The sequence below is a fragment of the Aquamicrobium sp. genome (genome assembly GCF_023954335.1).
In the GTDB taxonomy this organism is placed as follows: Bacteria; Pseudomonadota; Alphaproteobacteria; order Rhizobiales; family Rhizobiaceae; genus Aerobium.
Map to the genome: position 1 here is coordinate 892,807 of NZ_JAMLIE010000001.1, position 55,763 is coordinate 948,569.

Annotated in this window: 52 protein-coding genes and 1 pseudogene (2 of these 53 only partly in view); 26 read left to right on the forward strand and 27 right to left on the reverse strand. The window is 69.1% G+C overall.

Annotated features, from left to right (window positions below; translation table 11 throughout):
* The 4 genes and pseudogenes from cysW to M9945_RS04380 form a co-directional block, all read left to right on the forward strand.
* Positions 1-880, forward strand: partial view of a sulfate ABC transporter permease subunit CysW gene (cysW, locus tag M9945_RS04365; protein ID WP_367943559.1) — the 3' portion only. Its footprint begins 20 nt before the window's first position; 880 of the gene's 900 nt are visible here — the last part of the coding sequence; the start codon falls outside the window, past its left edge; it ends in the stop codon at positions 878-880.
* Positions 877-1,899: a sulfate/molybdate ABC transporter ATP-binding protein gene (locus M9945_RS04370; protein ID WP_367943560.1), complete on the forward strand. Its 1,023-nt coding sequence runs from the start codon at positions 877-879 to the stop codon at positions 1,897-1,899. Before cysW ends, M9945_RS04370 begins: the two co-directional genes overlap by 4 nt.
* A 28-nt stretch (positions 1,900-1,927) precedes the next feature.
* Positions 1,928-3,259 (forward strand): FAD/NAD(P)-binding protein, encoded by a 1,332-nt coding sequence (locus M9945_RS04375; protein WP_367943561.1) that lies wholly within the window; start codon positions 1,928-1,930, stop codon positions 3,257-3,259.
* A 130-nt stretch (positions 3,260-3,389) separates the two neighbouring features.
* Positions 3,390-4,103, forward strand: a pseudogene (locus M9945_RS04380) (alpha/beta hydrolase); the annotation flags it as partial.
* A gap of 138 nt (positions 4,104-4,241) precedes the next feature.
* On the opposite strand, the gene M9945_RS04385 reads toward M9945_RS04380, so the two are convergent.
* The 3 genes from M9945_RS04385 to sppA all read right to left on the reverse strand — a co-directional run bounded on the left by M9945_RS04385 (position 4,242) and on the right by sppA (position 5,912).
* Positions 4,242-4,559 carry a lipopolysaccharide assembly protein LapA domain-containing protein gene (locus M9945_RS04385; protein ID WP_367943562.1) on the reverse strand — a complete coding sequence of 106 codons (318 nt, stop codon included), beginning with the start codon at positions 4,557-4,559 and terminating at the stop codon, positions 4,242-4,244.
* A gap of 42 nt (positions 4,560-4,601) precedes the next feature.
* Entirely contained in the window at positions 4,602-4,892 is a 291-nt protein-coding gene (locus tag M9945_RS04390; protein ID WP_367929900.1) for an integration host factor subunit beta, read from the reverse strand.
* A 75-nt stretch (positions 4,893-4,967) separates the two neighbouring features.
* On the reverse strand, positions 4,968-5,912 hold the full coding sequence (sppA, locus tag M9945_RS04395) for a signal peptide peptidase SppA (RefSeq protein WP_367943563.1): 945 nt from the start codon (positions 5,910-5,912) through the stop codon (positions 4,968-4,970).
* 267 nt (positions 5,913-6,179) lie between these two features.
* On the opposite strand from sppA, the gene lptC reads away from it, so the two are divergent.
* The 6 genes from lptC (at position 6,180) to ptsN (ending at position 11,317) form a co-directional block, all read left to right on the forward strand.
* A complete protein-coding gene (gene lptC / locus M9945_RS04400; RefSeq protein ID WP_367943564.1) occupies positions 6,180-6,926 on the forward strand; it encodes an LPS export ABC transporter periplasmic protein LptC in 747 nt (248 codons plus the stop codon).
* 5 nt (positions 6,927-6,931) lie between these two features.
* A complete protein-coding gene (locus M9945_RS04405; RefSeq protein WP_367929934.1) occupies positions 6,932-7,489 on the forward strand; it encodes an LptA/OstA family protein in 558 nt (185 codons plus the stop codon).
* Positions 7,490-7,566: 77 nt separating this feature from the next.
* On the forward strand, positions 7,567-8,280 hold the full coding sequence (lptB, locus tag M9945_RS04410; protein WP_367929935.1) for an LPS export ABC transporter ATP-binding protein: 714 nt from the start codon (positions 7,567-7,569) through the stop codon (positions 8,278-8,280).
* 96 nt (positions 8,281-8,376) lie between these two features.
* Entirely contained in the window at positions 8,377-9,915 is a 1,539-nt protein-coding gene (gene rpoN, locus M9945_RS04415) for an RNA polymerase factor sigma-54 (RefSeq protein ID WP_367929903.1), read from the forward strand.
* A gap of 276 nt (positions 9,916-10,191) precedes the next feature.
* A complete protein-coding gene (gene raiA, locus M9945_RS04420; RefSeq protein ID WP_367943565.1) occupies positions 10,192-10,776 on the forward strand; it encodes a ribosome-associated translation inhibitor RaiA in 585 nt (194 codons plus the stop codon).
* A gap of 76 nt (positions 10,777-10,852) precedes the next feature.
* Positions 10,853-11,317: a PTS IIA-like nitrogen regulatory protein PtsN gene (gene ptsN, locus M9945_RS04425; protein WP_367929905.1), complete on the forward strand. Its 465-nt coding sequence runs from the start codon at positions 10,853-10,855 to the stop codon at positions 11,315-11,317.
* Between the two features lie 113 nt (positions 11,318-11,430).
* On the opposite strand, the gene M9945_RS04430 is transcribed toward ptsN, so the two are convergent.
* The 8 genes from M9945_RS04430 to M9945_RS04465 form a co-directional block, all read right to left on the reverse strand.
* Positions 11,431-11,688 carry a DUF1150 family protein gene (locus tag M9945_RS04430; RefSeq protein ID WP_367929906.1) on the reverse strand — a complete coding sequence of 86 codons (258 nt, stop codon included), beginning with the start codon at positions 11,686-11,688 and terminating at the stop codon, positions 11,431-11,433.
* 76 nt (positions 11,689-11,764) lie between these two features.
* Positions 11,765-12,187, reverse strand: coding sequence for an Hsp20 family protein (locus M9945_RS04435; protein WP_367943566.1), 423 nt, complete (start codon positions 12,185-12,187; stop codon positions 11,765-11,767).
* A gap of 115 nt (positions 12,188-12,302) precedes the next feature.
* Positions 12,303-12,644, reverse strand: a complete 342-nt coding sequence (locus M9945_RS04440) for a winged helix-turn-helix domain-containing protein (protein WP_367943567.1) — start codon at positions 12,642-12,644, stop codon at positions 12,303-12,305.
* A 76-nt stretch (positions 12,645-12,720) separates the two neighbouring features.
* Complete coding sequence (modC, locus tag M9945_RS04445) at positions 12,721-13,827, reverse strand: molybdenum ABC transporter ATP-binding protein (RefSeq protein WP_367943568.1); 1,107 nt, start codon at positions 13,825-13,827, stop codon at positions 12,721-12,723.
* Positions 13,824-14,528, reverse strand: a complete 705-nt coding sequence (gene modB, locus M9945_RS04450) for a molybdate ABC transporter permease subunit (RefSeq protein ID WP_367944758.1) — start codon at positions 14,526-14,528, stop codon at positions 13,824-13,826. Before modB ends, modC begins: the two co-directional genes overlap by 4 nt.
* 39 nt (positions 14,529-14,567) lie before the next feature.
* Positions 14,568-15,365: a molybdate ABC transporter substrate-binding protein gene (modA, locus tag M9945_RS04455; protein ID WP_367943569.1), complete on the reverse strand. Its 798-nt coding sequence runs from the start codon at positions 15,363-15,365 to the stop codon at positions 14,568-14,570.
* A gap of 186 nt (positions 15,366-15,551) precedes the next feature.
* A complete protein-coding gene (locus M9945_RS04460) occupies positions 15,552-16,433 on the reverse strand; it encodes a methylated-DNA--[protein]-cysteine S-methyltransferase (RefSeq protein WP_367944759.1) in 882 nt (293 codons plus the stop codon).
* A 79-nt stretch (positions 16,434-16,512) separates the two neighbouring features.
* On the reverse strand, positions 16,513-16,998 hold the full coding sequence (locus tag M9945_RS04465; RefSeq protein WP_367943570.1) for a DUF2244 domain-containing protein: 486 nt from the start codon (positions 16,996-16,998) through the stop codon (positions 16,513-16,515).
* Between the two features lie 21 nt (positions 16,999-17,019).
* On the opposite strand from M9945_RS04465, the gene nth reads away from it, so the two are divergent.
* The gene (gene nth, locus M9945_RS04470; protein WP_367943571.1) at positions 17,020-17,826 is read left to right on the forward strand and encodes an endonuclease III; all 807 of its coding nucleotides are present in this window, start codon (positions 17,020-17,022) and stop codon (positions 17,824-17,826) included.
* A 3-nt stretch (positions 17,827-17,829) separates the two neighbouring features.
* Here nth and pncA read toward each other — a convergent pair whose 3' ends face one another.
* A complete protein-coding gene (gene pncA / locus M9945_RS04475; protein ID WP_367943572.1) occupies positions 17,830-18,429 on the reverse strand; it encodes a bifunctional nicotinamidase/pyrazinamidase in 600 nt (199 codons plus the stop codon).
* A 196-nt stretch (positions 18,430-18,625) separates the two neighbouring features.
* Here pncA and M9945_RS04480 point away from each other — a divergent pair, with 196 nt between their 5' ends.
* The gene (locus M9945_RS04480) at positions 18,626-19,453 is read left to right on the forward strand and encodes a ferredoxin--NADP reductase (RefSeq protein ID WP_367943573.1); all 828 of its coding nucleotides are present in this window, start codon (positions 18,626-18,628) and stop codon (positions 19,451-19,453) included.
* A gap of 48 nt (positions 19,454-19,501) precedes the next feature.
* Here the strand turns inward: M9945_RS04480 and M9945_RS04485 are convergent, their stop codons facing one another.
* Complete coding sequence (locus M9945_RS04485) at positions 19,502-20,104, reverse strand: glutathione S-transferase family protein (protein WP_367943574.1); 603 nt, start codon at positions 20,102-20,104, stop codon at positions 19,502-19,504.
* Positions 20,105-20,297: 193 nt separating this feature from the next.
* Between M9945_RS04485 and M9945_RS04490 the strand changes: the two genes are divergently transcribed.
* The 3 genes from M9945_RS04490 (at position 20,298) to M9945_RS04500 (ending at position 22,621) form a co-directional block, all read left to right on the forward strand.
* Positions 20,298-20,552, forward strand: a complete 255-nt coding sequence (locus M9945_RS04490; RefSeq protein ID WP_367929916.1) for an acyl carrier protein — start codon at positions 20,298-20,300, stop codon at positions 20,550-20,552.
* A 1-nt stretch (position 20,553) separates the two neighbouring features.
* The gene (locus M9945_RS04495; RefSeq protein ID WP_367943575.1) at positions 20,554-21,771 is read left to right on the forward strand and encodes a beta-ketoacyl synthase; all 1,218 of its coding nucleotides are present in this window, start codon (positions 20,554-20,556) and stop codon (positions 21,769-21,771) included.
* 145 nt (positions 21,772-21,916) lie between these two features.
* Entirely contained in the window at positions 21,917-22,621 is a 705-nt protein-coding gene (locus M9945_RS04500) for a glutathione S-transferase family protein (RefSeq protein ID WP_367943576.1), read from the forward strand.
* Between the two features lie 4 nt (positions 22,622-22,625).
* Here M9945_RS04500 and M9945_RS04505 read toward each other — a convergent pair whose 3' ends face one another.
* Genes M9945_RS04505 through M9945_RS04520 form a run of 4 tightly spaced genes read right to left on the reverse strand, consistent with a single transcriptional unit; the run spans position 22,626 to position 26,147 of the window.
* Entirely contained in the window at positions 22,626-23,462 is an 837-nt protein-coding gene (locus tag M9945_RS04505) for a metal ABC transporter permease (RefSeq protein WP_367943577.1), read from the reverse strand.
* A complete protein-coding gene (locus tag M9945_RS04510; RefSeq protein WP_367943578.1) occupies positions 23,459-24,316 on the reverse strand; it encodes a metal ABC transporter permease in 858 nt (285 codons plus the stop codon). Before M9945_RS04510 ends, M9945_RS04505 begins: the two co-directional genes overlap by 4 nt.
* On the reverse strand, positions 24,313-25,260 hold the full coding sequence (locus tag M9945_RS04515; RefSeq protein ID WP_367943579.1) for a manganese/iron ABC transporter ATP-binding protein: 948 nt from the start codon (positions 25,258-25,260) through the stop codon (positions 24,313-24,315). The genes M9945_RS04510 and M9945_RS04515 overlap by 4 nt, the downstream gene beginning before the upstream one ends.
* Positions 25,257-26,147 (reverse strand): metal ABC transporter substrate-binding protein, encoded by an 891-nt coding sequence (locus M9945_RS04520; protein ID WP_367943580.1) that lies wholly within the window; start codon positions 26,145-26,147, stop codon positions 25,257-25,259. Before M9945_RS04520 ends, M9945_RS04515 begins: the two co-directional genes overlap by 4 nt.
* 238 nt (positions 26,148-26,385) lie before the next feature.
* Between M9945_RS04520 and M9945_RS04525 the strand changes: the two genes are divergently transcribed.
* Positions 26,386-26,817, forward strand: coding sequence for a Fur family transcriptional regulator (locus tag M9945_RS04525; protein WP_367943581.1), 432 nt, complete (start codon positions 26,386-26,388; stop codon positions 26,815-26,817).
* A gap of 161 nt (positions 26,818-26,978) precedes the next feature.
* Positions 26,979-28,406, forward strand: coding sequence for an NADP-dependent phosphogluconate dehydrogenase (gene gndA / locus M9945_RS04530; protein ID WP_367943582.1), 1,428 nt, complete (start codon positions 26,979-26,981; stop codon positions 28,404-28,406).
* 275 nt (positions 28,407-28,681) lie between these two features.
* Here gndA and M9945_RS04535 read toward each other — a convergent pair whose 3' ends face one another.
* Complete coding sequence (locus M9945_RS04535) at positions 28,682-29,713, reverse strand: serine protease (protein WP_367943583.1); 1,032 nt, start codon at positions 29,711-29,713, stop codon at positions 28,682-28,684.
* 275 nt (positions 29,714-29,988) lie between these two features.
* On the opposite strand from M9945_RS04535, the gene M9945_RS04540 reads away from it, so the two are divergent.
* Together M9945_RS04540 and M9945_RS04545 are read left to right on the forward strand one after the other, a co-directional pair.
* Positions 29,989-31,023 carry a serine protease gene (locus M9945_RS04540; protein ID WP_367943584.1) on the forward strand — a complete coding sequence of 345 codons (1,035 nt, stop codon included), beginning with the start codon at positions 29,989-29,991 and terminating at the stop codon, positions 31,021-31,023.
* Between the two features lie 174 nt (positions 31,024-31,197).
* A complete protein-coding gene (locus M9945_RS04545; protein ID WP_367943585.1) occupies positions 31,198-32,997 on the forward strand; it encodes an MORN repeat-containing protein in 1,800 nt (599 codons plus the stop codon).
* 31 nt (positions 32,998-33,028) lie between these two features.
* Here the strand turns inward: M9945_RS04545 and amrB are convergent, their stop codons facing one another.
* From amrB to M9945_RS04560, 3 genes are all read right to left on the reverse strand, one after another.
* A complete protein-coding gene (amrB, locus tag M9945_RS04550) occupies positions 33,029-34,699 on the reverse strand; it encodes an AmmeMemoRadiSam system protein B (RefSeq protein WP_367943586.1) in 1,671 nt (556 codons plus the stop codon).
* 185 nt (positions 34,700-34,884) lie between these two features.
* Positions 34,885-37,929 carry a caspase family protein gene (locus M9945_RS04555; RefSeq protein WP_367943587.1) on the reverse strand — a complete coding sequence of 1,015 codons (3,045 nt, stop codon included), beginning with the start codon at positions 37,927-37,929 and terminating at the stop codon, positions 34,885-34,887.
* A gap of 28 nt (positions 37,930-37,957) precedes the next feature.
* On the reverse strand, positions 37,958-40,213 hold the full coding sequence (locus tag M9945_RS04560; RefSeq protein ID WP_367943588.1) for a caspase family protein: 2,256 nt from the start codon (positions 40,211-40,213) through the stop codon (positions 37,958-37,960).
* Between the two features lie 207 nt (positions 40,214-40,420).
* Here M9945_RS04560 and rpe point away from each other — a divergent pair, with 207 nt between their 5' ends.
* On the forward strand, positions 40,421-41,119 hold the full coding sequence (rpe, locus tag M9945_RS04565) for a ribulose-phosphate 3-epimerase (protein WP_367943589.1): 699 nt from the start codon (positions 40,421-40,423) through the stop codon (positions 41,117-41,119).
* A 38-nt stretch (positions 41,120-41,157) separates the two neighbouring features.
* Here the strand turns inward: rpe and M9945_RS04570 are convergent, their stop codons facing one another.
* From M9945_RS04570 to proC, 3 genes are all read right to left on the reverse strand, one after another.
* On the reverse strand, positions 41,158-42,000 hold the full coding sequence (locus M9945_RS04570) for a hypothetical protein (RefSeq protein WP_367943590.1): 843 nt from the start codon (positions 41,998-42,000) through the stop codon (positions 41,158-41,160).
* Between the two features lie 73 nt (positions 42,001-42,073).
* Positions 42,074-43,036 carry an aldo/keto reductase gene (locus M9945_RS04575; RefSeq protein ID WP_367944760.1) on the reverse strand — a complete coding sequence of 321 codons (963 nt, stop codon included), beginning with the start codon at positions 43,034-43,036 and terminating at the stop codon, positions 42,074-42,076.
* A gap of 108 nt (positions 43,037-43,144) precedes the next feature.
* Positions 43,145-43,957: a pyrroline-5-carboxylate reductase gene (gene proC / locus M9945_RS04580; protein ID WP_367943591.1), complete on the reverse strand. Its 813-nt coding sequence runs from the start codon at positions 43,955-43,957 to the stop codon at positions 43,145-43,147.
* Positions 43,958-44,195: 238 nt separating this feature from the next.
* Between proC and folD the strand changes: the two genes are divergently transcribed.
* Positions 44,196-45,095 carry a bifunctional methylenetetrahydrofolate dehydrogenase/methenyltetrahydrofolate cyclohydrolase FolD gene (gene folD, locus M9945_RS04585; RefSeq protein ID WP_367943592.1) on the forward strand — a complete coding sequence of 300 codons (900 nt, stop codon included), beginning with the start codon at positions 44,196-44,198 and terminating at the stop codon, positions 45,093-45,095.
* Between the two features lie 58 nt (positions 45,096-45,153).
* Positions 45,154-45,660, forward strand: coding sequence for a methylated-DNA--[protein]-cysteine S-methyltransferase (locus M9945_RS04590; RefSeq protein ID WP_367943593.1), 507 nt, complete (start codon positions 45,154-45,156; stop codon positions 45,658-45,660).
* A 269-nt stretch (positions 45,661-45,929) separates the two neighbouring features.
* Here the strand turns inward: M9945_RS04590 and edd are convergent, their stop codons facing one another.
* From edd to zwf, 3 genes are all read right to left on the reverse strand, one after another.
* On the reverse strand, positions 45,930-47,747 hold the full coding sequence (edd, locus tag M9945_RS04595) for a phosphogluconate dehydratase (protein ID WP_367943594.1): 1,818 nt from the start codon (positions 47,745-47,747) through the stop codon (positions 45,930-45,932).
* A gap of 13 nt (positions 47,748-47,760) precedes the next feature.
* The gene (gene pgl, locus M9945_RS04600) at positions 47,761-48,459 is read right to left on the reverse strand and encodes a 6-phosphogluconolactonase (protein WP_367943595.1); all 699 of its coding nucleotides are present in this window, start codon (positions 48,457-48,459) and stop codon (positions 47,761-47,763) included.
* A gap of 184 nt (positions 48,460-48,643) precedes the next feature.
* Positions 48,644-50,113 (reverse strand): glucose-6-phosphate dehydrogenase, encoded by a 1,470-nt coding sequence (gene zwf, locus M9945_RS04605; RefSeq protein ID WP_367944761.1) that lies wholly within the window; start codon positions 50,111-50,113, stop codon positions 48,644-48,646.
* Positions 50,114-50,452: 339 nt separating this feature from the next.
* On the opposite strand from zwf, the gene M9945_RS04610 reads away from it, so the two are divergent.
* The 4 genes from M9945_RS04610 to M9945_RS04625 all read left to right on the forward strand — a co-directional run.
* A complete protein-coding gene (locus tag M9945_RS04610) occupies positions 50,453-51,928 on the forward strand; it encodes an aldehyde dehydrogenase family protein (RefSeq protein WP_367943596.1) in 1,476 nt (491 codons plus the stop codon).
* Positions 51,929-51,976: 48 nt separating this feature from the next.
* Positions 51,977-52,726 carry an SDR family oxidoreductase gene (locus M9945_RS04615; protein WP_367929285.1) on the forward strand — a complete coding sequence of 250 codons (750 nt, stop codon included), beginning with the start codon at positions 51,977-51,979 and terminating at the stop codon, positions 52,724-52,726.
* Between the two features lie 133 nt (positions 52,727-52,859).
* A complete protein-coding gene (locus M9945_RS04620) occupies positions 52,860-53,996 on the forward strand; it encodes a beta-ketoacyl-ACP synthase III (RefSeq protein ID WP_367943597.1) in 1,137 nt (378 codons plus the stop codon).
* A 95-nt stretch (positions 53,997-54,091) separates the two neighbouring features.
* Positions 54,092-55,763, forward strand: the 5' portion of a protein-coding gene (locus tag M9945_RS04625) for an SLC13 family permease (protein ID WP_367943598.1). 98 nt of this gene lie beyond the right edge of the window; the window shows 1,672 of its 1,770 coding nt (coding positions 1-1,672); the start codon lies at positions 54,092-54,094; its stop codon lies off the right edge, out of view.

Sequence of the window (55,763 nt, forward strand, 5' to 3'; positions counted from 1 at the left end):
CAGGCCGCCGCGCATCGGCGATTCCCCGGCGGTCCGGCGCACGCTGATCGGCTTCGTGCTCGTCCTCGGCGCGGTGCTGGTGCTCGCCCCGCTGATCGTCATCTTCACGCAGGCGTTCCGCCTCGGCGTCCCGGCCTTCGCGGCGAACATCGTCCATCCCGACACGCGCCACGCCATCCTGCTCACCGTGCTGACGGCGCTGGTCGCGGTGCCGGTCAACACCGCCTTCGGCGTCGCCGCCGCCTGGGCGATCACCAAGTTCGACTTCCGGGGCAAGCGGGCGCTGACCGTGCTGATCGAGATCCCGTTCTCGATCTCGCCCATCGTCGCCGGCGTCGCCTATCTCTTCGTCTACGGACTTCAGGGCCTGTTCGGCCCGGCGCTGCAATCGGCGGAGATCAAGGTGCTGTTCGCGCTGCCCGGCATCGTGCTGGCCTCGATGTTCGTCACCGCGCCCTTCGTCGCCCGCGAGCTGATCCCGCTGATGCAGGCGCAGGGGCGCGACCTGGAGGAGGCTGCGACCTCGCTCGGCGCATCCGGCTGGCGCACCTTCTTCTCGGTCACGCTGCCCAACATACGCTGGGCGCTGCTCTACGGCGTCGTCCTGTGCAACGCCCGCGTCATGGGCGAGTTCGGCGCGGTCTCGGTGGTGTCCGGCAACATACGCGGCCAGACCAACACGCTGCCGCTGCACATCGAGCTGCTCTATCACGACTACAACACGGCCGGCGCCTTCGCCGCCGCCTCGATCCTGACGCTGCTCGCCCTCGTCACCATTATCGCCAAGCTGGCGCTGGAGCGCCGCGGCGCGGGCCGGGTCAGCCGCCCCGCCCTCGCCAGCCCGGCCCTCGCCGCCTCCACTGAAGGAGCCAGACCATGAAGATCGTCCTCGACAATGTGGTGAAGACCTTCGACACCTTCCGCGCCGTTCACGGCGTGTCGCTGGAAATCAGCAGCGGCGAGCTGGTTGCTCTGCTCGGCCCGTCCGGCTCGGGCAAGACGACGATCCTGCGCATGGTGGCGGGGCTCGAATATGCCGACGGCGGCGCGATCCGCTTCGGCGACCAGGACGCCACCAACATCCCGGTGCGCGAGCGCGGCGTCGGCTTCGTCTTCCAGCACTATGCCCTGTTTCCGCACATGACGGTGGCCGACAATATCGCCTTCGGCATGAAGGTCTCCAGACGCAAGCGCAGCCGCGCCGAGATCGAGGCGCGCGTCGGCGAACTCCTGTCGCTGATGCGGCTCGACGGGCTCGGCGGCCGCTTCCCGGGGCAGATCTCCGGCGGCCAGCGCCAGCGCGTGGCGCTCGCCCGCGCGCTTGCCGTCGACCCGCGCGTGCTGCTGCTCGACGAGCCGTTCGGCGCGCTCGACGCCAATGTGCGCCGCGAGCTGCGCCGCTGGCTGCGCGAGATTCACGACGAGCTCGGCATCACCACCCTGTTCGTCACCCACGACCAGGAGGAGGCGCTCGACCTCGCCGACCGCGTCGTCATCCTCGACCACGGCCGCATCGTGCAGGAGGGCAGCCCTGAGGGGGTGTGCCGCAACCCGGCCTCGGCCTTCGTCACCCGCTTCCTCGGCGACACCAACCGGCTGGAGGCGCAGGTGCACGGCGGCGTCGCCCGCATCGCCGGCGGCAGCATCGCGGCCGACGGGGTCCCGGACGGTCACGCCGAGATCTACGCCCGCCCGGCCGACCTCGAATGGGCGGGCGAGGGCGCGGGGCTTTCCGCCCGCATCCTGCGCATCCTCGACCGGCCCGACAGCCGCCGCCTCGTCGCCCGCCTCGACGACGGCGAGACGGTGGAGCTTGACGTGACGCCGGAAACCGTGGTCAGCGTCGGGGATCAGGGCGCGGTGAAGCTGCGCCGCGCCAATGTCTTTTCGCTGGCGTGAGCACCGACAGGGGACAGACGGCAACCGCGTGAGAGGCGAAAGAACCATTGTCATCATCGGCGGCGGCGCGAGCGGCGTCCTGCTCGCCGCACAGCTTCTGAAGGCGGAAAATCCGGCGCTTCGGGTCGTGATCGTCGAGAAAACCGGCGTCTTCGGCCGCGGGCTCGCCTATTCGGCGACGCTCGACGAGCACCTGCTCAATGTCGGCGCCCACGGCATGAGCGCCTTTCCCGACGCGCCGGACCATTTCCGCATCTGGCTCGGCACGCGCGGCATCGCCGTTGCCGCCGATTCGCTCCATTTCGCCCCGGGCCGGCTCTATGGCGACTATCTCGGCGAGATCTCCGCCGGTCTCGCCGCGCGCGAGCCCGAGCGCCTGCGGCTCATGCAGGCTGACGTCGTCTCCGTCTCGCCGCACGCGGCCGGCGTCGCGGTCCGCCTCGCCGACGGGACGGTTCTTCAGGCGGACGCCGCCGTGCTCGCGGTCGGGCACGACGCGGAGCCTGCCGGCATCGCCCTGCATGCGATGAAGCCGGGCGCACCGGGCGACACGCCGCTCGCCCCAGACGCGCCGGTGCTGATCCTCGGCTCGGGCTTGAGCATGATCGACGCCTGGCTTTCCCTCAAGGCGCGCGGCCATCGCGGTCCGGTCACGGTGCTGTCGCGCCGGGGGCTGATGCCGCGCGCGCATCTCGCGCGAAAGCCCATCCCGATCGACATCGCCGACGTGCCGCTCGGCGCCCCGCCGGCCCGCTTCATGCACTGGCTGCGCCGGCTGGTGCGCGCGCACGAGGCCGCAGGCGGGCACTGGCAGAACGTGATCGACGGCCTGCGCCCCTTCAACCAGCGCATCTGGCAGGCATGGAGCGACGACGAGCGCGGGCGCTTCCTGCGCCACGCCAAGGCGTGGTGGGACGTGCATCGCCACCGCGCCGCGCCGCAGATCGCCGCCCGCCTCGCCGCCGCGGTGGGCGAGGGCGGGCTGACGCCGCTGGCCGGCAAGGTCGGGACGGTCGAGAGGGCGGACGACGGCCTGCTCGTCACGCTGCGCCTGCGCGGCGCGGCAGCGGCGCAGACGCTGGCGGTCGCCCGCATCTACGATTGTACCGGCGTCGTCAGGGACGTGGCGTCCGGCTCGCTCGCAGCCGTGCGCAGCCTGACCGACCGCGGGCTGGCGCGGCCTGATCCGTTGCGGCTCGGCCTCGACGTGACCGAGGATTGCGCGGTGATCGATGCCGCCGGCAATCCGTCCGGCCGGGTCTTCGCCATCGGCCCGCTGACGCGCGGCGCGCTGTTCGAGATCGAGGCGGTTCCCGACATCAGGGTTCAGGCCGCGAAGCTCGCCCGGACCCTGATTTGAGGACGCCGCGATGAACGGCATCAAACGTCTGACTCTCTGCCTCGCGCTGCTCGGCGCGGCCCCGGCAACATCCGCGGAGGTCGAGGTGGAGGCGCAGGTGGAAAACGGCCCGCTGCGCGGCAGCCTCGCGATGCCGGCGGACGGAGTTGCGCGCGCGGCGGTGGTCATCATCCCCGGCTCCGGCCCGACCAATCGCGACGGCGACAGCCCGCTGGGCGTCGAGGCCGGCTATCTGCGGCTGCTGGCCGACGCGCTGGCAGAGCGGGGCATCGCCTCGATCCGCGTCGACAAGCGCGGCATGTTCGCCAGCGCCGGAACCTTCGCCGACCCCAACGCCGTCACCTTCGACGACTATGCCGGCGACGCGCTGGCATGGGTCGAGGTGGCGCGGGAGAGGACGGCGGCCGAATGCGCATGGCTCCTCGGACACAGTGAGGGCGGGCTCGTCGCGCTGGTGGCGGCGCGAGCCGCCGGGCCGTCGCTGTGCGGGCTGGTGCTGGTCGCCGCGCCCGGCCGGCCGATGGGCGTCGTCCTGCGCGAGCAGCTGCGCGCCAGCCTCGCCGACGCCTCGGTTCTCGCCGAGGCCCTTGCCGCCATCGAGGCGCTGGAACGCGGCGAACGTGTCGATGCCGCCGGGCTGGACCCGTCCTTGCAGGGCCTGTTCTTCTCCGAGGCGGTGCAGGGGTTCCTCATCGACGCCTTCGCCCGCGATCCCGCCGCCCTGATCACCGGTGTGAAGCTGCCGGTGCTGATCGTCGAGGGCGACGCCGACCTTCAGGTCGGCGCCGCGGATGCCGACGCCCTGTCGCGGGCGCAGCCGGCGGCCGGGCGCGTGCTCATCCCGGGCATGAACCATGTGCTGAAGGCGGTGCCGCCGGGCGATGCGGCCGCGAACCTCGCCGCCTATGGCGATCCGTCCCTGCCGCTCGCGCCGGGGCTGGCCGAGGCGATCGCCGGCTTCGTCCTCGCCCGCGCTGAAGCCTCAGTTGCGCGGCGCGGGCAGGGCCGGCTGGTTGCCGCCGGGGCGGGCGGGAGCGGGAGCAGGCGCGGCCTCGCGCTGGCGGGCCGCCTTGCGGTAGCGCCCCTGGCGGAACCAGGTGGCGAGGCTGCCGAGGATAAGGCCGAGCGCCAGCGCGGCGAACAGCAGCACGAACAGCGGCAGCGTGATCGTCAGGCCCGGATTGCCGGGATTGAACGGGTCGATGGTGAAGGCCGCCGGCATGCGGTTGGCCACCGCCAGCGCGATCAGCACGATGGCGAGCGGGATGAAGACGAGAACGGTCACGATGCGGTTGAGCATGTCTTTATCCGGTTTCGCGGGGGGCTTCCGTCCGTCCCCGGTTCAGCGCTCGTCCTCGGTGTTGAGGCGTTCGCGCAGCTCCTTGCCGGTCTTGAAGAACGGGACCCATTTCTCCTCGACCTCGACCGACTCGCCGGTGCGCGGATTGCGGCCGATGCGCGCCGGCCGGTTCTTGACCGAGAACGCGCCGAAGCCGCGCAGCTCGACGCGGTTGCCGGCGGCCAGCGCCTCCGTGATCTCCTCGAAGATGGCGTTGACGATGTTTTCGACGTCACGCAGGAAAAGATGCGGATTGCGGTTGGCAATCGTCTGCACGAGTTCGGACTTGATCATCTTGGAGGCTCCACGCCGTGGGTCGGGCCGCATCTCGCGGAGAATCTCCGCTAGGCGGGTGTTTTGCTTGGGTTTTCAGTCCCTGAAAGAGCGGCCGGCAGGGTGCCAGACCGACACAAGCCCGTCAAGGAACAAGCGATCCGTTCCCGCCCGGTCCAGTCCGGTCAGCGCACCGATGACGCTCGCGGCCGACAGCGTCGAAAGCAGGCCGCCGCGCGGCTCCGGTTTCCACTCGATCACGTCGAGCTTGTCGTCGACGCCCTTCGAGGCGAGCCATTCGATCGCCTTCTCCTCGCCGCCGAGGCTGTCGACCAGCTTGCGCTCCAGCGCCTGCCGGCCGGTGAAGATCGAGCCGTCGGCAACGGCCAGCACCTCGGCGCGGCTGAGCGGCCGGCGCTCCTCGACCAGCCCGACGAACCAGTCGTAGCTGTCCATGACCAGCGCGCGCAGCATGGCGCGCTCCTCCTCGGTGGTGGGGGTGAAGGGCGACGGCTCGGCCTTGAGCGGCGACGATTTGACGCCCTCCAGCTTGACGCCGACCATGTCCATCAGCCCGGTGACGTCGGGGAACTGGACCAGCACGCCGATGGAGCCGACGATGGAGGACTGGCGCGCGACGATGTGGTCGGCGGCGCTGGCGATCATGTAGCCGGCAGACGCGGCGAGCGTGCCGACCTGCGCCACCACCGGCTTCTCGCCCGCCAGCTTGCGCACGGCCTCGTAGATCGCCTCGCCGCCGGCCGTGGTGCCGCCGGGCGAGTCGACGGTCACGATCACGCCCTTGACGTGCGCGGCCTCGCCGATGCGCTTCAGCCGCTTCAGGAGCTCCTCGTTCTCGGTGATCGTGCCTTCGATCCTGACCCGCGCGATCTGGTCGGCGACGCTGAGGCTGTCGCGCATGGCGAAGGAAGCGGCGCCGGCGATGGCGAGCGCGGCGACGACGAACGCCGCGACGCGCCAGAAGGTCAGCTTGCGGCGCAGCCGCCTGCGGTCGATGATGTCGTCTGCACGGTTCGTCATGGCACGCCTTTCTCCGACGCTTGCCGCCCCTCGGCGCTGCTTTTAGTGCAAGCCGGCGCGCGCCGGAAGGGGCATGCCGCTCCCCCGCCGCGCCCGGCAAGGCCGGGAGGCTTCCCCGCGCGGCGGCATATCTGTATGAATGCCGCTGAAACCATCCAATTATCACCATAATGGGGTGCAAGTCGAAGTCGCTACCATGCGGACGCAAAGAGGGTTGCCGGCGCGAAGGCCGGAACCGGTGAAGTCCGCCGCTTCGGGCATGAGGGCATGAACATTTCGCAGGCACGGACGGACACCGGCAGTATGCGGCGGCCCGCGCAGGCCGACCCGGCGCGCGCGCACCGCGTGGAGCGGGCGTTCTCCGACGCGCGCCGGCATTCGCGCCGCGTGCGTCTGCTCAAGCGCGTCCTGCCCGTGGCCGCCTTGCTGATGATCGTCGTCTTCGCCGGCCGGTCGTGGCTGTGGACGCCGCAGGCGCTGCCCATCGACCTCAGCTCGCTCGCCATCGAGGACGGGCGGCTGGTGATGACCGATCCGAAGCTCGACGGGCTGACCGGCCGGGACGGACGGCCCTATTCGATGACCGCCACCCGCGCCATCCAGGACATCGGCATGAGCGGGCGCATCGATCTCGAGGGCATCAACGCCAGGCTTCCCGTCGACGAGACGGGCTGGATGTCGGTCTCCGCCGCGTCGGGCGTGTTCGACCGCGAGGCCAACCGCCTCGCCATCGACAGCGAGCTGACCATGACCAGCGACGACGGCATGAAGGCGGTGCTCCAGTCGGCCGTCGTCGACGTCGCGGCGGGCAGCCTCGAAACACCCGACCCGGTCGACATTTCGCTCGACGGGGCGCACATAAGCGCGGACTCGATGTCGGTTCGCGACAAGGGGGCGGTGCTGGTTTTCGAGAACCGCGTCCGCATGACGATAGACGGCGGGCGCCTGCGCGGCACGCCGGCAGATAACGGGCGCCCGGGCGGCGCCGGGGCCGAGGGCGGGGAGACGCAATGAAGACCATGAAACGCATGCTGTCGCTGGCCCTGCCGCTCGCCTGCTCGCTCGCCGTGCTGGCCGGGCCGTCGCTGGCGCAGGACGCCGGGCGCATGACCGGCTTGAAGCTCGACGGCGACAAGCCGATCGAGATCGAGAGCGACCATCTCGAGGTGCGCGAGAATGACGGCCTCGCCGTGTTCACCGGCAATGTCGCCGTGACGCAGGGGCCGGTGCTGCTACGCTCCGGCAAGATGACGGTCTACTACGCTAAGGAAGGCGGCACCGGGTCCGCCGCCACCGGCTCGGCCAACATCGACCGCCTCGTCGTCGAGAACAAGGTCTATGTGAAGTCCGACACCCAGGTCGCCACCGCCGACCACGGCAGCTTCGACATGAAGAGCGAGGTGCTGGTGCTGACCGGCAAGGAGGTGGTGCTGTCCGAGGGCGACAACGTCATCGTCGGCTGCAAGCTGACGGTCAGGATGGCGACCGGCCTCGCCAACCTCGAAGGCTGCGGCGGCGCCGGAGGCGCCGGCCGGGTCAAGATGCTGCTCAAGCCCGGCTCGCAGGACCGCCGGTGAAGCTCCCGACGCTTCTGCGCAGGCCGGCCGCGAAAGCGCCCGCCGAGCGGCCCGACCGCGAGCGCTTCCGCGGCACCATGATCGCGCGCGGCCTGACCAAGAGCTACAAGGGCCGGCAGGTCGTCAACGGCGTGTCGTTCGGCGTGCGCGCCGGCGAGGCGGTCGGCCTGCTCGGGCCGAACGGAGCCGGCAAGACCACCTGCTTCTACATGGTCACCGGCCTCGTGCCGGTCGATCAGGGCACCATCGAGATCGACGGCTACGACGTCACCGCGCTGCCGATGTACCGGCGCGCGCGGCTCGGCATCGGCTACCTGCCGCAGGAGGCGTCGATCTTCCGCGGCCTTTCGGTCGAGAACAACATCCGCGCCATCCTCGAGATGACCGAGAAGGGCCGCAAGGCGCGCGAGCGCCGGCTGGACGAACTGCTGGAGGAGTTCCACATCGCGCATCTGCGCAAGTCGCCATCGATCGCGCTGTCGGGCGGCGAGCGCCGCCGGCTGGAGATCGCCCGGGCGCTGGCGTCGAACCCGAACTTCATGCTGCTCGACGAGCCGTTCGCCGGCGTCGACCCCATCGCAGTCTCCGATATCCAGCAGCTCGTGCGCCATCTGACCGCGCGCGGCATCGGCGTCCTGATCACCGATCACAACGTCCGCGAGACGCTCGGCCTCGTCGAGCGCGCCTACATCATCCATGCCGGACAGGTGCTGACTCACGGCGTCCCGGCCGAGATCGTCGAGAACCCCGACGTGCGCCGGCTCTATCTCGGCGAATCCTTCAGCCTGTAGCGCGCCCCGAAGCCCAAGCGAGAAACCGTTCGCCGGCGCTTGACAAGCAAAAGCCGGGCCAGTTTCATGTCGCACTGCGGCATGGGGAAACACCGGATGGCACTCAGCGCCAAACTGCAACTGCGCCAGGCGCAATCGCTGACCATGACGCCGCAGCTCATGCAGTCGATCCGCCTGTTGCAGTTCACCCATGCCGAGCTCGAGCGCTTCATCGAGGACGAGATCGAAAAGAACCCGCTGCTGGAACGGCCGGAGGCGGAAGGCGACGGGGCGGCCGTCGAGCCGCAAGGCGACGGGGGGGCTAACGAGCCGCCCGCCGGCGAGGCGGCGGCCGAGCGGCTCGACCGCATGTTCGACGAGGCCGGCATCAGCGCCGAGACCATGTCGGAACGGCTCGATTCCTCGATGGAAAACGTCTTTCCCGACGATCCCGGCACGGAAGAGCGCATCGGGCCGGACCTCGCCGGCCAGTGGAAATCGGCGTCGGGCGCGTCCGGCGGGCCGGACGATTTCGACATGGACGCCTTCGCCGCCGTGCCGCCCTCGCTCGCCGGCCATGTCGCCGAGCAGATCGCCTTCGCCTTCCACGATCCCACCGAGCGGCTGATCGCGTCGGAGCTGGCCGACGCGCTCGACGATTCCGGCTATCTCCAGGCCGATATCGCCGGGCTGGCGCAGCGCCTCGGCTGCGCGCAGGAGGCGGTCGAGGCCGTCCTCGCCGCCTGCCAGGGTTTCGATCCGCCGGGGCTGTTCGCCCGCGACCTCGCTGAATGCCTCGCGCTCCAGCTCAAGGCGCGCGACCGCTTCGACCCGGCGATGCGGGCGATGGTCGCCAATCTCGAGCTGGTGGCGCGGCGCGACTTCGTCCAGCTGCGGCGGCTGTGCGGCGTCGGCGACGAGGACCTGCTCGACATGATCGCCGAGATCCGCCGGCTCGACCCGCGCCCCGGCACCGCCTTCACCGCCCAACCGGCCGATGCGGTGGTGCCGGACGTGATCGTGCGCCGCGCCGCCGACGGCGGCTGGGCGGTCGAGCTCAATCCCGACGCGCTGCCGGCCGTCCTCGTCAACCAGAGCTATTTCGCCCATGTCTCGAAGCACGCGACGAGCGAGGCCGACCGGGCGTTCCTCGCCGAATGCATGCAGAACGCCAACTGGCTGACGCGCAGCCTCGACCAGCGGGCCCGCACCATCCTGAAAGTGGCGAGCGAGATCGTGCGCCGGCAGGACGCCTTTCTCGTCCATGGCGTCCGGCACCTGCGGCCGCTCAACCTGAAGGACGTGGCCGAGGCGATCGGCATGCACGAATCGACCGTCAGCCGGGTTACCGCCAACAAGTACATGATGACCCCGCGCGGCGCGTTCGAGCTGCGACGCTTCTTCTCGGTGGCCATCGCCTCGACCGAAGGGGGCGACGCCCATTCCTCAACGGCGGTGCGCGACCTGATCCGCGAGCTGATCGAGGCGGAAACGCCCGACGACGTGCTCTCCGACGACGCGATTGTGGATATGTTGAGGAAAAGAAGCATCGACATCGCCCGGCGCACCGTCGCCAAATATCGGGAAGGCATGGACATTCCGTCCTCGGTCCAGCGCCGGCGCGAGAAGCGCGCCCTTGCCGCCGTGCGGCGTTGAAAAACCCCGCCGTGCGGCGCTGAAAGGCCCGGTCGGCGGGCGCTCCGGGGCCTCGCGTTGACAAGCCGATGCAAAACGGACTAGAAGCGCGGCCGCATGCGCCGGGTGGCCGAAACGGGGTTCCCGCGCTGTGGCGCCGTTGACGTGGGCGCCGGTGGCGTAGCCGGAAGCCGACGCCCGAGCCGCCGAAAACCTTGAGTGTGCCGACCACAGGTATAAACTCGACAGCAGTCGGAATCCCGAGAGAGAACCAGCACAAGAAAAGGTCAGTTCGACATGAGCCTGCGCATCTCCGGTAAGCACATGGATATTGGCGACGCCTTCCGCGTCAAGATCGAGGGCCGCATCGAGGATGCGGTCAATAAATACTTCGACGGCGGCTATGGTGGGACCGTGACCGTGGAGAAGAATGGCTCGCGGTTCTCCGCCGACTGCCTCGTTCATCTCGACACCGGCATCTCGTTGCAGGCGAGCGGCCAGGCGCAGGACCCGCAGCTTGCCTTCGACGCCGCCGCCGAGCGCGTCGAGAAGCGGCTGCGCCGCTACAAGCGCCGCCTGAAGGAGCATCCCGTTTCGGCCGCGGCCGAGTGGATCGATCTCGACTATCGCGTCGTCGCTCCCGTCGCCGGCGAGGACGAGGAGGTCCCGGTCGACTACGCGCCGGCCGTCGTCGCCGAATCGACCGTTGCGCTGAAGACCATGTCGGTGGCCGACGCGGTCATCGAGCTCGACACCAGGGACGGCCCCGTTGTGGTGTTCCGCAATGGCGGCAACGGGCACGTCAACGTCGTCTACCGCCGGGCCGACGGCAATATCGGCTGGATAGACACCTCGTCGGCGGCGAACTCGGCCTCGCGCTGATCGCCGCGCTCTCGACCGGACCGCAGGCGGGGCTTGCGTTGCGGCAAACGGGCAGAGCAGGAAGGATGACCTGAAAATGGATCTGAACGACCTGATCGAGGTTTCGGCGGTGATGCCGGCCTTGAAGGCGAATTCCAAGAAGCAGCTTCTGCAATTGCTGGCCGAGAAGGCCGCCGCCGTCACCGGCCTGCCGGAGCGCGAGGTGTTCGACACCATCCTCCAGCGCGAGCGGCTGGGCTCTACCGGGGTCGGCAACGGCATCGCCATCCCCCACGGCAAGCTCGCCGGCATCTCCCGCATCACCGGCATCTTCGCGCGGCTGGAAACCCCGGTCGACTTCGAATCGCTCGACGACCAGCCGGTCGATCTCGTCTTCCTGCTGCTGGCGCCCGAGGGCGCCGGCGCCGATCACCTGAAGGCGCTGTCGCGCATCGCCCGCGTGCTACGGGATCCCGACACGGTGGCCAAGATTCGCGCGACGCGCGAGGCCGATGCGATCCACACCCTGCTGTCGCAGGCGCCGACATCGCAGATCGCCTGAGCGTGCTTCGCGGCCGGGCGGGATCGTCCGGCGTCGTGTCGGCCGCCGCTTGGCGCTGCCATTCCCGAAAGGCGGCCTTCAGGGCCGCCTTTTCGATTCCCGGACCTCGATCTTCAGTGCGTGCTGACCGGGGTCAGGTCGTTCTGGATCGCGCCGGCCAGCGCGGCGTCGCGCGCGTCGGTCAGCATGATCGGCCGCCCGTCGGCGGCGAAGACGGCCCACAGCTTGGTGCCGGGCGCGATATGCGGCATGCCGGGGAACCGGCCGGCGAGCTCCGCGCCGTCGATCTCGCGCAGATAGGCGAGCGAGCCTTCTCCGAGATGCGCGAGTTCCGCGGGGGTCAGGGCAGGGGTCTTGTCGTTGTCAGTCATGTCAGCCTCCTTCTTTGCGGGGCGTCCATAAGACCGGCCCGCAGCAGAGCTTTCCTTGTTCCGGTGCGGCCGGAACTCAGTCTTTCACCGAAATGTTTATTTTCCGTACCAGCCGGTCCGGCTCCGGTCGGTCGAGGTCGATGGCGAGCAGGCCGTTCTTCAGCTGGGCCCCCGTCACCCGCATGCCGTCGGCAAGGACGAAGACGCGCTGGAACTGGCGCGCGGCGATGCCGCGATGCAGGAACTGGCGCTCGGTGTCGTCGTTCTGGCGGCCGCGCACCACGAGCTCGCTGTCTTCCAGCGTCACCTCGAGGTCGGCCTCGCAGAAGCCGGCCACGGCGAGGGTGATCCGCAGGCGGTCGCCGCTCTCGCCGCCGGCGAGGCGCTCGATATTGTAGGGCGGATAGCCGTCGCCGCTCTTGGCGACGCGCTCCAGCGTCTTCTCGATGGCGTCGAAGCCGAGCAGGAGCGGGCTGGAAAAGGGTGTGACGCGGGTCATGCGAAGCGTGTCCTCGAAGAGCGACTGTCGGCGTGAAGACCCAGACGGCGCCTTCACTTGCCCAAGATATGGTCTGTCGCGGTTTCGAGTTCAAGCGGGGACGGTGGCTGCCGCTTCACTTGCCCTCGATCTCGGCCGCCAGCGCCTCGATATGCGGGGCGGCTGCGGCTTCCACCGCCCGCTCGATGGCGCGGTAGCGCGCGACGACGGCGAGGCCGGTCGGGGTCAGTTGCGCGCCGCCGCCGCTGCGCCCGCCCTTCTGGGTGGCTAGCACCGGCTTGCCGAAGATGGTGTTCATCTCCTCGACGAGGTCCCAGGCCCGCTTGTAGGACATGTTCATCCGCCGCGCGCCGGCGGAGATCGAGCCGAAGGCGGCGATCTGCTCCAGAAGCTCGACCTTGCCGTGGCCGATCTGGCCCTCTGGGTCGAACCTGATCTTGAAGGTGAAGGTGGGCACGGGCGGACATCCTCGCGATGACGGGCTGCCCGCCTGTTATGCCGCAACCGCGCCCGGATCGCTACATTCCTGGTCGCTACCGCCGCGCGGGCGCTGCCGCCGTCGCTGCCGGGTCGAAGGTCGCGGTCTTGACGATGGCGAAGACCTCGGCGCCCGGCGCGAGCCCAAGCGTGTCGAGCGAGCGGCGGGTGATGCGGGCCACGAGCTCTTCGCCGCCATGGTCGAGCCGCACCAGCGCCTGCGGCCCGTCGTCGCTCGCGATCGAGGCGATCCGCGCTTTGAGGACGTTGAGCGCGCTGATGTCGTGCGGCCGCTCGCGCGCCAGCATCACGTCGCGGGCGCGCACCCGCACGCGCAGCCGCGCCCCGGCCGGTGCGTCGGCCTTCGGCAGGCGCCATTCGCCGCCGCCGGCCGAGCGCATCAGCGACAGGCCGTAGCCTTCGTCGGGCTCGACCATCACGAGCTCGATCAGTGCGCTTTCCCCGTCCTGCTCCTTGCCGCCGGGCAGGTTGAGCAGCGGCAGCACCCGCGCCGCCGGGCCGCTGGCCGCCACCTTGCCCTCGGCGAGCGCGACGATGTCGGTGGCGAGCCGCGCCACCTCGGCGATGGAATGGCTGACATAGACGATGGGAATGTCCGCCTCGTCGCGCAGCGTCTCGATATAGGGCATGATCTCGGCCTTGCGCGCCTCGTCGAGTGAGGCCAGCGGCTCGTCCATCAGGATCAGCCTCGGGCTGGCGACCAGCGCCCGGCCGATGGCGACGCGCTGCTTCTCTCCGCCCGAAAGCCGGCCCGGCCGCCGGTCGAGCAGATGGCCGATGCCCAGCAGCTCGACCACGGCGCCGAAATCGGCGTAGCGTTCGCCCGCCGGGGTGAAGAAGCGCCCGTAATTCAGGTTCTGCGCCACGGTCATGTGCGGGAACAGCCGCGCGTCCTGGAAGACGTAGCCGATGCGCCGTTTGTGCGCCGGCACGAAGACCCCGGCCTCCACGTCGACCAGCACGCGGCCGTTGACGGCGATGCGGCCCGTATCCGGGCGGGTGAGACCGCCGATCAGGTTGATGAGCGAGGTCTTGCCCGAGCCGGAATGGCCGAACAGCGCGATCAGCCGCCCGTCACTCTCGAAGCGGGCCTCCAGCGCGAACTTCCCTAGGCGGTGGACGACGTCGATCTCGATCGTCATTTGACGTCGAGCCTTGCGGCGACCCGGCGCGCCAGCGCCTCCGAGGCGACGAGCGCCGTCATCGCGATGACGATGGAGATCGCGGTCAGCCGCATCGCGCCGGCGTTGCCGCCGGGAACCTGGGTGAAGGTGTAGATGGCCGAGGGCAGGGTCTGCGTCTCGCCGGGGATGTTGGAGACGAAGGTGATGGTCGCGCCGAACTCGCCCATCGCCTTGGCGAAGGCGAGGATCATGCCGGTGATGATGCCGGGCAGGATCAGCGGCAGGGTGACGGTGGCGAACACCCACAGCGGGCTGGCCCCCAGCGTGCCGGCCGCCGCCTCCAGCCTGCGGTCTACCGCCTCGATGGAAAGGCGGATGGCGCGCACCATCAGCGGAAACGCCATCACCGCGCAGGCGAGCGCCGCGCCCGTCCAGCGGAAGGAGAAGACGATGCCGAAATGCTCGTAGAGGAACGCCCCCACCGGCCCGCGCCGGCCGAAGGTCAGCAACAGCAGGTAGCCGGTGACGACCGGCGGCAGGATCAGCGGCAGGTGGACGAGGCCGTTCAGCGCCGCCTTGCCCCAGAACTCCTTGCGCGCCAGCACATAGGCGACGACGATGCCGAGCGGCAGGCTCGCCACCGTCGCCCATATCGAGACCCGGATGGAGAGCCGGACCGCGTCCCACTCGCTCGGGCTAAGGTCCAGCCACCACCCCATATCCGCCACGACTGCTTTTCCCCCGTCCGCTGGCTGTTCTCAGTTGGCCGTCAATACGGTGAAACCCTGCTCCTCGAACAGCCCCCTGGCGGTGTCCGTCTTGAGGTAGTCGAGGAAGGCGGCGGCGTCCGTGGCCTTAGCCTCGGCGGTCAGCGCCGCCGGGTAGATGATCGGGTCGTGGGTGTCCTGCGGGAAGGTGCCGACGATCCTGACCGCCGGGTCGGCGGCGGCGTCGGTCTGGTAGACGATGCCGAGCGGGGCCTCGCCTGCGGCGACGAGCGCGAGCGCGGCGCGCACGTTCTCGGCCTGCGCCACCCTGGGCGCGACCGCGTCCCACACGCCGAGCTTCTCCAGCGCCGCCTTGCCGTATTTGCCGGCCGGGACGGAATCGGTGTTGGCCATGGCGAGACGCTCGTCGCCCAGCGTGCCGGCGAGATCGAAGCCGGGCGCGATCTCGATCTCGGTGGTGGAATCGGCCGGCGCGACCAGCACGATGCGGTTGCCGAGAAGCTGCACCTCGGTGTCCTTCTGCGTCAGGTTCTTCTCCGACAGATAGTCCATCCAGGCGAGGTCGGCCGAGATGAACACGTCGGCCGGCGCGCCTTCCTCGATCTGCTTGGCCAGCGCCGAGCTGCCGGCATAGGAGATCGTCGCCTCCTTGCCGCTGTCGGCCTTCCAGGCGGCGTTGATGTTGTCGAGCGCGTTCTTCAGGCTCGCGGCCGCGAAGACGGTGACGGTGTCCTGCGCCAGCGCGGCCGGCAGCGGCGCTGCCAGCATCGCGGCGAGACCGGCGGCGAGCGCGACCATGCGCGTGGTGAAGCGTCTGCGGTTCAGCATCGGATAACCCCTTGAAAGATGGCGCCGCGGGATGCGGCGCGGGAAGGATTGGATATATTCATACGTATATATCCAATCCCCATCAAGGGCGGATTGACAGAGCTCAAACGACGCCGAAGCGCAGCAGATATGTTCGATCGGAAATATCGAAACGGCCGTGGATCGCCCGCCGGAGGCGTCGGCGGGTCAGGCCGCGCTGGCCTGTCCCGCCTCCCAGCCGAGCATGGCGCGCTTGCGCGTCAGGCCCCAGTGGTAGCCGGTCAGCGCCCCGGTCTTGCCGAGCGCCCGGTGGCACGGCACCACGAACGAGACCGGGTTGGCGCCGATGGCCGCGCCGACCGCCCGGCTTGCCGCCGGCCGGCCGATCTCGGCGGCGATGGACGAATAGGTGCGCGCCTGGTTCATCGGAATCTTCAGCAGCGCCTCCCACACCCGGACCTGGAAGTCGGTGCCGATCAGCACCACGCGCAGCGGCTCGTCCGGCCGCCAGCGGGCGGGGTCGAAGATGCGCGCGGCATAGGGCGCGGTCGCCGCCGAATCCTCGGCATAGGACGCGTTCGGCCAGCGGCTGGCCATGTCCTCGAACGCCTCGCGCTCGGCCCCGGCGTCGCAGAAGGCCAGCCCCGCCAGCCCGCGCTCGGTGATCATCAGCAGCGCGGTGCCGAAAGGCGAGGGGTGATAGCCGTAGCGGATGGCGAGGCCCTGGCCGCGGCTCTTGTAGTCGCCCGGCGACATCGCCTCGTGGGTGACGAAGAGGTCGTGCAGCCGCCCCGGCCCCGACATGCCGACCTCGAAGGCGGCCTCGAGCAGGGGCAGCCCCTCGTCGAGCAGGTGGCGCGCATGGTCGAGCGTGACCGCCTGAAGGAAGCCCTTGGGCGACAGGCCGGCCCAGCGGGTGAACAGCTTCTGCAGGCCGGTCGGCGTCTCGCCGACATCGGCGGCGAGCTCCTCCAGCGACGGCTGGTCGCGATAGTCGAGGCTGATCTTCTCGATCACCCGGCGTACGGTCTCGTAGTCCGGCCCGGTCGGGGTGATGTCGCGTTCGAGGATCGCGGTGGGGGTGTTGATGTTCATGGCGAAGTCTCCTTGACCGGCAATATCGTGCCGGAAAGTGCCTTTCGCCACCCGATTCCTGCGCGGGTATGCCCTATCTCAGCTTCGCCGTCGCCAGCGCCCGGCCGAAGGCGGTGGCGAAGCTCTCGCGGTCGTCGGGGTTGAGGAAGGAACCGATGGCCACCCTGCGCCCCTCGCCCTCGACCGCCATGCCTGTGATGCCGATCTCCTCGTGGCGGGCGACGTTGAAACGGGTCCAGAACGGGTTGAACCGGTGCGCCTGCCGCCGGCCCGAAGGCGCGACCTTGACGATGTCGAGCGCGGTGCGCGACACCGACACCTCCTCGCGCACCCGCGCGGCGCGGTAGTTGAAATGGAAGGCGAGGTAGAGGGCGAGGACGTCGAGGCCGAAGAAGCCGAACACCGGCCACGCGCCCATCGACAGGAACGCCGCCCCGGTCGTCAGCCACACCGCGGCGCACAGCCCCATCAGGATCAGGAAGCCCTTGCGGCCGAGCGAGCGGTACGGCACCAGCAAGGCGCGGAAAAAGGGTTCGTCTGCGGCTTTCATCTCGGCCATGGAGCCGAGTATAGAGAAGCCATGCGAAACCCCAAGGATAAAATCGCCGGCAAGACGGCTCCTGCCGATACGGAAGGCCGCGCCGTGCGCCCCAACGCGCTGGCGAAGCCCCGCCCGAGCCCCAAGCGGCCGCCTTTGACGCTCTACACCCCGGCCGAGATCGAGGAGATCTTCCGCCGCTTCTCGGTCCAGCGGCCCGCGCCGAAGGGCGAGCTCGACTACATCAACGCCTTCACCCTTCTGGTGGCGGTGGTCCTGTCGGCGCAGGCGACCGATGTCGGCGTCAACAAGGCGACCGGGCCGCTCTTTGCCGTCGCCGACACGCCGCAGAAGATGCTGGCGCTGGGCGAGGAGAAGGTGGGCGCCTATATCCGCACCATCGGCCTGTGGCGCAACAAGGCGAAGAACGTGATCGCGCTCAGCGAGGCGCTGATCCGCGATCATGGCGGCGAGGTGCCCGGCACGCGCGAGGCGTTGACCGCGCTGCCCGGCGTCGGCCGCAAGACCGCCAATGTGGTGCTCAACATCTTCTTCGGCGAGCCGACCATGGCGGTCGACACCCACATCTTCCGCATCGGCAACCGCATCGGCCTCGCCCCGGGCAAGACGCCGGAGCAGGTCGAGGCGACGCTGGTGCGGGTGATCCCGCCGCACTACATGCGCCACGCCCACCACTGGCTGATCCTGCACGGCCGCTATGTCTGCAAGGCGCGCAAGCCGGACTGCCCGGCCTGCGTCATCGCCGACATCTGCAAGTCGCCGGAAAAGACGACGTCGATTCCCGCACCGCTGGTCGAGATCGAGCCGGCCGCCGCCGCGGCCGGCTGAGATTCAGGCAAGCGTGACGCCCGCTTCGGCCATCCTGCGCGTCATCGCTTCCAGCGAGCCACCGAGATCGATGGCGCGGCAGGCGCCCGTCTCGACCGTCGCGGAAAAGCCGTGCCGCACCGCGTCGAGCGCCGAATAGGCGACGCAGTAATCGGTGGCCAGGCCGACGAAGGTCAGGTCCGAGATGCCGCGCTCCTTCAAATAGCCGGCAAGGCCGGTTGGCGTCTTGTGGTCGTTCTCGAAGAAGGCCGAATAGGAATCGATCGAGGGGCGAAAGCCCTTGCGGATGACCAGCTGCGCCTTCGTCCAGTCGAGGCCGGGATGAAAGTCCGCGCCCCTCGTGCCCTGCACGCAATGGTCGGGCCACAGCGTCTGCGGTCCGTAGGGCATGTCGATCGTCTCGAAGGGCTGGCGGCCGGGATGGGTGGAGGCGAAGCTCGAATGGCCGGCCGGGTGCCAGTCCTGCGTCAGCACCACATGGTCGAACGCGCCGATCAGGGCGTTGACCAGCGGCACGATCTCGTCGCCGCCGGCCACCGCCAGCGCCCCGCCGGGGCAGAAATCGTTCTGGATGTCGACGACGATCAGGGCTTTCGCGCTCATCTTCTTCTCCCGTGCTGCGGGCCGGGCCGTCCCGCGACTGTCGATGCCCGCCCTTTGCATACAGGCCGTGCGGCCCTATGCCACTGCCTTGACGCAACAAATTTTCCCATATTAATCGAAAGCGCGTATTACAGCAGTTGTTCATGTCCCGCAGCGACACCTCTCCGGCCAGCCATCAACAGACAGGATGCCAGGAATGACACAAGCCGCGCGCCAGGAGACGGACGTCGCCGCCGCTCCCGAATTTCCGATTCCGGCCGGGGTCCATGCCGAGAAGGTGATTTCGGTCCGCCACTACACCGACTTTCTGTTCTCGTTCCGCATCACCCGGCCGCAGAGCTTCCGCTTCCGCTCGGGCGAGTTCGTCATGATCGGCCTGCCCAATGCGGCGAAGCCCGTGTTCCGCGCCTATTCCATCGCCAGCCCGTCCTGGGACGAGGAGCTGGAATTCTTCTCGATCAAGGTGCCGGACGGCCCGCTGACCCAGCATCTGCAGAAGATCAAGCCGGGCGACACGGTGCTGATGCGCCAGAAGTCGACCGGCACGCTGGTGCTCGACGCGCTGACGCCGGGCAAGCGGCTGTGGATGATCTCGACCGGCACCGGCATCGCGCCCTTCGCCAGCCTGATGCGCGACCCCGAGACCTACGAGAAGTTCGACGAGGTGATCCTCACCCACACCTGCCGCGAGGTGGCGGAACTGACCTATGGCGAGGAGCTGGCGAGGAACCTCGTCGAGGACCCGCTGATCGGCGAGCTGGTTCAGGGCCGCTTCTTCCACTATGCCACCGCGACGCGCGAGCCCTATGCGCGCTCCGGCCGCATCACGGCGCTGATCGAGAGCGGCAAGCTGTTCGAGGACCTCTGCATGCCGCCCTTCGACCCCGCCGTCGACCGGGTAATGATCTGCGGCTCGATGGACATGATCCGCGACGTCAAGGCGCTGGTCGAGAAGGCGGGGCTGAAGGAAGGCTCCAACGCCGCGCCGGCCGAGTTCGTCGTCGAGCGCGCGTTCGTCGATTGAGGGGCGTCGATTGAGGGGCGTCGATTGAGGGGCGCGGATTGAGCGGCTCTATTCGGCCGCCGCTTCCCGCGCCCTGGCGCGGGCCAGGGCCGGCCGGGCCAGCACTCGGTTGAAATAGGCGTTCACCCGGTCCGAGGTGATCGTGAACTGCGAATCCCGCGCCCATTGCCCGCAATGGCCGAGGATCACGTCGGCCGCGGTGAAGCGGTTGCCCATGGCGAAGCTCGATTCGCCCAGCCTTGCCTCGAGCGCGTTGATCTCGCGGTTGAATTCGGCCGTCGTCCACGGGCCGACGTCGACTCGCTCGATCTCGGGCAGCATCGACGCGTGCTTCTGGCGGTTCCACAGCGGCGCTTCCAGCTCCGACTGGGCGAAGAACAGCCAGGCGTTGAGATGGGCGCGCTCGGCCGGCGTCTTCGGCCCCATCTCCTTTTCCGGATGCTTGTCGGCGAGATAGGCGCAGATCGCGGCGGAGTCGGTGACGGTCATGCCGTCGTCGACCAGCACCGGCCCCTTGCCGGAGGGGTGGTAGCGCCGCATCTCCTCGCTGTCGCGCGCCGCCTTGAGGATGCGATAGGGCTGGCCCAGCTCCTCCAGCATCCAGGTGACGCGTATGAGACGCGACCCTGGCGATCCGACTGCGAGATACATGACGATGCCTCCCCCGACTCATCACCGGCAGACTAGCCGAATGCGCCGGAAAGTGGAGTCTCGCATGCCGCATGGCCCACGGCCGGCAAGCGCGGCGATTATGGCGCGGGGTTGTTGCGCGCCCGCGATTGCGCTTCTATAGCTGGCGTTCGGCCGAGCGCGCCCTGGCGAGGTTTCACAAAAGGACGGACGAATGAGCGATGAACTGGCGACAACCATCCTCGGCAAGATCAAGGCTCACGCTGCTCCCGAAACCGGCGCGATCACGCTCGACACCGAATTGAGCGAGCTGGGCATCCATTCGCTCGAGCTGACGGAGATCGTCTTCGAGCTGGAGGACGAGTTCGACATCGAGATCGAGATGAACACCGTCGACGCCTGGGCGAACCTGACCAATGTCGGCGACATCGTCGATGCCGTGCGCGGGCTGGTCGAGACCAAGGCCTGACATGACGCGTCCGCGCATCGTCATCACCGGGCTCGGCGGCATCTGCGCGCTCGGCACCGACGTCCCCGCGATCTGGCAGGCGATGCGCGCCGGCCGCTCCGGCATCGGCCCCATCACCACGACGCCGCTGCACGAGCTCAAGGTTTCCTGCGGGGCCGAGATCGCGCAACTGCCCGACCACGGCATCGAGCACAAGCGGCTGGTGACCATGGACCGCTTCAGCCTGCTCGCCGTGATCGCCGCGCGCGAGGCGGCGGCGCAGGCCGGGCTCGCCCTCGACGCGGAGGCCTCGACGCGCGCCGGCGCGGTGATCGGCACCGGCGTCTGCGGCTGGGAGACGATCGAGGACAATTATCGCGGCATCCTGCTCGAGGGGCGGCCGCGCGCCAACATCTTCTCCATCCCGCGCGGCATGACCGCCGCGCCCGCCGGGCAGGTCAGCATGGATCTCGGCCTGCGCGGCCCGGTCTTCGCCGTCAGCTCCGCCTGCTCGAGCGGCAACCATTCGATCGTCTCCGCTGCCGACCAGATCGTGCTCGGCCGCGCCGACGTCATGCTGGCGGGCGGCACCGAGGCGCCGATCATCTGGGGCGTGCTCAAGGGCTGGGAGGCGATGCGCGTCCTCGCCCGGCAGACCTGCCGCCCGTTCTCGGCCGATCGCGACGGGCTGGTGATCGGCGAGGGCGCCGGCGTCATCGTGCTGGAGCGGCTGGAGCACGCGCTGGCGCGGGGCGCGCCGATCCTCGCCGAATATGCCGGCTGCGGCATGTCGGCCGACGCCACCGACATCGTCGCCCCCACCGTCGAGGGGCCGACGGCGGCGATGGCGAACTGCCTCGCCGATGCGGGCCTCGCGCCGCAGGACGTCGACTACGTCAACGCCCACGGCACCGGCACGAAGATGAACGACCAGATCGAGACGCAGGCCATCCGCCGCGCCTTCGGCGAGGCGGCGGACCGCCTTTCCGTCTCCTCGACCAAGTCGATGCACGGCCATTGCCTCGGCGCGACCGCGGCGCTGGAGATGATCGCCTGCGTCAAGGCCGTGACCGACGGTGTCGTGCCGCCGACCGCGAACTATACGACGCCGGACCCGGACTGCGACCTCGACGTCACCCCCAACGTCGCCCGCGAGCGCGAGGTGCGCGCCGCGCTCAGCAATTCCTTCGCCTTCGGCGGCACCAACGCCACCGTCGCGGTCAAGGCCTACCGGCCCTGAGTGGCAGGAAAGGGCGGGGCGGACACCGCCCGTTTACGCAGCGTTCGCTTCCCATGTCTTGCGCGCGGCGCGGCGGGGGGCCTATCTCTGTCCCGTCCGATTCCGCGCCGCGAGGCGGCGCCTTCCCTGAACGAGGCTTCTTCCCATGACCGATCTTTCGAGCTTTGCGATCACCGCGCGCTGGCCGGCGAAGGAGCCGGAAAAGCTCCAGCTCTATTCCTTCGCGACGCCGAACGGCGTCAAGGTCGCCATCGCGCTGGAGGAACTCGGCCTGCCCTACGAGGCGCATCTCGTCGACATCACGAAGAACGAGACCTGGACCGAGCCGTTCCTGTCGCTCAATCCCAACGGCAAGATCCCGGCGATCCTCGATCCAGACGGGCCGGGCGGCAAGCCGCTGGCGCTGTTCGAATCGGGCGCGATCCTCGTCTATCTCGCCGAGAAGACCGGCAAGCTCATGCCCGCCGATCCGGCGCGCCGCTACGAGACCATCCAGTGGGTGTTCTTCCAGATGGCGGCCATCGGCCCGATGTTCGGCCAGCTCGGCTTCTTCCACAAGTTCGCCGGCCGCGAGATCGAGGACAAGCGCCCGCTCGAACGCTATGCCGGCGAATCGAAGCGCCTGCTCGGCGTGCTGGAAGGCCGCCTTTCGGGCGGCAAGTGGATGATGGGCGAGGACTACACCATCGCCGACATCGCCATCTTCCCGTGGGTGCGCACGCTGCGCGACTTCTACGAGGCGGGCGACCTCGTCGGCTATGACGGCTTCCCGGCGGTCGCAGCCTGGCTCGACCGCTGCCTCGCCCGCCCCGCGAGCGCGAAGGGCCTCGTCATCCCGGCGCGCGGCTAGCGCGTCAGGCCCTGGCCGCCGCCGCGGCCTGAAGCCGCGAGCGCGTGAAGGCGGCGATGAACACCGCCGTCATCAGCACGACGATGGTCGGGGCCGGGGCGCTGTCGATGAAGAACGACAGGTAAACGCCGAGGAACGAGCAGCCGGCGGCGATCGCCACCGCCGCCCCCAGCATCGCCTCGAAGCGGCGGGTGAGGAGGAAGGCGCTGGCGCCCGGCGCGATCAGCATCGCCACCGCGAGGATGATGCCGGCCGCCTTCAGCGCGCCGACGATGGAAAGCGACAGCACCGCCAGGAGCCCGTAGTGGTAGAAGCGTACGGCCAAGCCGATGGCGCGCGCATGGGCGGGGTCGAAGGCGACGGCCAGCAGGTCGCGCTTGAAAAGGCCGACGAACCCGACGACGACCAGCGCGATCAGCCCCGTCTCCACGACATCGGCCCATGTCAGGCCGAGTATGTCGCCGAACAGGATGTGGTCGAGGTGCAGCTCGGTCTCGATGAAGGAATAGAGCACGATGCCGAGGCCGAACATGCCGGAAAAGACGACGCCCATCACCGTGTCCTCCTTCACACGGCTGTTCTCCTTGAGATAACCGGTGGCCAGCGCGCAGATCATGCCGGCGGCGAAGGCCCCGGCTGCCAGCGGCAGGCCGGCCGCGTAGGCGAGGATGACGCCGGGCAGCACCGCGTGGCTGATGGCATCGCCCATCAGCGACCAGCCCTTGAGCACGAGGAAGGACGAGATTAGCCCCATCGGCAGCGCCACCAGCAGCGCGGCGAGGAACGCCTGCTGCATGAACGGGAACTGGAACGGCAGGAGCAGCGTGTCGATCATCGTCATGCCTCTGCGCTGAGCCCGGCGCGCGCCTTGCGCCGCGCGGCGAGAAGGCCGTGCCGGGGCGCGAGGAAGAAGGCGGCGAGGAAGATCAGCGTTTGCAGGACGACGATGATGCCGCCGGTCGCGCCGTCGATGAAGTAGCTTGCATAGGCGCCGGTGAAGCTGGTCAGCGTGCCGATCAGGACGCTGATGACAATCAGCCTGCCGAAGCGGTCGGTCAGGAGATAGGCGGTCGCGCCCGGCGTCACCACCATGGCGATGACGAGGAACGCGCCGACCGTCTGCAACGCCGCCACGGTCGAGGCCGACAGGAGCGTGAAGAAGACGACGCGCAAGAGGCCGGGTTTCAGGCCGATGGAGCGGGCATGCGCCTCGTCGAAGAAGACGGCCATGAAGTCCTTCCACTTGGCGGTGAGGATCGCCAGCGACACGCCGGCGATGATGACGAGCTGAAGCGTATCGGCCGGGGTCACGGCGAGGATGTTGCCGAGCACAATAGTCTGGATGTTGACCGAGGTCGGCGACAGCGAGACCATGAACAGTCCGAGGCCGAAAAAGGAGGTGAAGATCAGGCCGATGACGGCGTCCTCCTTCAGGTTCGTTTTCTGGCTCAGGAACAGCATCGCCGCCGCCGCCAGCCCGCCGGAGAAGAACGCGCCGAAGGCGAAGGGCAGGCCGAGCATGTAGGCCCCGGCGACCCCCGGCACGATGGCGTGCGACAGCGCATCGCCGATCAGCGACCAGCCCTTGAGCATCAGATAGGCCGACAGGAAGGCGCAGACCGCGCCGACCAGCGCCGACACCCACATGGCGTTGACCATGTAGCCATAGGCGAAGGGTTCGAGAAGGACGCTCATCCCTCGCCCTTTCCCGTCGCTTCGCCGGGCGGTGCGGTCGGCCCGGCGGTGGCCAACCCGGCACTCGACTGCGCCTGGTCGCCATAGAGCACGAAGGGCCGCTCGTCGTCGGAAAGGACGGTGATGGCGCGCCCGTCCTCGTCGTCGTGCAGGTCCGGCCCGCCGAGGACGAAATGGCGCAGCGTGCCGCCGAACGCCCGCTCCAGATTGGCGCGGTTGAACACGTCGTGCGTCAGGCCGTGCGCCAGCACCGTGCCCTTGATCAGCACGGCGCGGTCGCAGAATTCCGGCACGGAGCCGAGATTGTGGGTGGAGACCAGCATGACGCGGCCCTCGTCGCGCAGGGTCCTGAGCAGCGCGATGATCGCTTCCTCGGTCGTCACGTCGACGCCGGTGAACGGCTCGTCGAGCAGGATCACCTCGCCCTCCTGCGCCAGTGCCCGGGCGAGGAAGACGCGCTTCTTCTGCCCGCCGGAAAGCTCGCCGATCTGGCGCTTGCGGAAATCGGCCATGCCGACGCGCTCCAGCGACTCCGCGACCTTCTCGCGGTCGCGCGCCTTCGGCATGCGCAGGAAGTTCATGTGGCCGTAGCGGCCCATCATGACGACGTCCTCGACGAGGATCGGAAAGCTCCAGTCGACGTCCTCGGCCTGCGGCACGTAGGCGACCGCGTTGCGCTTCAGCGCCCGGCCGGCCGGCTCGCCCATGATCGAGACCGAGCCGGCGCTGAGCGGCACGAAGCCCATGATCGCCTTGAACAGGGTGGATTTTCCGGAGCCGTTGACGCCGACGAGCGCGGCGATCGTGCCGCGCGGGATCGAGAAGGAGGCGTCGCGCAGCGCCGTGTGGCCGTTGGGATAGGTGACGGACACGCCGGAAACGGCGAGGCCGGCGCTCGCCGCGCCGGCCGCAGGGGAATGCGGTTTCCCCGTTGCGTTTCTCATCGGGTAAGACCCTCGGCGATGGTCTCGGCCGTGACCTTCAGGAGATCGAGATAGGTCGGCACCGGGCCGTCGGGGCCGGACAGCGAGTCGACGTAGAGCATGCCGCCATAGTGGGCGCCGGTCTCGCGCGCCACCTGCATGGCCGGGTCGGGCGAAACCGTGCTTTCGCTGAAGATTGCGGGGATGGAGTGCTCGCGCACCGCGTCGATGACCTTCCTGATCTGCTGGGGCGTGCCCTGGCTGTCGGCATTGATCGGCCAGAGATAAAGTTCCTTCAAGCCGAAATCGCGCGCAAGATAGGAAAATGCGCCTTCGCTGGTGACGAGCCAGCGCTTCTCCTCGGGAATCGCGGCGAGCTTCTCGCGGATCGGCCCGGCCACGGCCTCTATTTCCGCGGCATAGGCCTTGGCGTTCGCCGCGTAGGTCTCGGCATTGTCGGGGTCGTGCTCGGCAAAGGCAGCGCGGATGTTCTCGACATAGACGAGCACGTCCGACGGCGACATCCAGGCATGCGGGTTCGGCTTGCCGCTATAGGGGCCTTCGCGGATGCCCAGCGGCTCGACGCCCTCGCTGACCACCGCGCTCGGCACGTCCTTCAGATTGCGGAAGAAGCGTTCGAACCACTGTTCGAGGTTCAGCCCGTTCCACAGGATCAGGTCGGCATCCTGCGCCTTGAGGATGTCGCCCGGCGTCGGCTGGTAGTTATGGATCTCGGCGTCCGGCCGGGTGATCGATTCGACGGTCGCGGCATCACCGGCGACGTTCTGCGCGATGTCGGCGATGACGGTGAAGGTGGTGACGACCTTGAACCCGTCATCCCCGGCGGCGGAGGCGGGGAGGGCGGCGAGGCCGAGGAGGGCGGCGGCGATGAGGCTTCTGAGAGACATTGTATCCGGCTGGGTCGAGGGATCGGGAGGTCTGGTTGCCAGTCTTACATAGCCCGCCTTTCGCGTTTCGTCAATGCAATTGCAAATCGTTTGCAATTAGAAAGATAGTGCGGGCATCGACCCGTCGGCGCGGATGGCTGCGCTTGCGAGGGGGGCGACCCGGAAAAGCCTGCCGGGCATGGCATGGTGTCCGCCATTGCGCTTTGCATCGTCGGCGCTCCTGACGCATAGTCCGGCCATGAGCGAGACCGCGAATCCGGACCCAGACTACGAGACCGCCCTGCGCCGGGCCGGCGTGCGCATCACCCGCCCGCGCCGCATCATCCTCGGCATCCTCGCCGACGCGGGCGACCATCCCGACGCCATGGAAATCTTCCGCCGCGCGGTCGAGGTCGACCGGGGCATCTCGCTGTCGACCGTCTATCGCACCATGAAGCTGCTGGAAGGCATCGGCGCGATCCACCGCCACGCCTTCGAGGGCGGGCCGTCGCGCTTCGAGCCGGCGGCGGGCGAGCATCACGATCACCTGATCGACATCGACACCGGCGACGTGATCGAGTTCCAGTCCGACCGCATCGAGCAGCTCCAGCAGGAGATCGCCCGCTCGCTCGGCTACGAGATCGTCCATCACCGGCTGGAGCTTTACGGCCGCAGGCTGCGCAAGCAGTAAGCCGGCTCGATTGCCGGTTCATCTGCCATCTTCGCTGTTGCGAGCAAATTTTTGTGCACTGCATCGGGTATGGCAGCCATGCATGGCAGGCGCTTGTCTTGGCTCCGGCGCCTGTTCATCATATTTGTTCTTGCCGGAAGCCACCTCAACCGGGAGCAATCATGGCCAAAGCGGAAATCGGACTGATCGGTCTCGGCGTCATGGGTTCGGGTCTTGCCCTCAACATAGCCGAGAAGGGTTATCCGGTAGCCGTCTACAACCGGACCTCGTCGCGCACCGGCGCGTTCTTCGAGAACGCCGGCGACCTGCGCGGCAACATCGTTCCCTGCACCTCGCTGAAGGAGCTCGCGGCCCAGATCAGGCCGCCGCGGCCGATCATCCTGATGGTGCAGGCCGGCAAGGCGGTGGACGAGCAGATTCGCGGCCTGCGCGAGTTCCTGTCCGAGGGCGACATCGTCATCGACGGCGGCAACGCCAATTTCCGCGACACGATGCGCCGCTTCGACGACCTCGAGGGTTCCGGCATCACCTTCATCGGCATGGGCGTCTCCGGCGGCGCGTTCGGCGCGCGACACGGCCCCTCCATCATGGTCGGCGGCTGCCGCGAGGCCTATGCCCGCGTCGAGCCGATCCTGACCGCCATCGCCGCCCGCTATGAGGGCGAGCCGTGCGCGGCGTGGCTCGGCGAGGGCGGGGCCGGCCATTTCGTCAAGACTATCCACAACGGCATCGAATATGCCGACATGCAGATGATCGCCGAGATTTACGGCGTCCTGCGCGACGGCTTCGGCATGGCCGCGGGCGAGATCGGCGCGATCTTCGGCCGCTGGAACGGCGGGCGGCTCAACTCCTATCTGGTCGAGATCACCGCCGAGGTGCTGGCCACCGCGGACCCGCAGACCGGCCGGCCGCTGGTCGACATGATCCTCGACCGCGCCGGGCAGAAGGGAACCGGCCGCTGGGCGGTGATCGAGGCGCAGATGATGGGCGTGCCGGCAACGGCCATCGAGGCGGCCGTCGCCGCGCGCAGCCTTTCGGCCGAGAAGGCGATGCGCGCCCGGGCCGCTGCCGCCTATGGCGGCCGCGCCGCGCCGTCGGCCGACAAGCCAGACGCCGCCTTCCTCGAGGATCTCGAGCTCGGGCTGTTCGCAGGCAAGGTCGCGGCCTACGCGCAAGGGTTCGCAGTGATGGAGGAAGCTTCCTGCGAGTTCCGCTGGGACCTGCCGATGGCCACCATCGCCCGCATCTGGCGCGCCGGCTGCATCATCCGCTCGCAGTTCCTCGACCGGCTCGCCCGCGCCTATGACGACGACCCCGACGCCGAGCATCTTCTGCTGACGCGCGATTTCGTCGCCATGATGGGCCAGTCGCACGCGTCGCTGCGCCGCGTCGTCGCCCGCGCCGCGCTTGCCGGCCTGCCGGTGCCGGCGCTGTCGGCCGCGCTCGGCTATTTCGATCTTTTCCGCCAGGCGCGCGGCACGGCCAACCTGATCCAGGGTCAGCGCGACTATTTCGGTGCCCACGGCTTCGAGCGCGTCGACGCCGAGGGGCTGCACCACGGCCCGTGGGGCTCGTCGGAAGAGGGATAGGCCGCCGGCGCCGGGCGGCGGCCTTTCGGTTGCAGTCCGACCCTCAGGCGTCGCGCCGCCCCTCATCCGCCCTTCGGGCACCTTCTCCCCGTGAACGGGGAGAAGGGATGCCGGCTGCATGCCTCACACAGTTTTTGCAGCGCTTGCGATTGGCGAAAGCGGCGATGAAGGTCCTCTTCTCCCCGTTCACGGGGAGAAGGTGGCGGCAGCCGGATGAGGGGCGGCGCAAGCGGTCGTCATCGCGCACCTGCGGAACGCACGAGACGCGGTTCGGCTCAGTTCGCCATCTTTTCCGCGATCCAGTCGCGATAGTTGGCGAGCCTCGTGTAGACGCCGTAGGCGTTGGCGTGGCCGCAGGCAGCCTCGGCGTCCATCGGTCCCTCGCCCCAGCTGACGATGCCGACCTGCACCGGCTTACCGTCCTCGACCGCGAAGAGCGGGCCGCCGCTGTCGCCGTTGCAGGCGTCGCGCACGCCGTCGGTGGTGCCCGCGCACAGCATGTTGCCGGTCAGCGGGTCGCTCATCGAGGCGACGATCTCCTTCGTCGCGTCCGAGACCGCGGCCACCGAATAGCGCAGGCGCGGGGCATAGGCCTGAAGGATCATGTCGAGGTCGCGCGCGTAGATCTCCTTCATGCCGGCATTGCAGGCGGCGTTGGCGGTCAGCTCTATCTCGGCCTCCATCAGCGTGGAGGGGAAGTAGCCGGTCTCCATCCGCCCCCAGCCGATGACGGTGGCGGCGCCTTCCTCGCGGTCGGCATCGGTAAGGGCGATGACCGGCGCGTCGGCATCCTCGGCGAGGCGCAGAAGGCCGATGTCGTTGTCGAGCGTCGATTCGCTGTAGCCGGGATGGACGATCACCTCGGCCACCGCATGGCGCTTGCCCTCGTCGAGCGAGGTCGCGCCGACCAGCGCGGTGACGACGCCGGCCGGGATCGGCGCTCCCGAATCGACGAGGCAATGCGCCGCGGTCAGCACCCAGCCGGGCGCGATCAGACTGCCGCCGCAGAACTGGGCGTTGAACTGCGATTGCGGGCTCTCGTCGATCGCGTTCGAGGCGAGCAGCGCCACCTGGAACGGATAGGCGCCCTTCGCCGCCTCGCGGCCGCCGAAGACGCGATCGTCGCCGTCCTCGGCCGACTTGGTGCGGGCGGCGGGGACGCGGGCGATGGGCGAAGTTCCGGCGCGCGGCGCGTCAGCGCCGTCCTTCAGCGGGCTCGCGCCGGCGAAAGCCGATGACCCGGCCGTCAGCGTTCCCGCCGCCAGCGTGCATACAGCGAGAGTGCTCAGTCTTGCGAATGTCTTCAAGGCGTCCTCCTGAGACGTGACGATCCGCGGCTCCAGGGCCGCAAAGCAAGGTGCCCGCCATCTAACCCCTTGGAATGACGGTACGGAAGCGATTTGTCGTTGTGAATATTGGAATATTTGCGGCGATGTGCGAGGCTTGTGCCGCCTGTCGGCGGGGAGGGCGCCGACGGCGGGGTCGCTGGCGCGGAAAATTGCCGGTTCGCGCGGCGACATGATCTCGACATCTTTTGCGGATTGGTTCCCGCTGCTTGCTTAACTTTGGGAGAGTTTCTGAAATGAAACCCACGACTACGAAACTGCTGATGTCCGTCGCCCTCGCCGCTTCGATGTGGTCGGGTGCGGCCCTTGCCCAGTCCAGCTCCGAGGGCAGCGGCGAAAGCCCGCGCGCGGTGCCGGGCGGCCCCGAGCTTTCCGATCGCGGCGTCGCCGTCACCCCGCCGAAGGTCGATGTCGACGAGATCGGCCGCGACCTGAACCTTGATCCCGAGAAGCTGAAGCAGAGCTACGGCACCGTCAGCCGCTCGCGCGGCGGCGAGGAGAAGCGTGAGGGGCCGAGCGAGGACGTGCTGCGTTCGCTCGACGGCGCGTTCAACCCCAACGCCGACCCGGCCTTCGCCGAATCGGGCGACCGGCAGGTCTTCGGCGACGACGACCGCGTGCAGGTCACCGATTCGTCGACCTACCCGTTCCGCGTCTTCGGCCTGCTCCAGGCCCAGACCAAGGAGGGCTTCTCCAACTGCTCCGCGACGCTGATCGGCCCGCGCACGCTGCTCACCGCCGCGCACTGCCTCTACGACCACGATGAAGGCTGGTACGACAACTTCATGTTCGCGCCCGGCCTGACCTCGATGGACAGCGCCCCCTTCGGCGTGTGGGACTACGAGACGGCCTACATCTTCGAGGGCTACATCACCAACTACCAGGGCTATTACGGCTCGGTCGTGCCGTGGGACATCGCGGTGGTCATCCTCCAGCAGCCGATCGGCGATCATCTCGGCTGGCTCGGCTACGCCCACGATCCCAAGCTCGGCGACTTCCACGCCAACATCATCGGCTATCCGGGCGACAAGCCGGCCGGCACGATGTGGCGCGCCAATTGCGACGTGTCCGCCCAGGCAGTGCAGGAGCAGTATTTCCAGTACCACTGCGACACCTATGCCGGCACCAGCGGCGGTTCGGTCTACAAGTACGACCCGCAGAGCCAGCAGCGCACCATCCTCGGCATCAACGTCGCCGAGAGCCCCAACGCCAACACGGCGGTGCGCATGAACCAGACCTATTTCAACTGGGTCAAGGGCCTCGCGAAGTAAGGCGCGGCCTTCTCCTTGACGCTCCGAAACCCGCGGCTGCGAAACAGCCGCGGGTTTCGTGCATCCGGGGCGGGCGTGTTGCACGCCGCGCCGCGCCGGTCTAGTTTTCCTTCCCCAGGGGCAAGGCGGGAGCTGCGAAATCGCATGGTTGCATCTCGGTCGCGGTGCGGGCTGATGGCGACGGCGCTTGCCGGCGGGTTGGCAGGGCTGGTCCTCGTCGTCGCGCCCGGCGCCGCGCAGGACGACGCCGGCGCATGGGCGCAGCGCGTGCAGGTGATCCACGACGCCGCCTCCGGCACGGTCGCGCGGGTGCAACTGCGGGCATGGAGCGCCGAGCCGGTCGACGCGCTCGAATTCGTCTTCGAGCCGGAACCCGGCTCCGGCTTCGACCCCGCCGCGGGCGAGGGCGCGATCACCGGGCGCGGCAAGCTGGTGTGGCGTGTGCGCGGCTCCGCCTCCTACGACCGGCGCACGATCCATTCCACCTATGTCGGTGAGCTCGCCGCCGGCCGGCCGCACGGCAAGGGCCGGCTGGAGAGGCGCAGCGGCGAGGTTCTGGAGGGCGAGTGGGTCGCCGGCCGGCTCCACGGCGAGGGCGTGCTGCTCGAAGCCGACGGCACCCGCACCGAGGCCTCCTTCGTCGCCGGCCGCGCCGAGGGCGAGGGCCGGCAGACGCGGCCGGACGGCTCGATCTATCGCGGCACGTTCCACAATGGCCTGCGCGACGGCGAGGCGACCATCCGCCTGCCAGGCGGCACCACCTATGCCTCGCGCTGGCGCGCCGGCGTCGAGATATCCGGCCAGCGGCCGGATGCGCTGGCCGACGCCATGGTCGGCGGGCTCTTGCGCGCCCAGTCGGGCGGCGGCGACGCCGGCAAGGTCGAGCTTTCCGTGTCGGTCGACCAGCGCATGACGCGCCAAGCCGATATGCAATATACGCAATCGGTCTATGACGACCATATCGAGATCCATCCCGAGGATAGCGACATGGTCGATGCATGGCTGGGCAAGGCGAAGATCGCGGCCTACAACCATTTGGCCATGTTCGGCTTCGTGGACTGGGAGGAGACCCCGTCCTATCTCGAGGTCGCCATGAAGACCGCCGACAATTCGCGCGTCCGGGTCGAGGCGTTCCAGCTTCACTTCGAGGACAGCCAGGTCTATCGTAAGCCGTTCCTGACGATCTCCGAGCATCGCGGCTGCGTCGGCTTCCGCCCGACCTTTTCTTTCCTCAACAACGGCTGGGGACCGGCCCGCGACGGGCGGCTTTCGATCGAGTTCTACAAGCCGACCGATCCGGACGAGGAAGGGTCGCGCCGCTTCGATGTCGCGGTGGACGATTTCGACGACGGGCTCGAGGTCTCGCTGCACTCCGTCCTCGATCAGGCCGGGGTCGACACGGCGGCGCTCGAGCGGGCGCGCTTCACCTGCGCCTCCGAGCAGGACCTGCCGCAATGCCGGCAGCGGATGCTCGACACGGTCGATTTCGGCGAGATCGAGCCGCTGCTTTCCGAGGGGTATGCCATCGGCGTGGGCTATCGCGGCGAGTTCACCTATTCGTGGTCGGACGACCGCGGCAACACCTACGAGATGACCGAACCGGTCGAGGCCGAGCTCCAGCTCGCAGCCATCGAGACCGAGGTGATGGTGGCCGAGCACGGCTCGGGCTGGGGCGATCCGCCGGCGGCGCTGCGCTATCAGGAGGTGCGCCTGCCCTCGGACGATCAGGACTACACGGTCGACCTCGCGCTGCGCGGCAACCGCAACGTTTCCGACCTGACGGCGCGGCTCAAGGTCTTTGCCGGGGAGAACTCGATCCACCGCTTCCGCGCGGTGGCGACCTTCGCCGACGGCAGCATGCGCCAGAGCAAGCCGGTGCACTACTACCACGTCCGGCCGCGCGACTCCGGCTATGTTCCCGGAAAGCCCGACAATTGCTATCTCGACGACGCGATCTTCGTCCCGCCGGAGTGAGGGGGCGGAGTGACGTGGCGGATAGTCGCGCTCAGCGCGGCGCGGGCTTCGCGAGGTCGAAGAGGTTCGGCAGCTCGATCAGCCGCGCTGCCACCGTTCCCTGTCTGAAGACGCGCAGTTCGAGCAGCGTGCCGGACGTATCGGTGGCGGTCTGGTCGAACAGGAAATTACCCAGCGAATAGGCCATGATCGCCTCGCCGCCGCCGAGCGAGACGAGGCGCCCGTCCGCGACGTGCGGGTGCGCGCCGGCAATGACGGCCGCACCGCGCAGCCGCATCTCTTCCGCCAGCTCCCGCTCGCGCGGCGAGGGCTCGGTCACGTATTCGCGGCCCCAATGGGCGAAGGCGACAACCGGCCGCGTCGCGTCGTTAACGAGCAGCCGGTCGAGAAGCTCCGGCGTCACCAGCCCGCTATAGGGCGGGCCATTGGAATCGAGGTCCGTCAGCCCGACGAGGGAAAGCCCGCCGATGTCCAGCCGCTCGCCCTGCCCGAAATGCGGGATGCCGGCTGCGTCGAGCGCCGCCTTCGTCTCCTCGACGCCGGCCGCGCCGAGGTCGCGCGCGTGGTTGTTGGCCAGCCCGACGGCGGCGACTTTGAGCCGCCTCAGCCACGGGATGGCGAGGTCCTGCGGCATGGCGATGGTCATGTGCGGCAGCGATTCCGGCACGTTGGGCAGGATCACCCCTTCGAGGTTGAGGATCAGCGGCCGGCCGTGCGTGCGCGCAAGCACGGCCTCGGCCACCCGCTCGGCGGCGTCGGCGTCCGTCAGCGCCTGCGTCATCGCCCGGCCGAAATGGGCGTCGCCGGCAAGGTAATAGACCTCCGCCTCCGGCTCGTGCGGCGCGTCGGTCGGCCCGAAGCGGCCGAAGGCGATCAGCTTGTAGCTCGTCGTCTCGTCGAGGCGCGCGCGCGTGTGCTCCTGCTGGTTCTCGGAGGCCAGCACCACGGGCGCGGCCCCATATGCCTCGCGTTGCAGCGTCATCTGGACATGGAGGCTGGCCAGCGAATCGAGATGGTCCGGCTGGTCGAGACGCGAGAGCGCGTCCGGATCGCCCTCGGCGATCAGGTTCAGCGTCTGCTGGTCGAAAAGCCGTGCCGGGCCGTGCGGGTGGTAGTGCGAGAAGTCGGTCGACTGGACGATCAGCGTCCGCTCGCCTGTAAGGGGGCGCAGCAGCGCCGTGAGCCTCTCCCAGTCCGCCCGCTTCGAGCGGATCGAGATCGAGACCGGAACCAGCTTCGCCGCCGGGAAGGCGTGGCGCAGAAAGGGCAGCAGCGCCAGCACGCCGTGGTCGTCGGCGAAGAGGCACGAATCGACGGCCCCCGCCGCGAGCAGCGCGTCGGCTGCCTCTTGATCGACGTCGATCGGCCCGAGCACCGTGTCGAAGCCGCGCCGCGTCGTCGCGAAATCCCCGCCCTTGAGGCGCAGGAAATGGTCGGGCGCGAGCAGGATCACCCGGTCGTAGTCGAAGCCGGATGCGGCACGGAAGCCGCGCGCGATCAGCCGCGGCACGACGAGGTGATGCGGCACGACGAGGCCGGAAAGCCGGATTTTCGACGGGGTATAATCCTTCTCGGCGGCAATCGCCGTCTCGAACAGGTACGGGCCGGGATAGAACCCCGTCCCGAAGCGGCCGTCGCCCTCGGGGCAGGAGGCGGCGAATGCGGGGGCGCAGGCGAGGAGGAGCGCGGCGAGAGCCGACATTAGCCGGCGCTGCCCCTCATCTGCCTGCCGGCATCCTCTCCCCGTGAACGGGGAGAGGACGAACTGCCGCAACCTTCCAGCCTTCCCTTCTCCCCGTTCACGGGGAGAAGGTGCCCGAAGGGCGGATGAGGGGCGGCGCGAGCCGCGCAGAAAGCCCGCCAGCCAACCCGGCCAGCCCATCCCCCTCACGGCCGCGCCACCAGAAAGTTCTCGGTGCGCGGCAGGTGGTAGAAGGGCTGCTGTCGCTCGTTGGTGAGCCGGCGCACCTCGCGGTCGACATAGTCGGAGAGGCCGAGGATGCGCACGCCGTCGCCGCCGGTGTTCGCCCCGCCCTTGATGCCCTCCAGCACCGACCATGTGAACGCGCCGTGGCCGAGATCGGCGAGCTCGGCCGCCGTGTTGTTGGCCGCCGTCGCCGCCAGCACGACGATGCGCGCGTCGGCCGCTTCCTTTTCCAGCTTGGCGTTGAACGCGCCCGCGGCGTGGCAGGTGTCGAGCAAGAGGATGCGGCGGCCCTTGGCGCGCTCGATCGCCTCGTGGATGTCGGACCAGGCGACGAGCGAGGAGCGCCGCCAGCGGTCGCCATCCTGCTTGCGCGCGTCGGTCGGCAGCACGTAGTAGTCCTCGTCGACATTGATGCCGTGGCCGGCGACGAAGACGATTGTCGTGTCGTCCGGGCCGGGCAGGTCGAGGAAATCGACGATCTCGTCGCGGATCGAGCGCGCCTCCGGCTCCAGGATCCGCTCGTCGCCGACGATGCGCATGATGTCGCCGGCGCGGGCATCGTCCGCCTCCAGCGCCTCGCGGTTGACCAGCAGCAGCGCCTCCATCTGCGCATGCAGCGGCGCGGAGCGCTCGGCCACCGCGCGCACGAACTCGCTGGCGTCGGCGACCGGGAAATTCAGGTCGCAGGAGCGGCCGCCGCAATCGCTCGGCAAATGCGGATAGTCGTTGACGCCGACGGCGACGACATAAAGCTTGCCCTTCGGCTTCTCGGCCGCCGTCTTCTTCGCCAGCGCCCGGACGCCGCGCTCGGTGACGTAGCCGTACTCGTTGACGCCGCTGATCAGGATCTCGTTCTCGCCCTCGGCCACCGGCACCTCGATGACGACGCGCCCGTCGCCGACCGCGCGCGGCGTGAACTCGTCGACGCGGCGCTCGTTGGCGAGCACGGAGAAGGTGGCGACGTCGGCGCCCGCTTCCGCCGCGCCGATTATCTCGACCGAGACGTAGCCCTCCGCCGCCGGCGGGTCGGTCTCGATCACGCGCGCCTCGAATTCGGGCGGCTTGCGTTGCAGGAGCTGGTCGAGCTGGCTGTCCGTGCCGCGCAGCTCCCGTGCCGCGCCGGCCGGGTCGCCGGTCAGGATCGCGCGGCGCACGATCTCGGGGCTGCTCAGATGCTGGCGGATCTGCCGCGCCCAGATGTAGCGCGCTTCCTTGTCCTGCCCCTGGTTGACGTGCCAGCCGACGAGCGAGTCGCCGTTTGGCGAGGAGTAGAAATAGCCCTGCGGCGTCCACATGATCCACTCGTCGCCGGAGGCGAACAGGCTGGCGACGAGGCCCTTCGTGTCGAGGTTCCACAGCCGCACCGTCTGGTCGCCGCCGCCGGTGACGAGCAGCCGCGCCGCCGGCGCCTCGGCCATCGCCATCACCGCGCCGGAATGGCCCCCGGTGAACTCGCCGGCAAAGCCGCCGCTCTCGCGGTCATAGGCGATCAGCGTGCCGTCCGAGCCGCCGGTGACGAGCGTCCTGCCATCCGACAGCAGCGTATAGGCGCCGTGGAGATAGCCGTTGGTGGCGTCGTTCTCGATGCGGTGGAGGACGGTACCGCCGCGCAGGATTTCGAGCACGGCGTTGGGCAGGCGGTGCTCGCCGCCCGCGGCGAAGCGCAGCGCCCACTCGCCGTCCTCGACGACCGCGCGGTCGAACGTGGCGCCGCTATCGCCATAGGGCGCGGGGGCCTCGAAGCCGCGATCCGGCGTCGGCAGCAGGAACTCGCCTTCGAGCGCGCCGATCGTGTCGGGGCAGGCGTCCTTGCCGGGGCAGGGGTTCTGCGTTCCCCAGGCTATGACACCGCCGTCGCCGGCCACGCCCACCGCCGTCACCGGCGCGCCGGTGCCGCGCATGACGCGCCTCGCCTCGCCGCTTTCCGGGTTCCAGACATGGATTTCGTGGCGCTCGCCGCCGGCGCTCGCCATCAGCCCCTCGGGCGCGGCGGCGGCGGCGAAGACGGTGTTGTCGTGGCCGGGATAGAGCATCGACGGCGCGGCCGGCTCGGCGAGCGAAAAGACGGCGAGCCCATAGTCCCCCTCGCAGCGATAGCCGCAGCTCGCCGCGAGCCGCGCGCCGTCGCCCGAAAAGGCGAGCGCGCCGATGCGGTGACCGCGCGCCGGCAGCGTCATGACCGGCGCGCCGTCCTGCGCCGCCCACAGGTGGATCTGCCCGGCGTCGTCGCCGGTGGCGAACCGCGTGCCGTCCGGCGAGACGGCGAGCGCGGAAAGCTGCGCGTCGCGTAACGCCTCGGCGGCCGGCATGGCGATTTCCGTGCCCTGCGCCATGTCGTAGAGCCGCACGCCGTTGTCGGCCGTGGCCACGGCGAGGCGCGCGCCGCCCCCGGCGAAGGCGAGCGCGCGGATGCGCCAGGAATCGGCGTCGAGCGCACCGTGCAGGGTCCAGCCGGTCGCAGCCGTTTCGTCGCGCCGCCAGACATTCACGAACCCGTCGTCGCCGCCGGCGGCGAGGAAGGCCCCGTCCGGCGAGAAGGCGACGTCGAGCACCGCCTGCTCCAGCCCTTTCAGGACGGCGGTGATGCGCCCGGTCTTGATGTCGAAGAGGCGCACATCGCCATAGGGCGGCGTTTCGCCGATGCCCGGCCCGAAATAGCCGCCGGCGGCGACGGTGCCGCCGTCCGGCGAGACGGCGAGCGCGAACACCTTGCCCTCGTTGCCGTCCCCGATCTGGTGGCGCAGGATGCGCAGCGTCACCCCGGCCCGCCAGTCCCAGACGCGGATGGTCTTGTCGTCCGAGGCCGTGACCAGCAGCTCGCCGTCGGGCGAGAACGCCATGTCGTTGACCAGCGCCCGGTGGCCGCCGCTGTTGAGGAACAGATGATGCGACGGAGGCTGCGACGGCTGCTGCGCCCGGGCGGGAAGGATCGCCGCCGCGGCCAGCATGAGGGCGGCGGCGAGCCGAAGGGCCGCCGCGCCGCGCGCAAAAGCCGAGTGCGACATGGACGCCTCCGAAGCCGGCGCGAGGGGGTCAGCCCCGCGGCGTGGTTTCCATCGGGAAGATCAGCACCGCGCCCTTGGCCCCGGCCTTGTCGCCCAGCCGCGCCGCGCCGCGCGTCGCCGGCGCGGCCGCGACTTCGCGCAGCAGCTCGCTGAAGGAGGCCGCGCCGCCGCCGAGGCTGCGCGTCGCCTGGCGTATGCCGACCTGCTCGAGGAAGGACAGGTCCTCGACCGGGGTCTGCGGCTCGGCCTCGGACAGCACCACCACCATGCGCTCGATGCCGTAGCTCGAATCGGTGAAGGCGAGCAGCGGCAGGTCGATCTCGCTGCCGCTCGACAGCCGCTCGGCATACATGTGGCTGATCGAGTAGTCGCTGCCGATATAGAGCACGTTGATGTCGACCGGCTTGGCCGAGGCGCTCTTGGCCTCGATATGCACCTCGTCGTCGGGGTGGACGACGGGCACGGTGCCGGCGCGCAGCGGCTCGGCGTCGGCCGCCTCGGTGCGCTTGATCTTGAAGCCGACCTCGACCTCGTTCGGGCGGAACTCCGACGCGGCCGACAGCCGCGACAGGCTGGTGGCGCGGAAGATGCGCACGAGGTCCTCGGCGAGCTTCGCGGCGATGTCGTCGACGCCGGAGCCGGCCAGCGGCAGCGACGGCGAGCGGCGGCCCTCTTCCAGCGACAATTCGGCGGAAGGCGGCAGGAGCCAGACGCGCGGCTCGGTGGACAGGCTGGCGCGCGCCGCGTCCTCGCTCTGGCGCGCCTGATCAGCGATGATGATGCCGACATCCATCTCGCTCATCACCGCGAGCGTCAGGTCCGCCGCCTCGCCGGCATCGACGAGGCGCAGATTGACCGGCACCTTCTTCTCGTCGACGATCTTGTCGAGCGCGGCGTTGAGCAGCTCCGTCTCGGCCGGCGAGTCGCCGCCGCCGGGGCGGGCGACGACCAGCTCGAAGCCGATGGCGAGCTCGGTAAGCCGCGCCCATGAATTGACCGGCACGTCGGCGACGGCCAGCGCCGGCAGTCCTTCATGCGCGACCGGCACGACGCGGCTGGTCAGGTTCTTGGCCGACTGCACCTCGACATAGCCGACCGCCTGGTCGAGCGTCGCGGCCGGGGAGGCGAGGATCGCGAGCTTGGTTCCCGGCGACAGGCGGTGAAGCTGGCCGGCCGGGATTTCCAGCATGCCGTTCTCGGCCTTGATCGCCCACTGGGCGATGCGGTCCTCCGGCGTCGAGCCGAACACCTGCCGGTCGAGGTCGCCTTCGAACAACGGGGTAGGCCGCATGCGGTTGTCGCCCGAATAGGCCTGGAGCACGGCCTGGCCGAGCTGGCGGTAGGTCATGGCCGGGTTCTCGGCGATCTTGGCGAACACGGTGTAGGTGAAGAGGCCGAGCTTCGTCGCTTCCGGGTCGCCCTTGGGCAGCGGCATTTCCGGCGTCGTCTCGGTGTTCTGCGCGGCGAAGAACGCCACCATGCCGCCCGGTGCGATGGATTCCGCGCCCGTCGGCTCGGCCGAGGTGATGCCGAGCGAATTCTGCCGTGGGCTTTCCTCGCCCATCCCTCGCGTCGCCGGGCCTTGCGCCTCGGCGATCGCCTCGGCCATCGCCGCCTCGGGAATGCCGAGATCGGTGAAGTCGATCTTGCGCTCGGTCTCCTCGCTCTCGGTCACGGCGCGGGTCATGGTGCCGGAATGGCAGCAGTCGAACACCGCCCAGATGAACGCGCCCTTGTCGCGGATCTTCTGGAGATGGTCGCGGAATTCCTTGTCGATCAGCGCGTTGGGAATGCCCTTGTTGCGGTCCTCCCACATTCCGGTGTCGGCGGGCAGGAAACACTCGTCGAGCCCGTCCGGCTCGATGGCGGGGTCCATGGCCGGCTGCTGGGTGCCGTGGCCGGAGAACTGGAGATAGACGAAGTCGCCGGACTTGACCGTGTCGGCAAGGCGGTCGAGCGCGTCGCGGATCGAGCTGCGCGTCGGCGAGGCCGTGCTTTCGATGCCGTCGGCCAGCACCGCGACATTCTGCGGCTCGAACGTCACCGGCGCGTTGTTGAGCAGGAATTCGCGCACCAGCGAGGCGTCGTTGTTCGGCCCGACGAGGCTCGCCTTCGGCGGCAGGTTCGGATAGGCGGTCACGGCGACCAGAAGCGCGTGATAGGTGCGCCCGGCGGCGTCGCCCGCCTGCTGCGCGAAGGCCGGAAAGGCGCCGAGGCCGAGGCCGCCGACGCCGATGGCCGCGGTTCCGACGAGCAGGCCGCGTCGCGTGATGTGATGATGCATGATCGTTCTCCCAAGCCCATCTTCCCGTACGGAACGTCTTTGTACAGGAATGGGGCGTCAATTTGAAAGCGGGGTTCGGCACAAAAGCGGGTTCGATGGCGATGAGACGTCGCCGGGCGGACGATCCTTGGGTCCGCATCCGTCTTTTTCTCGACAAGGCGGCGCGGGCGCGCTAGGCGAACGGCGAACCGAACCGGAGCCCGCATCATGACCGACACGACCGCCGCAGGCACGCTCATCGCGCCGTCCGTCCTCTCGGCCGATTTCTCGCGGCTGGGCGAGGAGGTCGAGGCCGTCGCCGCCGCCGGCGCGGACTGGATCCATCTCGACGTCATGGACGGCCATTTCGTTCCCAACATCACTTTCGGCCCGCAGATCATCAAGTCGATCCGGGGCCGCACCGACAAGGTGTTCGACTGCCACCTGATGATAGCCCCGGCCGATCCCTACCTCGCCGCCTTCGCCGAGGCCGGCTGCGACATCATCACCGTCCATGCCGAGGCCGGCCCCCATCTCGACCGCTCGCTTCAGGCGATCCGCGCGCTCGGCAAGAAGGCCGGCGTGTCGCTCAACCCGTCGACGCCCGAAAGCGTCATCGAATACGTCCTCGACCGGCTCGACCTCGTGCTGCTCATGACGGTCAATCCCGGCTTCGGCGGGCAGGCGTTCATCCCGTCCGTCATCGAGAAGGTGCGCCGCGTCAAGGCGCTGATCGGCGACCGGCCCATCGACATCGAGATCGACGGCGGCGTGACGCCCGAGACCGCGCCGCTGGTCGCTGCGGCGGGCGCCAACGTGCTGGTCGCCGGCTCGGCCGTGTTCAGGGGCGGCGGCAGGGAAGCCTATGCCCGCAACATCGAGGCGATCCGCAGCGCCGCCGACGCGGCGGTCGGGCGGCTGGTGTAGTTCGCGGGAATTGCCGAAGCGGCTCGTCGCCTGACCTCTCAGGCGGCCATTTCCTTGTCGGCGCGGGCGGCCGCGTCCTCTTCGCCATCGGCCCGCCCGTCCGGCGCGCGCAGCGCCTCGGCCAGTCGCGCGAATTCGCCTGCCGCTTCGGCATTGCGGCGCGCGGCGACGCCGACGCCTTCCATCGTGTGGCGGGCGATGACGAGCGCCTCTGCCGAGTCGCGCTTGCCGAGCACGTCGATGATGCGCAGATCCGTCTCGACCCGCGCGCCGAGCTTTTCCGCCCGCTTGCCGAGCCGCGCGGCCGCCTCCTCGAGCGCGCCGGCCTGCGCCGCCGTCGCCTCGCGTAATGTGGTTAGCGCGGACGCCTCCGCTTCGAGCCGTTCCATGGCGGCGTTGAAGTCGCGGCCGAACGCGTCGTAGGGCGCCGGCAGGTCGACGGAGATGCGGGCGGAAAAATCGCCCTCGGCCAGCCGGCCGATGCCTGCGCCCATCAGCTTCGCCACCGCCGCATGCGCCCGCGCCGTTTTGTTCCGCGCTGCGAGGCCGGCGCGGGCTCGGGCGAGCGCGGCGACGAGTTCACGCGTGTCAGTGTATTCCTCGACCTTGCTGTCCTCCGAGAAATCGAGCGCCGCCAGCCGCTCGGCCATCGCGATAGCGGGGGAAAGCGTGGCGCGGATCGCATGGCGGGCGGCGAGCCACGCGCTCGCCGCGACGACGAGGGGCGACAGGAGAAGGACAGGCACGAGAAGCGACGACTGGACGCGCCACAGGAGAAGGCCGCCGCAACTGGCAAGCAGCGCCGCCGCCCCGGCCGCGGCTGCAACCGCGAGGCCGGGCGTCAGGCGCTTGTCCCGCCCTTGTGCCGATGTCGTTCCCATGCGCGCGAACTTTCCGCGATCTTTCGGTGCCGACCCTAGCGGCGCAAGCTTGCTCGAACTTTGCGTCCTGCGTTCAGCCCTCCGCCCCGGCGCGGTCGAGCGCCGCGATCTCATCGGCGGCCAGCCGGATCTGCGCCGCTCGGGCAAAGCTCTCGACATGGGCGGTCTTCGTCGCGCTGGCGATGGGCGCGGTCACGCCTTCGCGTGCGATCAGCCACGCCAATGCGATCTCGGACGGCTGCGCGCCGTGGGCGGCGGCGACCTCGTCGAGCGCCTTCAGGATCCGCTCGCCGCGCGGCGTCAGGTAATTCTTCACCTTGCCGCCGCGCAGGGATTGGCCGAGATCGGCCTCGGAGCGATACTTGCCGGAGAGGAAGCCGGAGGCGAGGCTGTAATAGGTGACGACGCCGATGTTCTCGGCGATGCAAAGTTCGCGCAGGCCGCCGTCGAAACGCGCCCGGTCGTAGAGATTGTATTCCGGCTGGACCGCCTGATAGCCGGGCAGCCCGTTCGCGCGCGCCACCTTCAGCGATTCGCCGAGCTGGCCGGCATCGACGTTCGACGCCCCGATCGCCCGGACCTTGCCGGCCTTCATCAGCGTGTCGAAGGCGCCGAGCGTTTCCTCGTAGGAGGTGCCGGCCGGGTCCGGCCAGTGGGAGAAGTAGAGATCGATCCGGTCGATGCCGAGGCGCCGGAGCGAGCGCTCGACCGCGCCGAGGATCCATTCCCTGGACAGGCCGTGCTCCTTCGGGCCGCCGGTCGCCGAGCCGACCTTGGTGAAGATCGTCATCTTGTCGCGAAGCCGCGGCCGCGCTTTCAGCCAGTTGCCGATGATGGTCTCGGATTCGCCGCCCTCGTTGCCGGGCGCCCAGGCCGAGTAGCAATCCGCCGTGTCGATGGCGTTGAAGCCGTGATCGGCGAAGGCGTCGAGCACCGCGAAGCTGGCGCGCTCGTCGATGGTCCAGCCGAACACGTTGCCGCCGAGGACGACGGGGGCGATTTCGAGGCCGGTCGTGCCGAGCGCGCGTTTCTTCATCATGACTTCTCCCTGACGTGATTGGCTGTCGCCCCGCGCCCAGCTGTGGAGGGAACGGCGCAGCGGTGCAATGGTTTCGGCCGTGCGGGAAGGGCGGCTGCCCGCCGCTCAGCCGCGCAGCTCGACCCCGCGGGCACGGGCGGCCTCGACCGCCTCGGTCACCAGCGTCTTCAGCCTGTCCTCGCCCATCAGCACCGACAGCGCGGCCGCCGTGGTGCCGTTCGGGCTCGTCACCTGCCGGCGCAGCTCGCCCGGCTCCTCGTCGCTCGCCTCGGCCAGCGCCGCCGCGCCGTAGACGGTCTGCATGGCGAGGAGCTTCGCGGTCTCGGCCGGCAGGCCGGCCGCCTCGGCCGCCGCCGTCAGGCACTCGATGAAATGGAAGACATAGGCCGGGCCGGAGCCGGAAACCGCGGTCACCGCATCCATCAGCGCCTCGTCGGCGATCTCGGCGACGCGGCCGCTGGCCGAAAGCAGGTCGGCGACGAAGGCGGCGGCCTCCCGTGTCACATGCGGGTTGGCGAACGTCACCATCATGCCCTTGCCGATGGCGGCGGGCGTGTTGGGCATGCAGCGCAGCACGGCGGCATCGGTGCCCAGCGCCTCCTCGAAGGCGGCGACCGGCGTGCCGGCGGCGATGCTGACATAGGTCGCGCTCGCCTTGAACCGCTTGTAGGCGGGAATGACGTCGCGGATCACCTGCGGCTTGACCGCGAAGACGACGAGTCGCGGCGCGACGTCGCCGCCGATCTCCCCCGCGTCGGCCAGAACGGTGACGCCAAGCGCCGCCGCTCTGGCGCGCAGCGCCTCGGCCGGCTCCACCACCAGCGCCTCCTGCGCCTTCAGCTTGCCCGAGGCGATCCACCCTTCCAGCATGGCGCGGCCCATATTGCCGCAGCCGACGAGCACAACCGGTCCGCTCATTGTCTTCTCTCCGTTCCTGCTGCCGTTCTGATGCCACCGGCGGGCCGCCGCGTCCAGTGGTCGCATCCGCCTGGAGCGGGATGAGGAAAAGTGTGAAGCGGCTTTCCGCCCGCATCCCGCTCTATCTCTCTAAGAATCGACCTGAATTCGTCGCGATCTGGCGCCCCGCCGGCGGGGATAAGCTTGCACGCAGGGCCCGGGAATGCGATGGCGTCGCTTTGGCGCGACGGAGGGAATCATGACCCGGATCATCGACGGAAAAGCGGTCGCCGAGGAAGTTGCGGCGACCGTGAAGCACGAAACGGCGGCGCTGGCGATGCGCAACGACATCGCGCCGGGTCTGGCCGTGATCCTCGTCGGCGAGGACCCGGCAAGCCAGGTCTACGTCGCCTCGAAATCGAGGAAGGCGAAGGAGTGCGGCTTCCATTCGGCGCAGCACACCCTGCCGGCGGATACCTCGCAGGCCGATCTCGTGGCGCTGGTCGAAAGCCTGAATGCTGATCCGGCGATCCATGGCATCCTCGTCCAGCTTCCGCTGCCCGGCCATATCGACGAGCTCGCCGTCATCGAGACGATCTCGCCGGACAAGGACGTCGACGGCCTCACCTACGTCAATGTCGGCCGGCTCGGCGCGGGCGCGCCGCAGAAGGCCTTCGTGCCGTGCACGCCGGCGGGATCGATGCTGCTGATCGAGAGGGTACACGGGCGCGACCTCTCGGGCCTGAACGCTGTGGTCGTCGGCCGCTCCAACCTCGTCGGCAAGCCGGTGGCGCAGCTTCTTCTGGCCGCCAACGCCACCGTCACCATCGCCCATTCGCGCACGCGCGACCTTGCCGCGCTGTGCCGCACGGCCGACATCCTCGTCGTCGCGGTCGGGCGGCCGGAGATGGTCCGCGGCGACTGGGTGAAGGAGGGCGCGACCGTCATCGACGTCGGCATCAACCGCATTCCCGCACCCGAGAAGGGCGAAGGCAAGACGCGGCTGATCGGAGACGTCGCCTTCGCCGAGGCATCGCCACGCGCCGGCGCGATCACCCCGGTTCCCGGCGGCGTCGGGCCGATGACCATCGCCATGCTGATGGCCAACACCCTCGTCTCAGCCTGCCGCGCGGCCGGCGTCGCGCCGCCGGAGTTCTAGAGCGGCCTTGCCTCTCCCGGCCGGTAGGGTTCATGCTACGCGACCGCGGGAGAAGCCGATGAGCGAAGTCCTCTATACCTACATGGAAAGCCCGATCGGGCGCCTGCTGCTGGCCGGCGACGGGCAGCGCCTGTCCTGCATCGGCTTTCCGGCCGGGAAAGGCGTCGTCACGCCGCGGCCGCACTGGCGGCGCGCCGACGACGCCTTCGGCCGCGTGAAGGATCAGCTGCGGGAATATTTCGACGGGACGCGGCAAGAGTTCGACCTGCCGCTCGACCCGCGGGGCACCGCGTTTCAGCTCATGGTGTGGCGCGAGCTGGCGCGGATCCCGTACGGCGAGACGATCAGCTATGGCGAGCTGGCCCGCCGCATCGGCCAGCCGGAGGCAAGCCGCGCGGTCGGGGCTGCCAATGGGGCGAACCCGATCCCCATCGTCATCCCGTGCCACCGCGTCATCGGCGCGAATGGCAGCCTGACCGGGTTTGGCGGCGGCATCGAGACCAAGAAGCGGCTTCTAGCGCTGGAGCGCCCCGGCACGATCGACGATCAGCCCCGGCTGCTCTGAACCGCTAAAAGCGTGTCGCGTCATGCGCATCATCGGTAACGCTTGTGCCGCCCCTCATCCGGCTGCCGCCACCTTCTCCCCGTGAACGGGGAGAAGAGAGCTGTCGTCCTTGATTTCGCCAATCGCAAGCGTTGCAGGAGAAATTGCGGAGATCGCGGCCGGCATTCCTTCTCCCCGTTCACGGGGAGAAGGTGCCCGAAGGGCGGATGAGGGGCGGCGCAGGCGCTCGAAGATCGCGCTCCTCCGGAGTGGACAGGACGCGGCGCGCTTTAGCCGAACACGGCCGCCCCCATGTCAGCGCGGCTGGCCAGTGCGCGGAAGCCGGTGAACAATTCCCGCCCCATGCCGAAACCGTTGGCGGAAAGGTCGGGCGCAGCGGCGGGGCGGGCGGCGAGCTCCGCCGCGTCGACCAGCGCCTCCAGCGTCCCGGCCTCGGCGTCGAGCCGGATCGGGTCGCCGTCGCGGATGCGGGCGATCGGGCCGCCGTCGAGCGCCTCGGGGGTGACGTGGATCGCCGCCGGCACCTTGCCGGACGCGCCCGACATGCGCCCGTCCGTCACCAGCGCCACGCGGTAGCCGCGATCCTGTAGGACGCCGAGCACGGTGGTCAGCCTGTGCAGCTCCGGCATGCCGTTGGCCTTCGGCCCCTGGAAGCGCACCACGGCGACGAAGTCGCGGTCGAGCAGGCCGGCCTTGAAGGCGGCGCTCAGCTCCTCCTGGTCGTGGAAGACGAGGGCGGGGGCCTCGATCACGCGCTTCTCCGGCTTGACCGCCGAGGTCTTGACGATGGCGCGGCCGAGATTGCCGGACAGCACCTTGAGGCCGCCCGTCGGCTGGAACGGCTTTTTCGCCGTCGCCAGCACCTTGTCGTCGCCGCTCACGGTGGGGGCGGGGCGGCGGGTCACGCCGCCGTCCGGCCCGAGGCCGGGCTCGATGGCGTAGGGGCGCAGGCCCTCGCCCCAGATCGTCCTGACGTCCTCGTGCAGATAGCCCGCGTCTAGAAGCTCGCGGATCAGGAAGCCCATGCCGCCGGCGGCGTGGAAATGGTTCACGTCGGCCAGCCCGTTGGGATAGACGCGGGCGATGAGCGGCACGATGTCGGAAAGGTCGGAGATGTCCTGCCACGTCAGCGATATGCCGGCCGCCGCCGCCATCGCGATCAAATGGATGGTGTGGTTGGTCGAGCCGCCGGTGGCGTGGAGCCCGACGACGCCGTTGACCACGCTGCGCTCGTCGAACAGGCGGCCGACCGGCGTGAACTCGTTGCCCTGCGCCGTGATCACCAGTGCCCGCTTCGCCGCCTCTTTCGTCAGCGCCTCGCGCAGCGGCGTGTTCGGGTTGACGTAGGAGGCGCCCGGCGTGTGCAGGCCCATGATCTCCATCAGCATCTGGTTGGAGTTGGCCGTGCCGTAGAAGGTGCAGGTGCCGGGGCCGTGATAGGATTTCGACTCCGCCTCCAGCAGCTCGGCGCGGCCGACCTTGCCCTCGGCATAGAGCTGGCGGATGCGCGCCTTCTCGTCGTTGGGCAGGCCGGAGGTCATCGGCCCGGCGGGGATGAAGACGGCCGGCAGATGGCCGAAGGTCAGCGCTGCGATCAGCAGGCCCGGCACGATCTTGTCGCAGACGCCGAGGAAGACGGCGGCGTCGAACATGTTGTGCGACAGGCCGATGGCCGCGGACATGGCGATGACGTCGCGCGAGAACAGCGACAGCTCCATGCCGGGCTGGCCTTGCGTGACGCCGTCGCACATCGCCGGCACGCCGCCCGCCACCTGCGCGACGCCCCCGGCCTCGCGCGCCGCCTCGCGGATCAGCGCGGGGAACGTCTCGAACGGCTGGTGCGCCGAGAGCATGTCGTTGTAGGCGGTGATGATGGCGAGGTTCGGCACCCGGTTGCCGGCGAGCGCCGCCTTGTCGCCGGGCGCGCAGGCGGCGAAGCCATGGGCGAGGTTGCCGCAGGACAGGACGGTGCGGTGCGGCCCGGCCGAGATCGCCGTCTCGACACGCTCGAGATAGGTCTGCCTCGCCGGCTTCGAGCGCTCGGCGATGCGTTGCGTTATGGCTTCGATCTCGCGTCTGGCTGTCATGGCTCTCGGTCTTTCAGGGCGTCCAGTAAACGGGAACCGGCTTGTCCGCATGGGCGAAGACCGCGCTGACCGGCTTGTCGCCGCCGGGTTCGAGCGCACGGTCCAGCACCGCGCGCTTCTCCTCCCCCTCTATGTGGAGTGCGAGGAAGCCGGCTTCCAGCAGCCGGGCGAGCGTCAGGGTCAGCCGCGGCTCACCGGCGCTTTGCGCATGGACCGGCAGGACGAGGCCGTCGCTCGCCGGATCGGTGAGCGCGGCGAGGCTGCCGGCATCGGGGAAGAACGAGGCGGTGTGGCCGTCCGTTCCCATGCCGAGGATTGAGGCGTCGAGCGGCCACGGCAGGGCGGCAAGGGCGGCCGTCGCGCGCCGCGCCGCCTCCTCGACGGTCCCGGCCTCGCGGAACAGCGGCGCGAACCGGGCGGCGGCCGCCTTTTCCGCAAGCAATGAGTTACGAATGAGCGCCCCGTTGGAGCGCGGCGAACTTTCCGGCACGAAGCGCTCGTCCACCGGCACGACCGTCACCTTCGCCCAGTCGAGCGCCTGCCGCGCCAGTGCGCGAAAGAACAGCCTCGGCGTCGTGCCGCCCGAAACGGCGAGCAGGGCATGGCCGCGCCGGGATATCGCAGCGCCCAGCGCCCGCGCGACGTCATCCGCCAATGCTTCGGCAAGGGTTTCGGGCGAGGGGAAGAGGCGCCAGTCGGGCCGGGCGGTCATGGCGCGCGCCCCGAGGAGCCGCCGCGCTGCCCCTCATCCGCCCTTCGGGCACCTTCTCCCCGTGAACGGGGAGAAGGGGATGCGGCGAGGTTGCGGCAGTTCCTCCTCTCCCCGTTCACGGGGAGAGGATGCCGGCAGGCAGGTGAGGGGCGGCGCCAACGGTGCGGAAGATGAAGCAACGTCCTCACCCGCTCTCGTGCCATGTTCGGCCGTCGCGCTCGATCAGGGCAATCGCCCCGGACGGGCCCCAGGTGCCGGCGGTGTAGCCTTGCGCCGGCTGGCGGTTGTCGTCCCACGCGGCATGGATCGGGTCGATCCAGTTCCATGCCGCCTCGACCTCGTCACGGCGCATGAACAGCGTCTGGTTGCCGCGCACCACGTCCATGATCAGCCGCTCATAGGCGTCGGGGTTGCGCACGTCGAAGGCGTCGGCGAAGCTCATGTCGAGCGGCACGTGCCGTAGCCGCATGCCGCCGGGGCCGGGGTCCTTGATCATCAGCCATTGCTTGACGCCCTCGTCGGGCTGGAGGCGGATGACGAGCTGGTTGGCCATCACCGTGCCGGTGCTGTCGCCGAAGATCGAGTGCGGCACCGGCTTGAACTGGATGCAGATTTCCGACACCCGCTCGGCCAGCCTTTTTCCCGTGCGCAGGTAGAACGGCACGCTCGCCCAGCGCCAGTTGGCGATCTCGGCCTTGATGGCGACGAAGGTCTCGGTGTCGCTGTCGCGCCTCAGCTCCTGCGTGTAGCCCTTGACCGCGCCGCCGTCCGACGCGCCGGCCCGGTACTGGCCGCGCACCGTCAGCTTCTGCGCTTCCGCCCCCTCGATGCGCTTCAGCGAGCGCAATATCTTCAGCTTCTCGTCGCGCACCGCGTCGGCGTCCATCGACGAGGGCGGCTCCATAGCGGTGAGGCACAGGAGCTGCAGCATGTGGTTCTGCACCATGTCGCGCAGGGCGCCGGCCGTGTCGTAATAGGAGACGCGGTCCTCGAGCCCGACCGTCTCGGCGACGGTGATCTGCACATGGTCGATATGGGCCGAGTTCCACAGCGGCTCGTAAAGCGCGTTGGCGAAGCGCAGCACCATCAGGTTCTGCACCGTCTCCTTGCCGAGATAGTGGTCGATGCGGAAGGTCTGGTGCTCGTCGAAGACACGGCCGATGGCGTCGTTGAGCGCGTTCGCCGAGGCGAGGTCGCGGCCGATCGGCTTCTCGACGACGATGCGCGCGCCGTCGCCGGCAAGGCCGTGCGCGGCGAGGTTGCCGGCGATGTCGCCGAACAGCGCCGGCGCCACCGCGAGATAGAATACCCGCACCGCCCGGCTGCCCTCCGTCGCCTCCTTCAGCCGCTCGAAGCCGTCGCCGCTCCTGGCGTCGACCTGGACGTAGGCGAGGCGCGCGAGGAACGTCCTCAGCTCCTCCTCGTCGATCTCCTCGGCCGCGACATGCTCGCGGATCGCGCGGCCGGCGAAATCGCGATAGGCCTCGTCCGACAGCGCCGAGCGCGAGGCGGCGATGATGCGCGTCGGTTCCGAGAACTGGCCGGCCTTCTGGCGCTGGTAGAGCGCGGGCAGGAGCTTGCGTTCGGAAAGGTCGCCGGTGCCGCCGAAGACGATGAGATCGAACGGATCGACGGGAATGGTCTGGCTGGTCATGATCGTGCGCGATTCCTCGCCTTCCGTTGCCGGGCGTTCCATGTGGGCAGCCTATAGTCTAATCGATTTAAAAATGCCAATACCGAAATTGCCGCTTGCGGGCATCCTAGCCTGAAACTGTACCGGATATGTGAACGGCGGGGCGGGAAGGGCGTTCCGGCCGAAGCGCGGGCGCGAAGGGCGCGCGGCTGGCGGCGCAGGGCCTCATTCGCCCCGCTCGCGGCTTTTTCCTTGACATGGTTTGCCCCGCTGGGTTTGTCAGCTTCATCGAACTGGTCCATCGCGCCTCGTCCGCCGAGAGGATAGGACAGGCCATTCCCCCGACAGGAGCAAAAGACCATGGGCACTCCCTTGACCCTCACAGTCGCCGAAGGCGTCGCATTCATGAACCTGATCGACGGCAAGCCGGCCGACGCGCTCTCCGGCGCGCGCATCGACGTCGCCTCCCCCTCCGACGGCAAGGTGTTCGCCTCGATCCCGGCTTCGGGCGCCGCCGATGTCGATCTCGCGGTCAAGTCGGCCTACAAGGCGTTCCACGAAGGCCCGTGGAGCCGGATGCCGGCGGTGGAGCGCGGCCGCTGCGTGACGCGCCTGTTCCATCTGGTCGAGAAGCATGGCGAGGAGCTCGCCGCGCTGGAATCGCGCGACACCGGCAAGCCCGCGCGCCAGGGCAAGGCGGACGTCACCGCCACCATGCGCTACTACGAGTTCTACGGCGGCGCGGCCGACAAGATCCACGGCGACACCATTCCCTTCCTCGACGGCTACACCGCGCTGACGCTGCGCGAGCCGCACGGCGTCGTCGCCGGCATCATCCCGTGGAACTATCCGATGCAGATTCTCGCCCGCGTCGCCGGTGCGGCGCTCGCCATGGGCAACACGCTGGTCGTCAAGCCGGCCGAGGACGCCTCGCTGACCACGATCCGCATCGCCCAGCTCGCGCTCGAGGCCGGCGTTCCGGAAGGCGTGTTCAACGTCGTCACCGGCTATGGCCGCGACGCGGGCGCGGCCCTGTCGGCGCACCCGCTGGTCGATTACGTCACCTTCACCGGCTCGCCGCTGACCGGCACCGCCATCCAGCAGGCGGCGGCGATCAACAATCGCGGCGTGACCATGGAGCTGGGCGGCAAGTCGCCGCAGATCGTCTTCGCCGACGCCGATCTCGACGCCGCGCTTCCCGTCCTCGTCAACGCCATCATCCAGAATGGCGGCCAGACCTGCTCGGCCGGCAGCCGCGTGCTTGTCGAGAAGCCGGTCTACGAAAGGGTCGCGGCCGAGCTCGCCGCGCGCTTCTCGAAGCTCGTCGCCGGCCCGCACGATGCCGACCTCGACCTCGGCCCGCTGATCAACGAGAAGCAGCGCGACCGCGTCGCCGGCATGGTGGCGGCGGCGAAGGAGGCGGGCGTCTCGGTGCTCGCCGAGGGCTCCGTCCATGCCGACGCGCCCAGGGGCGGCTATTATCAGGCGCCGGTGCTGTTCGGCTCGGTCGATCCGCAGGCGGTGATCGCGCAGGAGGAGGTGTTCGGCCCGGTGCTGGCGCTGTTCCCGTTCGAGGGCGAGGAGGAGGCGGTGCGCCTCGCCAACTCGACCGAGTTCGGCCTCGTCGCCTCGGTGTGGTCGAAGGACGGCGCGCGCCAGCACCGCGTCGCCAAGCGCGTGCGCGCAGGCCAGGTCTTCGTCAACGGCTACGGCGCCGGCGGCGGCATCGAGCTGCCCTTCGGCGGCTTCAAGAAGTCCGGCCACGGCCGCGAGAAGGGCTTCGAGGCGCTCTACGACATGAGCGCGACCAAGACGGTCGTGTTCAACCATCAGTAATCCGGGCATCAGTAATCCCGGCACCAGTAATCCCGGAAAGAGGACATCATGACACGTCTCGCAAACAAGGTCGCAATCGTCACCGGCGCAGCCTCCGGCTTCGGCGAGGGCATCGCCAAGCGCTTCGCCGAGGAGGGCGCGAAGGTCGTGGTCGCGGACCTCAACGTCAAGGGCGCCGAGCGCGTGGCCGGCGAGATCGGCAAGGCGGCGGTCCCGGTCCAGGTCGACGTGTCGCAACGGTCCGAGGTCGAGCGCATGGTCGCGCTGGCCATGGACACGTTCGGCCGCGTCGACACCATGGTCAACAATGCCGGCTACACCCACCGCAACGGCGACATGCTCAAGGTCGAGGAGGAAACCTTCGACCTGATCACCGCCGTCAACATGAAGGCGATCTACTATTCGACGCTTGCCGTCGCGCCGATCATGGAGGCGCAAGGGGGCGGCTCGATCATCACCACCGCCTCGACCGCGGGCCTGAGGCCCCGGCCGGGCCTGACCTGGTACAACGCCTCCAAGGGCTGGGCGATCACCGCCACCAAGTCGATGGCGGTCGAGCTCGCGCCGAAGAACATCCGCGTCAACGCGCTGTGCCCGGTGGCCGGCGAGACCGGCATGCTCGCCCAGTTCATGGGCGAGGACACGCCGGAGCTGCGCGCCAAGTTCCGCGCCTCGATCCCGCTCGGCCGGCTGTCCACCCCGCTCGACATCGCCAACGCGGCGCTGTGGCTCGCCTCCGACGAGGCGGCGTTCATCACCGGCGTCGCGCTCGAGGTCGACGGCGGCCGCTGCATCTGACCGTTCCGGGAATCAAGCGACGGCGGCCGGGGCTTTCCCCGGCCGCCGTTTCTTATGTGGCGAGATGCCGGCTTTCCTTGCCCGTTTCCTCGTGTAAGAGAAGGTGAAAGACAAGAGAAAAACGGGAAACGCCATGCACAGGGTCGCGATCAGCGGAACCGGGCTCTTCACGCCTGATGACGTCGTCACCAACGCCGAGCTGGTGGCGTCCTACAACGCCTATGCCGAGGCGCAGAATGCCCGCAACGCCGGGGCGATCGCTTCTGGTGCGGCTGAGGCGCTGCCCTTCTCCAGCGAGGAATTCATCGTCAAGGCGTCCGGCATCGAGCGGCGCTACGTCATGGACAAGAAGGGCGTTCTCGACCCGGCCGTGATGCACCCGATCCTGCGCGAGCGGGCCGACGACGAACTGTCGATCATGGCCGAGATCGCGGTCGCCGCGGCGAAGGAGGCGATGGAGGCCGCCGGCCGCACGGCGGGCGACATCGACGCCGTGATCTGCGCCGCCTCCAACCACGAGCGCGCCTATCCGGCGCTCGCCATCGAGGTGCAGCAGGCGCTCGGCATCAAGGGCTTCGCCTTCGACATGAACGTCGCCTGCTCGTCGGCGACCTTCGGCATCCAGGCCACCGCCGACATGATCCGCTCCGGCTCGGCCCGCGCCATCCTGATGGTCAATCCCGAGATCACCTCCGGCCACCACGAATGGCGCGACCGGGACTGCCATTTCATCTTCGGCGACGTCTGCACGGCGGTCGTTCTGGAACGCGCCGATGCGGCGAAGTCGGACAATGCCTGGGAGATCCTCTCCACCCGCTGCATCACCGAGTTCTCCAACAATATCCGCAACAACAACGGCTTCCTGCGCCGGACCCGCGAAGGCCACATGGCGGACCGCCGCGACATGCAGTTCCGGCAGGAGGGCCGCAAGGTGTTCAAGCAGGTGGTGCCGATGGTGACGGAGCTGATGCTCTCGCACCTCGCCGACGAGGGCGTCGCGCCGGCCGACCTCGACCGCATGTGGCTGCATCAGGCCAACAAGAGCATGAACGACCTGATCGGCGCAAAGCTGCTGGGCCGCGAGCCGACGCGCGAGGAGCAGCCCAACGTCTTGCAGGACTACGCCAACACCTCCTCGGCCGGCTCGATCATCGCCTTTCACAAATTCTCCGAAGACCTCGCTGAGGGAAGCCTCGGCGTCATCTGCTCGTTCGGCGCCGGCTATTCGGCCGGCAGCGTCATCGTCAGGAAGATCGCGTCCTCTGCATAACCCGGAAAAGACAGGCGAAATCGTCCGCGGCGGCGGGAACGACCGCCGGCCCTCGTCCGTTTATCCCGCGGCTTGACCGCTGGCCGAGGGGACGCATGTCATACGAGCAGATGTTTATCTTCGGGCTGCTGGGCGTCCTGCTCGGCATGCTCGTCTGGGGGCGCGTGCGCTACGATCTGGTGGCCTTCGGCGCGCTGATCGTCGCCGTGCTCGGCGGCGCGGTGGCGGTGGAGGACGCCTTCTCCGGCTTCGGTCACGAGGCGACGGCCATCGTCGCTCTGGTGCTGGTCATCTCCCGCGCCATGATCAATGCCGGCGCGGTCGAGCTGATCGCCCACTACGTGGTCTCCGCCTCGCGCTCGCTGCCCGCGCACATCACCATCATGTCGGTGACGGGCGCGGCACTGTCGGCGATCATCAACAACGTCGCCGCCATCGTCATCCTGATGTCGCTCGACATCGAGGCGGCGAAGAAGGCCGGCCGCTCGCCTTCGCTGTCGCTGATGCCGCTGTCCTACGCCACCATCTTCGGCGGCATGATCACCCTGATCGGCACCCCGTCCAACATCGTCATCGCCCAGTTCCGGCAGGACGCGCTCGGCAAGCCCTACGGTATGTTCGACTTCGCGCCGGTCGGCCTCGTCTGCGCCGCCGTCGGCATCGCCTTCGTCGCGCTGGTCGGCTGGCGACTCATTCCCCAGCGCGGCGAGCGCGCGCGCCCGAGCATGACCGAAAGCGACCTCTTCGTCGCCGAGGCCCGCGTGCCGGAGAAATCGCCTTCCGTGGGCAAGACGCCGTCCGACCTCTACGAGCTCGGCGACGAGCACGACGTCACCCTTCTCGGCCTCGTGCGCAACGGCAAGCGGCTTCCCGGCTTCGCCGCCGGCGTCGAGATGCGCAAGGGCGATTTCCTCGTCCTCGAGGGCAACCCGAAATCCATCGAGGCCTTCATCGGCGCGGCCAAGCTCGCTCTGTCGAAGCAGGAGGTCAAGGAAGGGCTGACCGACAAGTCGGTCTCGCTCATGGAGGTCATCGTGCCTGAAGGCTCGCGCGCCGTCGGCCGCAACGTCCACGAGATGCGCCTGCGCTACCGGCGCGGCGTCAGCCTGCTCGGCATCTCGCGGCGCGGCCAGCGTTTCCAGGAGCGGGTCGAGAAGCTGCCCATCCGCCAGGGCGACGTGCTCCTGCTATTCGGCCCGATCGACCTTCTGTCGGACGCGGCCGAATGGCTCGGCACGCTGCCCATCGCCGACCGCCGGCACACCGTCATCCAGCGGCGCAAGGCGCTGCTCGCCATCGGCATCTTCGTCGCCGCCATCGCGCTCGCCGTCGCCGGCATCGTGCCGCTGTCCATCGCGCTGGCGGCGGTGGTCGCCATCTATGCGATACTCAGCATCGTCACGCCGTCCGACATCTACGGCTCGGTCGAATGGCCGATCATCGTGCTCCTCGCCGCGCTGATCCCCATCGGCAACGCCTTCGAGGAGGCGGGCGGCACCGAGATCATCACCCACGCCATCATGAGCCGCACCGAGGGCATGCCGGTCTGGCTGATCCTCGCCATCGTCATGGCCGTGACCATGGTGCTGTCGGATTTCATCAACGCCATCGCCACGGCGCTGATCGCCGCGCCGATCGGCGTCTCGGTCGCCCAGTCGCTCGGCGTCTCGCCCGACCCGTTCCTGATGGGCGTGGCCGTTGCCGGCACCTGCGGCCTGCTGACGCCCATCGGCCACAAGAACAACGCCATCATCATGGGGCCGGGCG

Coding starts and splice junctions, on each gene's coding strand:
- M9945_RS04370 (WP_367943560.1), top strand. CDS start 877: ATGAAGATCGTCCTCGACAATGTGGTGAAGACCTTCGACACCTTCCGC.
- M9945_RS04385 (WP_367943562.1), bottom strand. CDS start 4,559: ATGCTCAACCGCATCGTGACCGTTCTCGTCTTCATCCCGCTCGCCATC.
- M9945_RS04390 (WP_367929900.1), bottom strand. CDS start 4,892: ATGATCAAGTCCGAACTCGTGCAGACGATTGCCAACCGCAATCCGCAT.
- sppA (WP_367943563.1), bottom strand. CDS start 5,912: ATGACGAACCGTGCAGACGACATCATCGACCGCAGGCGGCTGCGCCGC.
- lptC (WP_367943564.1), top strand. CDS start 6,180: ATGAACATTTCGCAGGCACGGACGGACACCGGCAGTATGCGGCGGCCC.
- M9945_RS04405 (WP_367929934.1), top strand. CDS start 6,932: ATGAAACGCATGCTGTCGCTGGCCCTGCCGCTCGCCTGCTCGCTCGCC.
- lptB (WP_367929935.1), top strand. CDS start 7,567: ATGATCGCGCGCGGCCTGACCAAGAGCTACAAGGGCCGGCAGGTCGTC.
- rpoN (WP_367929903.1), top strand. CDS start 8,377: ATGGCACTCAGCGCCAAACTGCAACTGCGCCAGGCGCAATCGCTGACC.
- raiA (WP_367943565.1), top strand. CDS start 10,192: ATGAGCCTGCGCATCTCCGGTAAGCACATGGATATTGGCGACGCCTTC.
- ptsN (WP_367929905.1), top strand. CDS start 10,853: ATGGATCTGAACGACCTGATCGAGGTTTCGGCGGTGATGCCGGCCTTG.
- M9945_RS04430 (WP_367929906.1), bottom strand. CDS start 11,688: ATGACTGACAACGACAAGACCCCTGCCCTGACCCCCGCGGAACTCGCG.
- M9945_RS04435 (WP_367943566.1), bottom strand. CDS start 12,187: ATGACCCGCGTCACACCCTTTTCCAGCCCGCTCCTGCTCGGCTTCGAC.
- modC (WP_367943568.1), bottom strand. CDS start 13,827: ATGACGATCGAGATCGACGTCGTCCACCGCCTAGGGAAGTTCGCGCTG.
- modB (WP_367944758.1), bottom strand. CDS start 14,528: ATGGGGTGGTGGCTGGACCTTAGCCCGAGCGAGTGGGACGCGGTCCGG.
- modA (WP_367943569.1), bottom strand. CDS start 15,365: ATGCTGAACCGCAGACGCTTCACCACGCGCATGGTCGCGCTCGCCGCC.
- M9945_RS04465 (WP_367943570.1), bottom strand. CDS start 16,998: ATGGCCGAGATGAAAGCCGCAGACGAACCCTTTTTCCGCGCCTTGCTG.
- nth (WP_367943571.1), top strand. CDS start 17,020: ATGCGAAACCCCAAGGATAAAATCGCCGGCAAGACGGCTCCTGCCGAT.
- pncA (WP_367943572.1), bottom strand. CDS start 18,429: ATGAGCGCGAAAGCCCTGATCGTCGTCGACATCCAGAACGATTTCTGC.
- M9945_RS04480 (WP_367943573.1), top strand. CDS start 18,626: ATGACACAAGCCGCGCGCCAGGAGACGGACGTCGCCGCCGCTCCCGAA.
- M9945_RS04485 (WP_367943574.1), bottom strand. CDS start 20,104: ATGTATCTCGCAGTCGGATCGCCAGGGTCGCGTCTCATACGCGTCACC.
- M9945_RS04490 (WP_367929916.1), top strand. CDS start 20,298: ATGAGCGATGAACTGGCGACAACCATCCTCGGCAAGATCAAGGCTCAC.
- M9945_RS04495 (WP_367943575.1), top strand. CDS start 20,554: ATGACGCGTCCGCGCATCGTCATCACCGGGCTCGGCGGCATCTGCGCG.
- M9945_RS04500 (WP_367943576.1), top strand. CDS start 21,917: ATGACCGATCTTTCGAGCTTTGCGATCACCGCGCGCTGGCCGGCGAAG.
- M9945_RS04505 (WP_367943577.1), bottom strand. CDS start 23,462: ATGACGATGATCGACACGCTGCTCCTGCCGTTCCAGTTCCCGTTCATG.
- M9945_RS04510 (WP_367943578.1), bottom strand. CDS start 24,316: ATGAGCGTCCTTCTCGAACCCTTCGCCTATGGCTACATGGTCAACGCC.
- M9945_RS04515 (WP_367943579.1), bottom strand. CDS start 25,260: ATGAGAAACGCAACGGGGAAACCGCATTCCCCTGCGGCCGGCGCGGCG.
- M9945_RS04520 (WP_367943580.1), bottom strand. CDS start 26,147: ATGTCTCTCAGAAGCCTCATCGCCGCCGCCCTCCTCGGCCTCGCCGCC.
- M9945_RS04525 (WP_367943581.1), top strand. CDS start 26,386: ATGAGCGAGACCGCGAATCCGGACCCAGACTACGAGACCGCCCTGCGC.
- gndA (WP_367943582.1), top strand. CDS start 26,979: ATGGCCAAAGCGGAAATCGGACTGATCGGTCTCGGCGTCATGGGTTCG.
- M9945_RS04540 (WP_367943584.1), top strand. CDS start 29,989: ATGAAACCCACGACTACGAAACTGCTGATGTCCGTCGCCCTCGCCGCT.
- M9945_RS04545 (WP_367943585.1), top strand. CDS start 31,198: ATGGCGACGGCGCTTGCCGGCGGGTTGGCAGGGCTGGTCCTCGTCGTC.
- amrB (WP_367943586.1), bottom strand. CDS start 34,699: ATGTCGGCTCTCGCCGCGCTCCTCCTCGCCTGCGCCCCCGCATTCGCC.
- M9945_RS04555 (WP_367943587.1), bottom strand. CDS start 37,929: ATGTCGCACTCGGCTTTTGCGCGCGGCGCGGCGGCCCTTCGGCTCGCC.
- M9945_RS04560 (WP_367943588.1), bottom strand. CDS start 40,213: ATGCATCATCACATCACGCGACGCGGCCTGCTCGTCGGAACCGCGGCC.
- rpe (WP_367943589.1), top strand. CDS start 40,421: ATGACCGACACGACCGCCGCAGGCACGCTCATCGCGCCGTCCGTCCTC.
- M9945_RS04570 (WP_367943590.1), bottom strand. CDS start 42,000: ATGGGAACGACATCGGCACAAGGGCGGGACAAGCGCCTGACGCCCGGC.
- M9945_RS04575 (WP_367944760.1), bottom strand. CDS start 43,036: ATGAAGAAACGCGCGCTCGGCACGACCGGCCTCGAAATCGCCCCCGTC.
- proC (WP_367943591.1), bottom strand. CDS start 43,957: ATGAGCGGACCGGTTGTGCTCGTCGGCTGCGGCAATATGGGCCGCGCC.
- folD (WP_367943592.1), top strand. CDS start 44,196: ATGACCCGGATCATCGACGGAAAAGCGGTCGCCGAGGAAGTTGCGGCG.
- M9945_RS04590 (WP_367943593.1), top strand. CDS start 45,154: ATGAGCGAAGTCCTCTATACCTACATGGAAAGCCCGATCGGGCGCCTG.
- edd (WP_367943594.1), bottom strand. CDS start 47,747: ATGACAGCCAGACGCGAGATCGAAGCCATAACGCAACGCATCGCCGAG.
- pgl (WP_367943595.1), bottom strand. CDS start 48,459: ATGACCGCCCGGCCCGACTGGCGCCTCTTCCCCTCGCCCGAAACCCTT.
- zwf (WP_367944761.1), bottom strand. CDS start 50,113: ATGACCAGCCAGACCATTCCCGTCGATCCGTTCGATCTCATCGTCTTC.
- M9945_RS04610 (WP_367943596.1), top strand. CDS start 50,453: ATGGGCACTCCCTTGACCCTCACAGTCGCCGAAGGCGTCGCATTCATG.
- M9945_RS04615 (WP_367929285.1), top strand. CDS start 51,977: ATGACACGTCTCGCAAACAAGGTCGCAATCGTCACCGGCGCAGCCTCC.
- M9945_RS04620 (WP_367943597.1), top strand. CDS start 52,860: ATGCACAGGGTCGCGATCAGCGGAACCGGGCTCTTCACGCCTGATGAC.